The 53,663-nt window shown below is 61.4% G+C and carries 64 protein-coding genes, 2 tRNA genes and 1 pseudogene (1 of these 67 cut by a window edge); 32 read left to right on the plus strand and 35 right to left on the minus strand.

Features of this window, described 5'->3' with window-relative positions:
* Positions 1-268: 268 nt before the first annotated feature.
* The 5 genes from ASD64_RS18100 to ASD64_RS18120 form a co-directional block, all read right to left on the minus strand.
* Positions 269-574 carry a GNAT family N-acetyltransferase gene (locus tag ASD64_RS18100; RefSeq protein ID WP_056107890.1) on the minus strand — a complete coding sequence of 102 codons (306 nt, stop codon included), beginning with the start codon at positions 572-574 and terminating at the stop codon, positions 269-271.
* A 72-nt stretch (positions 575-646) separates the two neighbouring features.
* Entirely contained in the window at positions 647-946 is a 300-nt protein-coding gene (locus ASD64_RS18105; RefSeq protein WP_056107893.1) for a GNAT family N-acetyltransferase, read from the minus strand.
* On the minus strand, positions 943-1,572 hold the full coding sequence (locus tag ASD64_RS18110; RefSeq protein WP_056107898.1) for an alpha/beta hydrolase: 630 nt from the start codon (positions 1,570-1,572) through the stop codon (positions 943-945). The genes ASD64_RS18105 and ASD64_RS18110 overlap by 4 nt, the downstream gene beginning before the upstream one ends.
* Positions 1,573-1,582: 10 nt before the next feature.
* Complete coding sequence (locus ASD64_RS18115; protein ID WP_056107902.1) at positions 1,583-2,515, minus strand: VOC family protein; 933 nt, start codon at positions 2,513-2,515, stop codon at positions 1,583-1,585.
* Between the two features lie 307 nt (positions 2,516-2,822).
* Positions 2,823-4,202, minus strand: coding sequence for a PRC-barrel domain-containing protein (locus ASD64_RS18120; protein ID WP_056107905.1), 1,380 nt, complete (start codon positions 4,200-4,202; stop codon positions 2,823-2,825).
* A gap of 232 nt (positions 4,203-4,434) precedes the next feature.
* On the opposite strand from ASD64_RS18120, the gene ASD64_RS18125 reads away from it, so the two are divergent.
* Positions 4,435-5,337, plus strand: coding sequence for a diacylglycerol/lipid kinase family protein (locus ASD64_RS18125; protein ID WP_056108127.1), 903 nt, complete (start codon positions 4,435-4,437; stop codon positions 5,335-5,337).
* Positions 5,338-5,396: 59 nt separating this feature from the next.
* Here the strand turns inward: ASD64_RS18125 and ASD64_RS21415 are convergent, their stop codons facing one another.
* From ASD64_RS21415 to ASD64_RS18140, 4 genes are all read right to left on the minus strand, one after another.
* Positions 5,397-5,570: a hypothetical protein gene (locus ASD64_RS21415; RefSeq protein WP_200957851.1), complete on the minus strand. Its 174-nt coding sequence runs from the start codon at positions 5,568-5,570 to the stop codon at positions 5,397-5,399.
* A gap of 108 nt (positions 5,571-5,678) precedes the next feature.
* Positions 5,679-6,143 (minus strand): hypothetical protein, encoded by a 465-nt coding sequence (locus ASD64_RS18130; RefSeq protein ID WP_056107908.1) that lies wholly within the window; start codon positions 6,141-6,143, stop codon positions 5,679-5,681.
* Positions 6,144-6,158: 15 nt separating this feature from the next.
* Positions 6,159-6,482 carry a DUF883 family protein gene (locus tag ASD64_RS18135; RefSeq protein WP_056107911.1) on the minus strand — a complete coding sequence of 108 codons (324 nt, stop codon included), beginning with the start codon at positions 6,480-6,482 and terminating at the stop codon, positions 6,159-6,161.
* Positions 6,483-6,600: 118 nt separating this feature from the next.
* Positions 6,601-7,359: a Crp/Fnr family transcriptional regulator gene (locus ASD64_RS18140; RefSeq protein ID WP_056107915.1), complete on the minus strand. Its 759-nt coding sequence runs from the start codon at positions 7,357-7,359 to the stop codon at positions 6,601-6,603.
* 142 nt (positions 7,360-7,501) lie between these two features.
* Between ASD64_RS18140 and ASD64_RS18145 the strand changes: the two genes are divergently transcribed.
* The gene (locus tag ASD64_RS18145) at positions 7,502-7,906 is read left to right on the plus strand and encodes a response regulator (RefSeq protein ID WP_320410203.1); all 405 of its coding nucleotides are present in this window, start codon (positions 7,502-7,504) and stop codon (positions 7,904-7,906) included.
* Here the strand turns inward: ASD64_RS18145 and ASD64_RS18150 are convergent.
* Both ASD64_RS18150 and ASD64_RS18155 read right to left on the minus strand, forming a co-directional pair.
* Positions 7,879-8,427 carry a sigma-70 family RNA polymerase sigma factor gene (locus ASD64_RS18150; RefSeq protein WP_056107919.1) on the minus strand — a complete coding sequence of 183 codons (549 nt, stop codon included), beginning with the start codon at positions 8,425-8,427 and terminating at the stop codon, positions 7,879-7,881. The two genes, ASD64_RS18145 and ASD64_RS18150, sit on opposite strands and share 28 nt — an antisense overlap.
* A 3-nt stretch (positions 8,428-8,430) precedes the next feature.
* The gene (locus ASD64_RS18155) at positions 8,431-8,631 is read right to left on the minus strand and encodes a NepR family anti-sigma factor (RefSeq protein ID WP_056107922.1); all 201 of its coding nucleotides are present in this window, start codon (positions 8,629-8,631) and stop codon (positions 8,431-8,433) included.
* A 223-nt stretch (positions 8,632-8,854) separates the two neighbouring features.
* Here ASD64_RS18155 and ASD64_RS18160 point away from each other — a divergent pair, with 223 nt between their 5' ends.
* The 5 genes from ASD64_RS18160 to ASD64_RS18175 all read left to right on the plus strand — a co-directional run bounded on the left by ASD64_RS18160 (position 8,855) and on the right by ASD64_RS18175 (position 11,843).
* Entirely contained in the window at positions 8,855-9,649 is a 795-nt protein-coding gene (locus ASD64_RS18160; protein WP_056108133.1) for a response regulator, read from the plus strand.
* A gap of 80 nt (positions 9,650-9,729) precedes the next feature.
* On the plus strand, positions 9,730-9,894 hold the full coding sequence (locus ASD64_RS20770) for a DUF1328 domain-containing protein (protein ID WP_082550044.1): 165 nt from the start codon (positions 9,730-9,732) through the stop codon (positions 9,892-9,894).
* 179 nt (positions 9,895-10,073) lie between these two features.
* Entirely contained in the window at positions 10,074-11,102 is a 1,029-nt protein-coding gene (locus tag ASD64_RS18165) for a sensor histidine kinase (protein WP_056107925.1), read from the plus strand.
* A gap of 75 nt (positions 11,103-11,177) precedes the next feature.
* Positions 11,178-11,501, plus strand: a complete 324-nt coding sequence (locus ASD64_RS18170) for a hypothetical protein (protein WP_056107927.1) — start codon at positions 11,178-11,180, stop codon at positions 11,499-11,501.
* An 87-nt stretch (positions 11,502-11,588) separates the two neighbouring features.
* Positions 11,589-11,843 carry a YMGG-like glycine zipper-containing protein gene (locus ASD64_RS18175; RefSeq protein WP_056107931.1) on the plus strand — a complete coding sequence of 85 codons (255 nt, stop codon included), beginning with the start codon at positions 11,589-11,591 and terminating at the stop codon, positions 11,841-11,843.
* An 86-nt stretch (positions 11,844-11,929) separates the two neighbouring features.
* On the opposite strand, the gene ASD64_RS18180 is transcribed toward ASD64_RS18175, so the two are convergent.
* The 4 genes from ASD64_RS18180 to xylF all read right to left on the minus strand — a co-directional run bounded on the left by ASD64_RS18180 (position 11,930) and on the right by xylF (position 17,165).
* On the minus strand, positions 11,930-13,540 hold the full coding sequence (locus ASD64_RS18180; protein ID WP_056107933.1) for a CHASE domain-containing protein: 1,611 nt from the start codon (positions 13,538-13,540) through the stop codon (positions 11,930-11,932).
* A gap of 134 nt (positions 13,541-13,674) precedes the next feature.
* Positions 13,675-14,475, minus strand: coding sequence for an ATP-binding cassette domain-containing protein (locus tag ASD64_RS18185; RefSeq protein WP_056107936.1), 801 nt, complete (start codon positions 14,473-14,475; stop codon positions 13,675-13,677).
* A gap of 13 nt (positions 14,476-14,488) precedes the next feature.
* The gene (locus ASD64_RS18190) at positions 14,489-15,805 is read right to left on the minus strand and encodes a sugar ABC transporter permease (protein ID WP_056107939.1); all 1,317 of its coding nucleotides are present in this window, start codon (positions 15,803-15,805) and stop codon (positions 14,489-14,491) included.
* A gap of 319 nt (positions 15,806-16,124) precedes the next feature.
* Positions 16,125-17,165 (minus strand): D-xylose ABC transporter substrate-binding protein, encoded by a 1,041-nt coding sequence (gene xylF, locus ASD64_RS18195; RefSeq protein ID WP_056107942.1) that lies wholly within the window; start codon positions 17,163-17,165, stop codon positions 16,125-16,127.
* A gap of 252 nt (positions 17,166-17,417) precedes the next feature.
* Here xylF and ASD64_RS18200 point away from each other — a divergent pair, with 252 nt between their 5' ends.
* Entirely contained in the window at positions 17,418-18,665 is a 1,248-nt protein-coding gene (locus ASD64_RS18200; protein ID WP_056107945.1) for an ROK family protein, read from the plus strand.
* 7 nt (positions 18,666-18,672) lie between these two features.
* On the opposite strand, the gene phoB is transcribed toward ASD64_RS18200, so the two are convergent.
* The 7 genes from phoB to ASD64_RS18235 form a co-directional block, all read right to left on the minus strand.
* Entirely contained in the window at positions 18,673-19,362 is a 690-nt protein-coding gene (gene phoB / locus ASD64_RS18205; RefSeq protein WP_056107947.1) for a phosphate regulon transcriptional regulator PhoB, read from the minus strand.
* A gap of 25 nt (positions 19,363-19,387) precedes the next feature.
* Positions 19,388-20,089: a phosphate signaling complex protein PhoU gene (gene phoU / locus ASD64_RS18210; RefSeq protein ID WP_056107950.1), complete on the minus strand. Its 702-nt coding sequence runs from the start codon at positions 20,087-20,089 to the stop codon at positions 19,388-19,390.
* Between the two features lie 41 nt (positions 20,090-20,130).
* Positions 20,131-20,955, minus strand: coding sequence for a phosphate ABC transporter ATP-binding protein PstB (pstB, locus tag ASD64_RS18215; RefSeq protein ID WP_056107954.1), 825 nt, complete (start codon positions 20,953-20,955; stop codon positions 20,131-20,133).
* A gap of 14 nt (positions 20,956-20,969) precedes the next feature.
* A complete protein-coding gene (gene pstA, locus ASD64_RS18220; protein ID WP_056107957.1) occupies positions 20,970-22,286 on the minus strand; it encodes a phosphate ABC transporter permease PstA in 1,317 nt (438 codons plus the stop codon).
* The gene (pstC, locus tag ASD64_RS18225; protein WP_056107960.1) at positions 22,283-23,749 is read right to left on the minus strand and encodes a phosphate ABC transporter permease subunit PstC; all 1,467 of its coding nucleotides are present in this window, start codon (positions 23,747-23,749) and stop codon (positions 22,283-22,285) included. Before pstC ends, pstA begins: the two co-directional genes overlap by 4 nt.
* A gap of 88 nt (positions 23,750-23,837) precedes the next feature.
* Positions 23,838-24,875, minus strand: a complete 1,038-nt coding sequence (locus tag ASD64_RS18230; protein WP_056107963.1) for a PstS family phosphate ABC transporter substrate-binding protein — start codon at positions 24,873-24,875, stop codon at positions 23,838-23,840.
* Positions 24,876-25,039: 164 nt separating this feature from the next.
* Positions 25,040-28,417 (minus strand): response regulator, encoded by a 3,378-nt coding sequence (locus ASD64_RS18235; RefSeq protein ID WP_244480845.1) that lies wholly within the window; start codon positions 28,415-28,417, stop codon positions 25,040-25,042.
* A 186-nt stretch (positions 28,418-28,603) separates the two neighbouring features.
* Here ASD64_RS18235 and ASD64_RS18240 point away from each other — a divergent pair, with 186 nt between their 5' ends.
* A complete protein-coding gene (locus tag ASD64_RS18240; RefSeq protein ID WP_156460212.1) occupies positions 28,604-28,915 on the plus strand; it encodes a hypothetical protein in 312 nt (103 codons plus the stop codon).
* Between the two features lie 18 nt (positions 28,916-28,933).
* Here ASD64_RS18240 and ASD64_RS18245 read toward each other — a convergent pair whose 3' ends face one another.
* The 4 genes and pseudogenes from ASD64_RS18245 to ASD64_RS21140 form a co-directional block, all read right to left on the minus strand.
* Positions 28,934-29,170 (minus strand): hypothetical protein, encoded by a 237-nt coding sequence (locus ASD64_RS18245; protein ID WP_056107974.1) that lies wholly within the window; start codon positions 29,168-29,170, stop codon positions 28,934-28,936.
* A gap of 150 nt (positions 29,171-29,320) precedes the next feature.
* A pseudogene (locus ASD64_RS20775) lies at positions 29,321-29,512 on the minus strand (diguanylate cyclase domain-containing protein); the annotation flags it as partial.
* Positions 29,513-29,522: 10 nt separating this feature from the next.
* On the minus strand, positions 29,523-30,506 hold the full coding sequence (locus tag ASD64_RS18250; protein ID WP_056107977.1) for a DUF2156 domain-containing protein: 984 nt from the start codon (positions 30,504-30,506) through the stop codon (positions 29,523-29,525).
* Positions 30,507-30,614: 108 nt separating this feature from the next.
* A tRNA-Glu gene (locus ASD64_RS21140) sits at positions 30,615-30,687 on the minus strand.
* 127 nt (positions 30,688-30,814) lie between these two features.
* Here ASD64_RS21140 and ASD64_RS18255 point away from each other — a divergent pair.
* The 7 genes from ASD64_RS18255 to ASD64_RS18280 all read left to right on the plus strand — a co-directional run bounded on the left by ASD64_RS18255 (position 30,815) and on the right by ASD64_RS18280 (position 36,034).
* Complete coding sequence (locus ASD64_RS18255) at positions 30,815-32,149, plus strand: tyrosine-type recombinase/integrase (protein ID WP_056107981.1); 1,335 nt, start codon at positions 30,815-30,817, stop codon at positions 32,147-32,149.
* Positions 32,150-32,320: 171 nt separating this feature from the next.
* A complete protein-coding gene (locus tag ASD64_RS18260; RefSeq protein ID WP_156460213.1) occupies positions 32,321-33,793 on the plus strand; it encodes a hypothetical protein in 1,473 nt (490 codons plus the stop codon).
* Positions 33,794-33,900: 107 nt separating this feature from the next.
* On the plus strand, positions 33,901-34,077 hold the full coding sequence (locus tag ASD64_RS20780; RefSeq protein ID WP_082550046.1) for a helix-turn-helix domain-containing protein: 177 nt from the start codon (positions 33,901-33,903) through the stop codon (positions 34,075-34,077).
* A 221-nt stretch (positions 34,078-34,298) separates the two neighbouring features.
* A complete protein-coding gene (locus tag ASD64_RS18265) occupies positions 34,299-34,592 on the plus strand; it encodes a hypothetical protein (protein ID WP_156460214.1) in 294 nt (97 codons plus the stop codon).
* Positions 34,592-34,858, plus strand: coding sequence for a hypothetical protein (locus tag ASD64_RS18270; RefSeq protein WP_056107988.1), 267 nt, complete (start codon positions 34,592-34,594; stop codon positions 34,856-34,858). The genes ASD64_RS18265 and ASD64_RS18270 overlap by 1 nt, the downstream gene beginning before the upstream one ends.
* On the plus strand, positions 34,855-35,343 hold the full coding sequence (locus ASD64_RS18275) for a hypothetical protein (protein WP_156460215.1): 489 nt from the start codon (positions 34,855-34,857) through the stop codon (positions 35,341-35,343). The genes ASD64_RS18270 and ASD64_RS18275 overlap by 4 nt, the downstream gene beginning before the upstream one ends.
* Before the next feature lie 328 nt (positions 35,344-35,671).
* Positions 35,672-36,034: a hypothetical protein gene (locus tag ASD64_RS18280; RefSeq protein ID WP_056107992.1), complete on the plus strand. Its 363-nt coding sequence runs from the start codon at positions 35,672-35,674 to the stop codon at positions 36,032-36,034.
* Between the two features lie 14 nt (positions 36,035-36,048).
* On the opposite strand, the gene ASD64_RS21145 is transcribed toward ASD64_RS18280, so the two are convergent.
* A complete protein-coding gene (locus ASD64_RS21145) occupies positions 36,049-36,387 on the minus strand; it encodes a hypothetical protein (RefSeq protein WP_156460216.1) in 339 nt (112 codons plus the stop codon).
* A gap of 231 nt (positions 36,388-36,618) precedes the next feature.
* The gene (locus tag ASD64_RS18290; RefSeq protein WP_056107997.1) at positions 36,619-36,849 is read right to left on the minus strand and encodes a hypothetical protein; all 231 of its coding nucleotides are present in this window, start codon (positions 36,847-36,849) and stop codon (positions 36,619-36,621) included.
* A 650-nt stretch (positions 36,850-37,499) separates the two neighbouring features.
* On the opposite strand from ASD64_RS18290, the gene ASD64_RS21150 reads away from it, so the two are divergent.
* The 8 genes from ASD64_RS21150 to ASD64_RS18330 all read left to right on the plus strand — a co-directional run bounded on the left by ASD64_RS21150 (position 37,500) and on the right by ASD64_RS18330 (position 42,904).
* Complete coding sequence (locus tag ASD64_RS21150; protein ID WP_156460217.1) at positions 37,500-37,940, plus strand: hypothetical protein; 441 nt, start codon at positions 37,500-37,502, stop codon at positions 37,938-37,940.
* A gap of 56 nt (positions 37,941-37,996) precedes the next feature.
* Positions 37,997-38,692: a hypothetical protein gene (locus ASD64_RS18300; RefSeq protein ID WP_156460218.1), complete on the plus strand. Its 696-nt coding sequence runs from the start codon at positions 37,997-37,999 to the stop codon at positions 38,690-38,692.
* On the plus strand, positions 38,689-40,776 hold the full coding sequence (locus ASD64_RS18305; protein ID WP_056108005.1) for a hypothetical protein: 2,088 nt from the start codon (positions 38,689-38,691) through the stop codon (positions 40,774-40,776). The genes ASD64_RS18300 and ASD64_RS18305 overlap by 4 nt, the downstream gene beginning before the upstream one ends.
* Positions 40,777-41,004: 228 nt before the next feature.
* Positions 41,005-41,367 carry a hypothetical protein gene (locus ASD64_RS18310; protein WP_156460219.1) on the plus strand — a complete coding sequence of 121 codons (363 nt, stop codon included), beginning with the start codon at positions 41,005-41,007 and terminating at the stop codon, positions 41,365-41,367.
* A gap of 28 nt (positions 41,368-41,395) precedes the next feature.
* Positions 41,396-41,836: a DUF5681 domain-containing protein gene (locus ASD64_RS18315; RefSeq protein WP_056108011.1), complete on the plus strand. Its 441-nt coding sequence runs from the start codon at positions 41,396-41,398 to the stop codon at positions 41,834-41,836.
* Positions 41,833-42,069 (plus strand): hypothetical protein, encoded by a 237-nt coding sequence (locus tag ASD64_RS21155; RefSeq protein ID WP_156460220.1) that lies wholly within the window; start codon positions 41,833-41,835, stop codon positions 42,067-42,069. Before ASD64_RS18315 ends, ASD64_RS21155 begins: the two co-directional genes overlap by 4 nt.
* Positions 42,066-42,317, plus strand: coding sequence for a hypothetical protein (locus ASD64_RS18325; RefSeq protein WP_056108016.1), 252 nt, complete (start codon positions 42,066-42,068; stop codon positions 42,315-42,317). The genes ASD64_RS21155 and ASD64_RS18325 overlap by 4 nt, the downstream gene beginning before the upstream one ends.
* A gap of 98 nt (positions 42,318-42,415) precedes the next feature.
* Positions 42,416-42,904, plus strand: coding sequence for a hypothetical protein (locus ASD64_RS18330; RefSeq protein WP_056108018.1), 489 nt, complete (start codon positions 42,416-42,418; stop codon positions 42,902-42,904).
* Positions 42,905-43,045: 141 nt separating this feature from the next.
* Here the strand turns inward: ASD64_RS18330 and ASD64_RS18335 are convergent, their stop codons facing one another.
* Positions 43,046-43,819, minus strand: a complete 774-nt coding sequence (locus ASD64_RS18335; RefSeq protein ID WP_244480846.1) for a thermonuclease family protein — start codon at positions 43,817-43,819, stop codon at positions 43,046-43,048.
* Positions 43,819-45,174, minus strand: a complete 1,356-nt coding sequence (locus ASD64_RS18340) for a trypsin-like peptidase domain-containing protein (RefSeq protein WP_156460221.1) — start codon at positions 45,172-45,174, stop codon at positions 43,819-43,821. The genes ASD64_RS18335 and ASD64_RS18340 overlap by 1 nt, the downstream gene beginning before the upstream one ends.
* An 82-nt stretch (positions 45,175-45,256) precedes the next feature.
* On the opposite strand from ASD64_RS18340, the gene ASD64_RS18345 reads away from it, so the two are divergent.
* The 8 genes from ASD64_RS18345 (at position 45,257) to ASD64_RS18375 (ending at position 49,539) form a co-directional block, all read left to right on the plus strand.
* Positions 45,257-45,823 (plus strand): hypothetical protein, encoded by a 567-nt coding sequence (locus tag ASD64_RS18345; protein ID WP_056108021.1) that lies wholly within the window; start codon positions 45,257-45,259, stop codon positions 45,821-45,823.
* Between the two features lie 349 nt (positions 45,824-46,172).
* Positions 46,173-46,481, plus strand: coding sequence for a hypothetical protein (locus ASD64_RS18355; protein ID WP_056108028.1), 309 nt, complete (start codon positions 46,173-46,175; stop codon positions 46,479-46,481).
* Between the two features lie 31 nt (positions 46,482-46,512).
* Positions 46,513-47,313, plus strand: coding sequence for a twin-arginine translocation signal domain-containing protein (locus ASD64_RS18360; RefSeq protein WP_156460222.1), 801 nt, complete (start codon positions 46,513-46,515; stop codon positions 47,311-47,313).
* Positions 47,310-47,474: a hypothetical protein gene (locus ASD64_RS21160; protein ID WP_156460223.1), complete on the plus strand. Its 165-nt coding sequence runs from the start codon at positions 47,310-47,312 to the stop codon at positions 47,472-47,474. The genes ASD64_RS18360 and ASD64_RS21160 overlap by 4 nt, the downstream gene beginning before the upstream one ends.
* Positions 47,471-47,593, plus strand: a complete 123-nt coding sequence (locus tag ASD64_RS21870) for a hypothetical protein (RefSeq protein ID WP_274533368.1) — start codon at positions 47,471-47,473, stop codon at positions 47,591-47,593. The genes ASD64_RS21160 and ASD64_RS21870 overlap by 4 nt, the downstream gene beginning before the upstream one ends.
* Positions 47,593-47,964, plus strand: a complete 372-nt coding sequence (locus ASD64_RS18365) for a hypothetical protein (RefSeq protein WP_056108033.1) — start codon at positions 47,593-47,595, stop codon at positions 47,962-47,964. The genes ASD64_RS21870 and ASD64_RS18365 overlap by 1 nt, the downstream gene beginning before the upstream one ends.
* A gap of 498 nt (positions 47,965-48,462) precedes the next feature.
* Complete coding sequence (locus tag ASD64_RS18370; RefSeq protein ID WP_056108036.1) at positions 48,463-48,903, plus strand: hypothetical protein; 441 nt, start codon at positions 48,463-48,465, stop codon at positions 48,901-48,903.
* Positions 48,904-48,912: 9 nt separating this feature from the next.
* On the plus strand, positions 48,913-49,539 hold the full coding sequence (locus ASD64_RS18375) for a hypothetical protein (protein WP_156460224.1): 627 nt from the start codon (positions 48,913-48,915) through the stop codon (positions 49,537-49,539).
* 332 nt (positions 49,540-49,871) lie between these two features.
* Here the strand turns inward: ASD64_RS18375 and ASD64_RS18380 are convergent.
* From ASD64_RS18380 to proB, 5 genes are all read right to left on the minus strand, one after another.
* Positions 49,872-49,946: transfer RNA gene (locus ASD64_RS18380), tRNA-Glu, on the minus strand.
* 72 nt (positions 49,947-50,018) lie between these two features.
* Positions 50,019-51,314, minus strand: a complete 1,296-nt coding sequence (locus ASD64_RS18385; protein ID WP_056108043.1) for an MFS transporter — start codon at positions 51,312-51,314, stop codon at positions 50,019-50,021.
* A 64-nt stretch (positions 51,315-51,378) separates the two neighbouring features.
* Entirely contained in the window at positions 51,379-51,966 is a 588-nt protein-coding gene (locus ASD64_RS18390) for a nicotinate-nucleotide adenylyltransferase (RefSeq protein ID WP_056108145.1), read from the minus strand.
* Between the two features lie 76 nt (positions 51,967-52,042).
* Positions 52,043-53,329, minus strand: coding sequence for a glutamate-5-semialdehyde dehydrogenase (locus tag ASD64_RS18395; RefSeq protein WP_056108045.1), 1,287 nt, complete (start codon positions 53,327-53,329; stop codon positions 52,043-52,045).
* A 15-nt stretch (positions 53,330-53,344) separates the two neighbouring features.
* Positions 53,345-53,663, minus strand: partial view of a glutamate 5-kinase gene (gene proB / locus ASD64_RS18400; protein ID WP_056108048.1) — the 3' portion only. 821 nt of this gene lie beyond the right edge of the window; the window shows 319 of its 1,140 coding nt (coding positions 822-1,140); its start codon lies beyond the right edge, outside the window; the stop codon is at positions 53,345-53,347.

The following is a 53,663-nucleotide window of genomic DNA, read 5'->3' on the forward strand; positions in this document are numbered from 1 at the left end:
TTGGTTTGATCCACGATCTTTCCTGCGCCGCACGGCTTCACAGCAGCTAAAACCCCCTCATCCGACCGTTGGCGTACTGCCGCAATGTCACGGCATGGATCCCGGATACTCCCTTCTCGCTCCGCTCGAATGAGAATTCCGGGATGACGATGCTGAGGCTACGGCCCAGAGCGAGTCGCGATCTTTCAGATTCGCTGGCGTGCTCTAAGTATCTGTTTCTATGCATGTCGTTATCCCGAAACCGGTTCCCGCTTTCGGGCGACATGCATTAGCCCCGGCCGATCGCCAGCACGTCGGCCCATTCGCCGTGGCGACGGAATTCGGCGGCGACGTAGCCGCACACCGGCGTGATCTTGCCATTCGTGTCACGCGCGTCTTCGACGGCGTACGCCACCAACCGGGCCGCGACGCCGCGGCCGCGCGCGGATGGCGGCACGAAGGAGTAGTCGATCAGGATGTGCGCGGCACTGGAGCGCACGAAGGTGAGATAGGCCTCTTCGCCGCCAGGCATGGCGAGCACGTAACGGCCCCTGCCCTCCCGTTCTTCCTTGCGGATATCGACATGCGCATCCATTCGCTTACCTCGACGACAAACGCCCGACAGAAGATATAGAGGGTAAAGCCGCCCGAACCAGGCAGCGCCATGCTACCGCTTGAGCACGTCCGCCCATTCAGGATGACGGCGGAACTGCGACGCCGCAAACGGGCACAGCGGAATGATCTTCTTGCCCGATGCCCGCGCATCCTCGACGGCGCGCGTGACCAGCTTCAGGCCGACGCCCTGACCGCGAAACACGTCCGGCACCTCGGTGTGGTCGATGATGAGTTGATGCTCGCCGACCTTGGTGAAGGTCATCTGGGCCTCCGCACCGTCAGGGCCGTGCACCACGTAGCGCCCCTTGCTTGCGTTGTCTTCAAGCTGAACTTCAGGCAATTGCTCGTTCACTTCGCTGCTCCTTCTCGTGGCTGGCCGGCAAGGAACCGGCGCGCCGCCTCGATCTCGTTGGGCCGAACCTCATGGCCGCCCTCGTGCCACTCCATGGTGACCTCGGCCCCAAGGTCACGCAAATACGCTTCCAGCCGCGAGGTCAAGTTCGGCGGGCAGATCGGGTCGCGGCGTCCGGCCGTGACCAGCACGCGCCGGCCGGCAAAGCCATCCGGCACCTCCGGCTCGAACGGAATGAGCGGGTGCATCAGTACCGCCGCATCGAACAGGCCGGGTGCGGCGAACAATGTCGAAGCCAGGATGTTGGCGCCGTTGGAATAGCCGAGACCGATGACCCGCGACGCCTTGGCCGCCGTGACGTGGGCCTGCACGAAGCGTGTCATCTTGGCGGTCGCGCGCGCCAGGTCGTCCATGTCGTAGACGCCCTCGCCGGTGCGGCGAAAGAAGCGCGCAGCCCCCATTTCCGACACGTCGCCGCGCGGCGACACGATCGTGGCGTCTGGCACGAGATCGTGACCCAGCGGCACAAGCTGCGTTTCGTCGGCACCTGTGCCGTGGAAGACGAAGAAAAGCGGCCCGCCCGGCGTTCCGGGCACGACCTTGTGGATATAGGCGTCTTTGGTCATGGCACGCTCCTCAATCGCCCAAAGGCTGCAAATGCTGCTCAAGATGGGGGCGAAGATGCTCATGCTGCTTTGGCAGCTTCAGCGCCTCGCCGAGATGGGCTGTATCCTCGTCGCGGTCGAAGCCCGGCTCGTTGGTCGAGACCTCGAACAGCACCCCGCCGGGCGTGCGGAAATAGATGGCCCAGAAATAGTCGCGGTCGATCACCGGAGTGACCTGATAGCCGGTGTCCAGCAACGCCTTGCGGACCTCCAACTGCCGGGCGCGATCTTCCACCGCGAAGGCGACGTGGTGGACCGAGCCGGCGCCTAGCCTTGCTGCGTCCGAACCGGGCAGCGTTTCGATATCGACGAGATCGGCGCCGTTGCCGCCCTCGATGGCCAGCCGCTTGATGTTGCCTGTCTGGTCGACCTGGCTGTAGCCCATGAACTTCAACAGTTCCTCGGTGGCGCCGCCGTCGCGCAGCCTGAGCGATACGGAATGGAAGCCGCGAAGCGCCTCGTCGGCGGCGATGTCGGCCCTGGACCATGGCGCGCGGGCATCGTCCCGCGCCTCGACCAGCGCGAAACCATCGCCGTCCGGACCGATGAAGACGAGGCGCTTTTCGCCGAACCGCTCCTCGCGGCCGACCACGCTGACGCCCTGTTCGGCAAAGCGCTGCTGCCAGAATTCGAGCGTGCCTTCCGGCACCGAAAACACCGTCGTGCCGACCTCGCCGACACCGGCGCGGCCCTTGGCGATGTCTGGAAACGGGAAATAGGTCATCACCGAACCGGGTGTGCCCACCTCGTCGGCATAGTAGAGGTGGTAGACGTCGGGCGCGTCGAAATTGACCGTCTGCTTGACCCGGCGCAGGCCGAGCTTTTGCGTGAAGAAAGCGTTGTTGGTGCGTGCGTCCTTCGCCATCGAGGTGACGTGATGCAGGCCCTTGATCTGCGTGAGCATGATGTGCCCCTTTCTGCGGCTCCCGCCGCTGATGAGGCCAATATGGGCCAGCAGCCTGTCGGAGCAAAGGCGGCAAACTCAGGATGATCCGTACTGAATAAGTGAACAATGTAGCGGATTCGTTTACCGCATCGGACACGGAAACGCGGCTGCGGCAAAAAAAGCCCGCGCCGTTGCCGGCGCGGGCTTTTCAGGATGGCCGGTGCTTGAAGCATCGGACCGAAAGTGGAACCCGGTTCCCGGGTTGTTCCGATGCTCCATCAAAGTGTTGGAGCATCGCCGCGCGTCCAATTGGACGCACGACGCTCTAACGGAGCATCAGGCGCTGTTCGTCGCGCTTTTCGGTATAGCTGCCCTTGTCGTAGGCGGCCTGCGCTTCGAGCTGTTCCTTGGTGAAGTCGGTGTAGAGGTACTTGTTGCCGTCCTTGTCGGTCATGATCTTCAGGTTGTCCATGCCGACCGCAACCTCCTTTTCACCGATGCCGAGGAAACCGCCGACATCGACGATGACGGCATCGACCTTGCCGTCGGCCGACAGCGCCACGTCACCGATCTCGCCGACCATGGCGTCGTCGGCACCGTAGACGGTGGTGCCGACCAGGTCCTCGGAGCGGATTTCGCCGGTCATCGGCATTTCGGTCAGCGTCGACTTGTCGATGGCCGCCGTCTGCGTGTCGTCAGGCACATCCGTCGTGTTGGCGGGCGCTTCGGCTGCCATTTCACCGGCAGGCGCAGCAGGGGCCATCGCATCCGGCTGGGCTTGCGTGTTGGCCGCTGTGTCGGTCGTCGGCGTCACAGCCGGGGCCGTTCCGGCATCTGCGGCGGTTGTCGCGGGGGTCGGATCATAGGCGCGACGGTCGAAATCAGGCAGCGCCTCAAGCGATTCTTTGCTCGCCTCGACCACCAGCCAGCGGTCGCCGTCCTTTTCGGTCCAGCTTGTCTTGCCGTAGTCGAAGGCGACGTTCTTCTGGCCAAGGCCAAGGAAGCCGCCGACGCCGATGACCAATTGCTCGGCCTTGCCGGCCTTGGACAGCACGATGTCATTGATGCTGCCGATGTTCTTGGCATCCTCGCCGGTGCCGTTATAGACGCTTTCGCCGATGATCTGCGTGGCGATGCTGCCATCGGCGCGCGCGATCGGGGGAACAGGTTCGGCCGGTGCCGTCTGCGCATCGGTGGCAGGCGCCATGGCCGTCGTGCCATCGGCGGGCGCGGTCGCGGTGGCCGGCACGTCGAGCGAAGCCTGCGGCGCCGGGGCCGGTTGGTATGGCAGCGGATCGAAAGCAGGCTGCGCCGTCAGTTCTTCCTTGGTGGCGGCGGCGATCAGCCAGCGGTCGCCGTTCTTTTCGGCCCATTGCAGCTTGTCGAAGTCGAAGGCGACGCCCTTGGCTCCTATGCCGAGGAAGCCGCCGACGCCGATGACGACCGACGTGGCGTTGCCGTCCTTGTCGAACACGACGTCGGTGACCTTGCCGATGTCTTCGGCATCCTCGCCGGGCCCGTTGAAGACCGATTCACCTACGATGTTGGTGACGAGGCTGCCATCGGCCTGCACGACCGGCACGGCAGGAGCGGCGCTATCCGTCATAGGCGCGGGCGTGGTGGCGGGCGCAGTGGTGTCCTGCGCCATGGCGCCGGAAGCAAGCAATGTTGCAATGGCTGTCGTAGCCAGGAGTGTGCGGATCATGATGTCTCTCCTTGAATACCGTTCATTTCCACCACGGCCAAAACTTGGGAGGACGGCCACGGTGCTGACAGACCGACAACGCCGTCGTAGCCCCGTGGTTCCGAAATTTTCCGGCATCGGCCGGCCCAGGCGAACCCGGCAAAACGAAGGGAACCATTTGCAAAAATTGCCGTTTTACGCCCAGAGGCCGGGCGATCCGGACTTGTAAATGATCATCCGGGAGGAGTGGCGCATGCGGTTTGCAGCAGTGCTGAACAGCGAGGGCGGCACTTTGCGGACCACGGACCTCGATGCTTTTTCCAAACGCATGACCGAAACGCTCGAAGCCGCCGGCCACACGGTCGATATCGATGTTGTGGCGGGAAAGGACGTGGCCGCGGCTCTGGACAAGGCGGTCGCCCGCCGCAGCATCGACGTGGTGCTGGCCGGTGGCGGCGATGGCACCATTTCGGCGGCAGCGGCAAGGCTGATGGGCAAGAAGAAGGCGCTCGCCATCCTGCCGGCAGGCACGATGAACCTGGTTGCGCGCGGCCTCGGCATTCCACAATCCCTCAACGAGGCCATAGCGGCCTTCGCCGATGGCAAAATCATGGAGGTCGATATCGCCAGCGCCAATGGCGAGCCGTTCGTGCACCAGTTCTCGGTCGGCATGCACGCCAAGATGATCCACCTGCGCGACAAGATGGACTTCGGCTCCAGGCTGGGCAAGATCCGCGCGTCGGCGCGCGCCGCCTATGCGACGCTGGCCAATCCGCCCAAGATGGATGTGACGCTGACCATCGGCGAGGCCGAGGTGATCGTGCGGGCCAGCGCCATCGGCGTTACCAACAATCTGTTCGGCGAAGGCCATCTGCCCTACGCCGACAACCCTGCCGGCGGCGTGCTCGGCATCTATGTGACGGTGGCGCGGCAGAAGGGCGAACTGATGAAGTTCATGCTCAATGTGGCGCGCGGCAAGTGGCGCGACAACGAGCATGTCGAAATCCACCAGACCGACAAGGTCAACCTGAAAATACGATCGAGACGGGGCAAGCTCTACGCCGCGATGGACGGCGAACTGGTCGACCTCGAGCCGCAAACGTCGATTGAAATCCACCCCAAGGCGCTGAAGGTGCTGGTGCCGGCCAGGCAATAGACGCTGCACCCAAGTTCGGTCAGTCACTCGGGCTTTGCCAGTTACTCGGGCTTTACCGGTTACTGGGGCGAATTCTGGGTGGGCGTGTTGGCTTGGTTGTCGATCGTTTCGCCATAGAACTCGACCCCGCCCCACACGACGACGGCCAAAAGCATGGCCACGATCAGCACGACGAGAACATGCCACCCGCTACGGCCCTGCTTGGCTTGCTGTTCGCGGAAAATCCTGACCATGATCGAGCCTCCATGCGCTGTCCGCTGGTCGGCCGACAGTCAGGACAATAACAGGCCCCGCACCCCAAGGTTCCGGACAAATGGCGGGGCGGCAGATTACAGTCCCGATCAGTCATCGTCCTTGTCGGCGGTTTCGCCGTCGTCGCGCTTCACGTTCTCGCGGTAGATGGCGTACGCGGCAAGCGCGGCGGCCGGACCGAGAACGGCGCCGAGCCCGCTTTTGCCGCGCAACAGCACCGGCAGGGCGGCAAGCGCCGCCGTCACGCCCACCGCCGTCATGTCGGCCTTGCGCCGTCGAACGCGGCGCACCGCGCGCGATTCCGCCTTGAAGCGAAAGATGAGAAGGATCAGACCGGCAAGCATGAGAAAGCCGATGCCGAAGCCGAGCGCGGCTTCCAGCGAACCGTAGCGCGCCGCCGCCCAGATATAACCGGCACCGACGAGAAAGCCGATGCCGCACAAGGCGGCGAGGCCGGCCAGCGCATAGGCCAAGGCCGCGCCACGGGCGCGGCGCAAGGCCGCGGCCGTTTCACCGGATGCGAAGCCCGCAATCAGCGATGCAATGAAGCCCATGATGCAGGCGGCCCGTCAGCGGCGTGACAAAAGCGCAAACAGGAAGCCGACGCCGGCCGCGATTGCCAGCGACGTGACGGGCTTTTCGCGCACATTGGCAAGCACCTGTTCTTCAAGGTCGCGTGCGTTGGAACGCAGGCTGTCCATCGCCGCCTCTCCCTGGGTCCGCAACTGCTCGACACCTTCGGACGCCGCACGTCGCGCCGTGCCGTAGCCATGCTCGCCGGTCTTGGCCATCTGCTTGGCCAGCTTTTCGATATCCGCCCTCAATTGCTTGATGTCGGCTTCGAGGTCGGGGGAGGTGTTTTCGTTGGCGGTTTTGCCGGCTGCAGTGGCCATTCTCAACTCCTTGCAATTGTATCGGATGTTGAACGCACGGACAGACCCAAGGTTCCGGACCGGTGCTCATATTGGTCGGCTTTTGCGGATCGGTGCCCAGCATCGGTACAGGCAACGATCAGACGAGTGGCCGGCGGCTTTCGCCCAGCCCTTCCCAGCCGGCTATCGCGCGCAAGCCATCCGGATCGATGACCGCGCAGCCGCCGTCTCGCCAGTGGATGAGCTTGCGCTCCATCAGCTTGCGCAGCGTCTTGTTGGTATGGACCAGCGAAAGGCCGAGCGTATCGGCGACGTGCTGCTGGGTGATGGGGATTTGCACCGGCTTCTTGCCGTTCAATCCAACCGCGCTGGCCCGCGCATGGATAAAGGCGATCAGGTAGGCGGCGCGCTCAAGCGCCGTACGCCGCCCCAGGCTGAGCAGATTCTCGTCGAGCATGCGCTCCTCGCTCGCCGCGAGCCAGGTGATGTCGTAGGCAAGACCGGGGTGACTGCGGTAGAGCCCATGCAGACTATCGCGCTCGAACACGCACAATAGCAGTTCGGACAGCGCCTCGACGGAATGCTGCATCTCGCCCATGACGCTGCCTTGCAGACCGATGAGATCGCCCGGCATGACGTAGTTGAGAATCTGGCGCCTGCCATCCTCCAGCAGTTTGTAGCGAAACCCCCATCCAGACAGAACGGTGTAGAGATGGGCACTGTTGTTGCCCTCGACCAGCACTGCAGCGCCACGTTCGACGGCCAGTTCGCCCTTCTTGAAGGTGCTGATGAAAGCAAGTTCCTGCGGCTCGAACTCCCGAAAGATGGGCAGCGGCCGCAACGGACACTTTTCGCAAGGGTATCGACGCGCCGTACGCGGACCTTGCCGTTCCGTCATCCTGGATTCCTCCCCGGAGCTGTTCGATCCGAACGCATTTCGGCCCTCGAAGTTCCGTCACGCGATTGCAGCGGCTATGTCATATTTAAATGACAGGGCGCGAAAATATGGCCATGACCTTGGCCCCATCCAAAGGAGAGCCGTGGCTTTGCCTGCTTTGCTCGACGGACTGCGCGTCCTCGTTCTCGAGGACGAATTTCTCATCGCCATGGACATCGAGCAGATTTGCCGCGACCATGGAGCCAGCGACGTCACGATCGTCGACAAATTGGATACATTCGACCAGGACGCGGTGTCCCGGTTCGGCGCAGCGATCATCGACCTGACGTTGAACGGCGCATCGACGCTGGCCGTTGCCGGGCAATTGCAGCGCGAGGGTATTCCCTTCGTGTTTGCCTCGGGCCATCCGATAACCGAAGAGACAAGATTGGCCTTTCCAGGTGTCCTGCTGGTCGAGAAACCCTATTCGGGCGATGATCTGATTGCCGCGCTGGCGCAAGCCCGCACGGCAATATCCCCTCAATCGGCAGGCGGCGACATCACCTGAGCAGAAATGGCGTCGGGGCCGAAATCGTCCTCGCCGGAAATCTGCAGGATTTCCTGAAGCCGGCTGCGGGCGCGGCTGACGCGGCTCTTGATGGTGCCGACCGCACAGCCGCAAATTTCCGCGGCTTCCTCGTAAGAAAAGCCCGACGCCCCGATGAGGATGATTGCCTCGCGCTGGTCCTCGGGTAGCTTTTCCAGCGCACTGCGGAAATCTTCGAGGTCGAGTTGGCCATGCTGGGCGGGATGGACGGCAAGCCGCGCGGTCATGATGCCGTCGCTGTCCTGCACTTCGCGGCCGCGCTTGCGCATCTGCGAATAGAACTCATTGCGCAAGATGGTGAACAGCCACGCCTTCAGATTGGTGCCCGGCTGAAAGCTTTCGTGCTTGTCCCAGGCCTTGACCAGGGTTTCCTGCACGAGATCGTCAGCCTTGTCGGCGTTCTGAGAAAGCGAAACGGCAAAGGCGCGCAGGCTCGGGATGGACCCGAGCAGATCGCTCTTGAAGCCCGGAGATACGGCCATGCGTCAGTCCTTCTTCAGTGCGGATTCGGTCTGTTCCAACTGACTGAGCAACTGGCTGAACCGGTCCGGCACTTCGTCGGCGACCAGGTCATTATAGTATTGCTTGAGTTTGCGGCCAATTTCAGAATTCGGCCCGAGCGGATCGCCCGCCCTGCCTTGGCGCCTTTCCGCCTCGGCAGTGTTGTTTTTATCCAGGTCTTTCATATTGCCTTATGCCCCATACCTACCGCTTTCGCCGCATGACAAGAGACAAAGCGGTGCCCCTCCAAGTTCGATTCCGTTGCAAACGCAGCGCGTTCGGATTGGTTCCGGGCAATCGGAAAATTTTTCGCGGAACTTTTCCATCGCCGGCGAGTTGTTACAATCGGGGCTTGCCAACATCCAGGCCTATCTGTTCATGCACACGTCAATCGAGGGAGACGTCACTGTGAGTCTATCTGCCAAAATCGCACCGCATCTACCTTACCTGCGCCGGTTTTCGCGCGCCGTTTCCGGCTCGCAGGAAAGCGGCGACGCGCTGGTCGCGGCAATGCTGGAAGCCATCATCGCCGACATCGGCATTTTCCCGCGCGCTACCAACGACCGTATCGCGCTCTACAAGATTTTCGCCAAGATGTTCACATCGATCGCGATCCGCATTCCGCAGGAACAGTCGGCGTCCGGCTGGGAGCAGCGCGCCGCCGCCAATCTCAACGCGCTGGCGCCGCGTCAGCGGCAGGCGTTCCTGCTGGTGGCGGTCGAAGGGTTTGATGAACGCGAGGCGGCCGAAATCCTCAATGTCGAGGAATCCGAGTTTTCCAGCCTCCTGTCACAGGCGAGCGGCGAAATCTCGCGCCAGGTGGCGACCGACATCCTCATTATCGAGGACGAGCCGCTGATTGCCATGGACATCGAAGAGATGGTGGAAAGCCTCGGCCATCGCGTCGTCGGCACGGCCCGCACGCACACCGAGGCAATGAGCCTGTTCGCCAAGACGCACCCCAAGATGGTGCTGGCCGATATTCAACTGGCCGACGGCTCCTCCGGCATCGATGCCGTCAACGAGATCCTGACCTCCACATCCTTGCCGGTGATCTTCATCACGGCATTTCCCGAGCGTCTCTTGACCGGCGAGCGCCCCGAGCCTGCCTTCCTCGTCACCAAGCCTTTCAGTCCCGAGATGGTCAAGGCGCTGATCAGCCAGGCGCTGTTCTTCGACCGGCAGGCCAAGGCCGCTGCCTGATACGGACGAATTTTAGCCAGCCGAGGAACCGTTGCGGTTGGCTCACGTTTTTCCTCCAGGGGAAAGAAGGAGTTTGAACAATGCTTTACTGGACGTTGGTGTTTCTTGTCGTGGCGATCATTGCAGGGGCACTCGGCTTCGGCGGCATCGCCGGCGCGTCCGCGGGCATCGCCAAGATCCTGTTCTTCATCTTCCTGGCCTTCCTGGTGATTTCACTGCTGGCCGGCATTTTCAGGCGAGCATGACAGCGTCTGAAACATCTTCTCGACGAGAAACTGGAAACCGCCCCCCTCAAACGGTTTCCAGCCGCCGCCGGACAGCCCTTGCAAAAGGACTGTCCGGCGGAACGTATTTGCAACCACAGGCAACTATCTAGCTCTTTCCAGGTCGGACAGATGGCCGAAAGGGAAAGAGGGGTTGGAAAATGGTTACGAGCCGCGGAAAGACACCCGCCGAAACGCTGGATAGCGAGGTCATCGATCCTTCGCTGAAGGACGATTCGCAGCTTGGCCAGGCGCTGCTCCATGCCTTGCGCAATGCCGGCGTTTCCGTTCTCTACCAGGACCATGACCTCAGGACCGTATGGGCGCGCAACATGCAAGCGCCCTGGGCGCTCGTCAGCGGCCCCATGGACACCATCCTGCCGCCTTCCCAGACCGAGCGCATCATCGCGGCAAGGCGCAAGGCGATCGAGACCGGCAAGCCCGACAGATTCGAAATCAGCGCTCCCGGCGATGACGGCGTGCGCTGGTTCGAGGTGTGGATCGACCCCGACCTCGCTCAAAACGGCAGCGTCCGTGGCGTCATGACCACCAAGGTCGAGACGACCGAACGCAAGCGGCGCGAACAGAGCCTGCGCGCGCTGTTGCGCGAGGTCAGCCACCGCTCGAAGAACCTTCTCGCCATCATCCAGAGCATCGCCAGCCAGACGGGGCGCTATTCCGGCTCCATCGCCGACTTCCTGACCCGCTTCCAGGGCAGGCTGCAATCGCTCGCTTCCTCGCAGGATCTGGTGACCTCGTCCAACTGGCGCGGAGCCCAATTGCGCGAGCTCATCTACGGGCAGTTGGGCCGCTACACCCGCGACGGTCAGCACGGGCTGCATTTCGAAGGCTCCAACCCCTATCTCAGCCCCAACGCCGCCTTGCATATCGGGCTGGCCATGCACGAACTGGTCGTCAATTCACTGAGCTACGGCGCACTGTCGCGGCCGGGCGGCACGGTCAGCATCTCCGCCGAACTGACCGACGCCGGCGATGCGCCGCTGCTTCGCCTGCTATGGGCCGAGCCGTTCGCAGACGGAGGGGAACTGCTCACTCAGCGTCATTTCGGACGCGTGACCCTGGAGAGGGTGGTGCCGGTGTCTCTGAACGGCAAGGCGTCGCTTAGCATCATCGACGACCGTCTCGAATACCTCCTCCTCATTCCGAACGGCAATTTCGAGACGGAATAGAAGCGCCCCTGCGTCTCGTCGATTGCAGGAACCATCGGTTACCCCGCGCGTTTTCTCTCACGAGAGGAAACCGCAATGGAACACATCGCTGCACTATTGCTGATCGTCGGCTGCTCGGCCGACCTTTCCCAATGCCGCGAGCTGTCGGCTCCGGTCACCATATTCGAAACCGCCGAAGAATGCGCAGCCACGCAAACCTATTCGCTGCGTGCACTGTCGGGGCAAGCCGAGCGCGTATTGGGCAAATGCATCGCCCTCGACCCGGCCCTGGAAGAAGACTATGCGGAGCTTTTCTGGTCGATCGGCCCGGACGGCAAGCTGGACGCATCGGTCGAAACCGCGACCGTTGTCGCATCGAACGGCGTCCGCCCTGAAAAAGACTATCTTAGCCAAGAATGAGAACGCTAACGCAGAATCGGCGGTCTCATGCTAGAGAGCAAGGATCGCTGTGAAGCGAGGAATATCAAAAGCGAGAGGAGTGACTGCATGCGTAAGATAATTGTCGTCGTGGCCGCACTCGCGGCAATCAGCGTAAGCGGCTGCACGACAACCGAGCAGGACGTAAGCGTGGGCACTGCCGCCGGTGCGGTCATCGGCGGCATAGCCGGTGGTGGCAGAGGCGCGCTGATCGGGGCGGCCGTGGGCGCAGGCTCCGGCCTTCTGGTGCGTAATCTGCGCAACGGCTACTGCCAGTATCGCGATCCGGATACCCGCCGCCTCTACACGGCGCGCTGCAACTGATCGGCATTGCCTGAAACCATTCGGAGGCCGGGGCAACCCGGCCTCTTTTTCAGAGGGACCCGGTTCCCGCTTTCGTGGAATTGTTTCTACCGCAGCGGAATTCTGATTTCGACCTGCAGCCCGTCGGGGCGAAAACGACGCTCGATGGTGCCGTTCAGTTCGCGCGTGATGTTCATGTCGATGAGCTTGGTGCCGAAGCCGGTCTTGGCCGGTTCTGCAAGGCCGCTTTGCCCGCCTTCGCGCCAATCGAGGACCAGCATCCTTGCGCGGTCCAGCCGCTCCGTGCGCCACTCCACCTTGAGCGCGCCGTCGGAATTGCCGGCCTCGCCGTATTTCAGCGCATTCGTCGCCAGTTCGTGGAAGGTCAGGCCCAAGGCCTGCGTGGCGGTTTCGTCAAGCAGCACCCGAGGTCCCGACAACAGGTCTTCCGGCAGATCCTTGCCGAACACCTGGCCGAGTTCGATCTTCAAAAGGTTGCCGAGATCGGCTTTCTGCCAGCGGGAGCGGGTCAGCATGTCCTGCGAGGCGGCCATCGCCTGCAGTCTCGCCGAGAACGAATCCGAAAACTCCTTGACGTTGGTTGCGCCCGATGCGGTCTGGCGCGCAATCGCCAGAACGCGCGCGATCAGGTTCTTGATGCGATGCTTCATCTCCTGAAGCATCAGCTCCTTTTCGAGCAGGCTTTTCTCGGTCGTCTCGTGAAGCTGGGCCGCGACGTCATAGGCGCGCATCTGGTAGCGGGCGACCAGCGCGATGGCGCCTGCAAGCAAAAGTCCGAACAGGCCGAGCATGATCGGAATGGCGCGCGAAGACGGTGGCGAAAACGCGCTCGTCGGCCTGAACTGCAACACCCATTGCCGTCCGGCAACCACTATCGTGCGGATATCGAGAAGCTTGGCGCCGACGGCTTCGACCGGCGGGCTCTCGGAGCGGAACAAAAGACTGTCGGAATTTGCCGTCTGGTCGTAAATCTCGACATTGACGGGCAAGAGCGGCGCCACGGCGAGTGCCGTCTCAAACAGGTCTTGAGACCGGAAGGCATTGTAGATGAGCCCTGTCCCCGGAGCCTCGGCACCGTCCTGCCCCATCTGCGAAGTCAGCCGCGTGAACACCAGAAAGCCGGTAAAGCTGCGGCTCGAACCGGTATTCCTGCCTAGCAACAGGCGGGCGGTCGCATGCTCCTGATCGTCGTCGATCGCCTGCTCGATGGCCTGCCGGCGCACCGGATCGACCATCATGTCGAAGCCGATGACAGGTTTGCTGAAGTCGTCGACTGGCGCCAGCATCATGGTTGGAGCCCGCCAGGGCAAATGCGATTGCGGATGGATTTTCGGCTCGCCCCCGAGATTACGGCTCATCTCCTGCTCGACGGCAGCCTCGTCCCCGGCCTTCACGACGCGCAGCAAACCGATGCCATGCAGACCGGCGAAATGGTCGGCGACATCCAGTGAATCGAAGAAGGTCTCGAATTCCTTCGATGAAACCACGCCGCCTTGGGAATCGAACAGGGCTTTGGTCGCACGCAGGAGCGACAGGTGCAGGTCGATGCGGCTTTCGATGCGGTTCAGAGCGTCGTCGGCGATCGCCTGGAACTTGATGCGAGCCGCCTCCTGGGTCGCGAAATAAGCAAACCCCGCCATCGTCAGGCTGGCAAGCGCGACAGCAATAAAAGCGGCAATCGGAAATAGCTTCTTCAACTGCGCCTTTCAACCTATGCGATGCGTCTGCCCTTTGTACCCCTTTAACACACCAGCACAAGACGACAGTCCCTTACGGAAGGTAAGGACCTCACGCTCTCGGTCGAACCAAAGCGCCTGACCGGGCAAGCCAATCAGGCCGCGATTTTCAGCGCCCCCGGCCCCGGAATGGCGCCCGGCGGGCATTTGCCGAGGATGATCATGCCCAGCACCTCGTCCTGGGTGACATCGCTCGTGCTCGCGGTGCCGACCACCTGCCCGTTCTTCATCACGCAGACCCGGTCGGCGAGGTCGAAGACATCATGGATGTCATGGCTGATGAGGAAGATGCCGATGCCGTCGGCCTTGAGCTGCTTGACCAGTTCGCCCACCTGAGCGGTCTCCTGCGGTCCAAGCGCCGCGGTCGGCTCGTCCATGATGAGGATGCGCGCATTGAACAGGATGGCGCGCGCGATCGCAACCGACTGGCGTTGCCCGCCCGAAAGCTTGATGACCGGTTCCTTGAAGCGCTGGAAGCGTGGGTTGAGGCGGCCCATCACCTTGCGTGCCTCGGCCTCCATGGCCACGTCGTCGAGCGTGTTCCAGCCCGTCATCAGTTCGCGTCCGAGGAACAGATTGGCGGCGGCATCGACATTGTCGGCCAGCGCCAGCGTCTGGTAGATCGTCTCGATGCCGTATTTTTTGGCATCGCGCGGATTGGAGATAGACGCCTCCTCGCCATTGACGAAGATCTGGCCGGCATCGCGCTTGTAGGCGCCTGACAGGATCTTGATCAGCGTCGATTTGCCGGCCCCGTTGTGGCCGAGCAGGGCCACGACTTCGCCCGGAAAAAGATCGACCGACGCATCGTCGACGGCGCGGATGCCGCCGAAGGCGATGGAGATGTTGCGCAGGTCGACCAGCGGGGTCGCGTCGGCGGTTTTTGCTGTAGCCATTGTCATTGCCCCTCTAAACGCGCTTGCGGTAGACGGTGTCGAGCCACACCGCGACGACCAGGACAGCGCCGACGACGATGCTTTGCAGCGGTGAATCGACGCCCAGCAGCACCATGCCGGATTGCAGCGACTGCATCAAAAGCGCGCCGAGCATGGCGCCGATGACAGTGCCCGCGCCGCCGGCCAGCGACGTGCCGCCGATAACGGCCGCAGCGATGACCAGCAACTCGTCCAGCGTGCCGAGAGCGTTGGTCGAGGCGTTGAGGCGTGCCGATGAAATCGCCGCGCTGATGGCGACGAGCGCGCCCATGATCATGAACACTTTCATCGTCACCCAGCGGGTGTTGATGCCGGCCAGGTTCGCCGCCTCCGGGTTGCCGCCGATGGCGAAGACGTAGCGCCCGAAGCGGGTGCGGTTGGTGACGAAGGTCATGACGAGGCCGACCGCCACCGCCATCAACACGGGAATGGCGACGCCATGGGCGATGAACAGGCCGCCTTCGGGAACGGCGATGCCGTTCGCTTCGGCATAGCGGCGCACGATGCCGACCGGCCACGGATAGGAATTGGCAACCCATATCGCGCCAAGGATGGCCCCGCAGGCAACCACGCCCAGCAAGGTCTCGGCCCACACCGGGCGCAGCGGAAAGCGGAAGCGCTTGCGCTGGGTGCGCCCGTTGAGCAGCATGAAGATGACGGCAAGGCAGGCGACGACACCGATGACCCAGCTCCATGTGGCGCCGATGGAGCCGCGCGGTCCGCCGCCCATGAGTTGGAACGTGGCGTCGAGCGGCGCCACCGTCTGGCCGCTGGTGACCCACCATGCCGAGCCGCGCCAGACCAGCAGGCCGCCGAGCGTGACGATGAACGACGGCACTTCCAGATAGGCGATGATGAAGCCCTGGAAAGCTCCGATCAGCAGGCCCACGGCAATGCCGCAGGCAAGCGCGATAACCCATATCCACGGGTCGCCGAGCGGAAGGCCCATGACGCGGACCAGGATCTGGGCCTGCAGCACGCCCATGATCATGCCGATGACGCCTTCGAGCGAGCCGACCGACAGGTCGATGTGGCGCATGACGATGACCAGCACCATGCCGGTCGCCATGATTGCGACGGAGGAGGTCTGAACCGAAAGGTTCCACAGATTGCGCGGCGTCAGAAACAGGCCACCCGAAAGGAAGTGCAACAGGACCCAGATCAGGATCAGCGCCGCGACCATGCCCAGCATGCGGGTGTCGAGTTCAGTCGCTTTCAGGAAACGGGCAACGGGGCCGAGTTCAGCCTCCCTTGCCCGGTCGACCGTCGTTGCCGAGGTCACATCACTCATGGTTTCCTCCCACCGGCTTGCCTCTGGTGTCAGATCGGCCCGCAACCAATCGGCGCCCTGCCCATCTGGCCGTCTTGCATCGGATCGATGTTCGCTGCGTCCTGTTGGGTCCGATGCTTCGGCACAGCATGCTCATGCTATTGTCTTTCCGGCGTTGCCGGAAGCGGAAAGCGCGTTGAACGGATACGCGGCTTTCAAGGCGTGCCTCCCGCCGTGCCAAAAGCGGCGTTCCGCAACCGGCCCGGCATTGCGCCCACGTCTGTTTTGAAAACGCCGCGGCTTTTGGGCCGCGGCGTTTCTTGTCCACTCGAGAGCGAACTCAGTTGCAGGCGGGAACGGCACCAGCCGCAACGCCGGCGCAAACCGCATCCTTGGAAATCCAGCCGGCGTCGATGACGACGTTGAGATTGTCCTTGGTGATCGCGATCGGGGTCAGGAACACCGACTTGACGGTGTTGCCGCCAGGCGTGGTGAAGTCCTGCACGTTGGCGATGTCGGTCATGGCCTTGCCATCGGCAAGCTGCGAAGCGATCTCGGCGGCGTTCTTGCCAAGTTCACGTGCGTCCTTCCACACCGAAACCGTCTGGGTGCCAAGTGCCACGCGGTTCAGCGCGGCATGGTCGCCGTCCTGGCCCGAGACCGGAACGGAGCCGGCCAGACCCTGGGCCGTCAGCGCCGCGACGACGCCGCCGGCGGTGCCGTCATTGGCCGCCACCACCGCATCGACCTTGTTGTCGTTGGCGGTCAGGAACTGCTCCATGTTCTTCTGGGCGTTGGCCGGCAGCCAGCCGTCCGTATAGGCTTCGCCGACATTCTTGATCTTGCCGCTGTCGATGGCGTCCTTGAGCACTTCCATCGAACCGGCGAACAGGAAGTCCGCATTCGGATCGGCACCCGAACCCTTGATGAAGACGTAGTTGCCTTCCGGCTTCACCTTGAACACTTCGCGGGCCTGCATGCGGCCCACTTCCTTGTTGTCGAAGGTAAGGTAGAAGACGTCCTTGTTCTCGATCAGGCGGTCATAGCCGACGACCGGGATGCCCTCGTCCAGCGATTTCTGAACTGCCGGGCCGATGGCCGAAGCGTCCTGGGCCAGGATGATCAGGGCGTTTGCGCCCTGCGAAATCAGGCTTTCGACGTCGGTGAGCTGCTTGGCCGCGGACGACTGCGCGTCGGCGGAGATGTACTTGTCGCCGGCAGCCTCGATCGCCGCCTTCATCGCGGCTTCGTCGGTCTTCCAGCGTTCTTCCTGGAAGTTCGACCAGGAGACGCCGATGACCTTGTCCTTGGCCTCGGCGGTCGCGACGAGCGTCAGCGACATGGCGGCACCCGCCAGGATGGCGGCGGTGATTTTCCTCATGATTTCCTCCCTGCGCCGCGCGGGCGCGACTAATCTGACCCGATGCTGGTACGGAAGCTCTTTTTTTCGAGCCTCGAAAAAAGTGTGACGCAACACCGAACGCCTGTCAACCGGGATTCGAAGGCCTCATTTGATTTTTTTCGGAACTCGAATTAAATAGTGACAGGGGATAACGCTTCTGCCACTATCATCCCGTTTGCCGGGGATAAGCGCGCATTGCAATGTCTGCGGCAACAGGGAGGACAAAGCGACATGACGGTGGGAATCCGCCACGACGATCTGCGCCGGCGCAACCGCGCCATGGTGATTTCGGCCGTGCGGCGGGGCGGCCAGACCTCTCGCACCGGGATCGCCGCGATCACCGGCCTCAGCCATTCCACCATCTCGTCGATCTCATCGGACCTGATCGCCGAGGGCATCCTGGCCGAAGCCCGCAACGAGCCGCTGGCCCTGAAGCGGGGCCGGCCCCAGGTGGGGCTGACGCTCGAGCCGAAGGCGGCGGTGGTCATGACCGTCGTTCTCTCCCTCAATTTCCTCGCCGCCACCCTGCTCGACTATGCCGGCGAAATCGTGGCCGAGGAGCAGCGACGGCTCGACACGCGCGCCATGCCTCGCAAGCAGTTGATCGACGAATGCGTTGCGATCGTCAGGCGCAGGCTGGACGACCGCAAGCGCGAGGGCCGCCGCGTGCTGCGCATCGTTCTGGCCATTCAGGGCATCACCGACGCGCCGGCGCGCGCCATGCTGTGGTCGCCGATCACGCCGCATACCGACATTGCCTTTGCCGACATTCTGGAGCGCGAGTTTTCCGTTCCCGTCACCGTGGAAAACGACTGCAACATGATGGCGGTGGCGCTGCGCTGGCGCGATCCGGAACGCTACAAGGACGACTTCATCGCCATCCTGCTTTCGCACGGCATTGGCATGGGCCTGGTGCTGAAAGGCGAATTGTTTACCGGCACGCATTCGTCGGGCGGCGAGTTCGGCCATATGATCCACCGCCCCGACGGCGCGCTGTGCCGCTGCGGCCGGCGCGGCTGCATCGAAGCCTATGCCGGCAACTACGCCATCTGGCGCAACGCCCGCATGATGGGCGAGGACGACGAACCGGTGGACGACATCGACGAAGCCGACATGCGCACGCTGGCGCAAGTGGCAAGAGAGCGGGACGGTCCCGAGCGGCAGGCCTATCGCAAGGCCGGCGAGGCGCTGGGCTTCGGCCTTGGCAGCCTGTTTGCGCTGATCGACCCGGCCCCGGTGGCGATGGTGGGGGCAAGTACGGCCGCCTTCGACCTCATCGAACCGGCGCTGCGCGAGGCGATCGCCAAGACGGCAGGCGGCCATCACTCGACCTCGATTTCGTTCGACACCGAACCGGACCAGATGGCGCTGCTGCGCGACGGCTGCGCCATGCGGGCGCTGACCTTCATCGACAACGACATCTTCGCGTCCGGCAATCCGGCCCAGATGGAACTGGCCGCTGGCCACGAGATGGCCTGAGCCCGCCTTACTCCTCTTGAATAGCGTAGCCGGCGCCGCGAATGGTGCGGATGACGTCGGGCATGCGGCCATTGTTGACGGCCTTGCGCAGCCGCCCGACATGCACGTCGACCGTGCGTTCGTCGATATAGATGGTCTCGCCCCAGACATTGTCGAGCAACTGGCCGCGCGAGAACACGCGGCCGGGATGGCGCATCATGAATTCGAGCAGGCGGAACTCGGTCGGTCCGAGCTTGATCTCGCTCTTCTTGCGATAGACCCGGTGCGATTCACGGTCGAGCACGATGTCGCCGACCTTGAGCACCGATGACAGCACCTCGGGCTTGGCGCGCCGCAGCAGCGCCTTGACCCGCGCCATGAATTCGGGCGTCGAGAACGGCTTGACCAGATAGTCGTCGGCGCCGGTGGAGAGGCCTCGCACGCGGTCGCTTTCCTCGCCGCGCGCGGTGAGCATGATGATGGGAAGCCGTTCGGTTTCGGGGCGCATGCGCAGGCGCCGGCACAGTTCGATGCCGGACACCGCCGGTACCATCCAGTCGAGCACCAGAAGGTCGGGCACGTTTTCCTGCAGCCGAAGCTCGGCCTCGTCGCCGCGCGTGATGACCTCGACCTGATAGCCTTCCGATTCCAGATTGTAGCGAAGCAGCACGCCAAGCGGCTCCTCGTCTTCGACGACCATGATGCGCGGTGCGATCATCTTGTTCGGCTTCCTGTCTTGTGCGTCAGGCGGCGGATACGGCTGTCTCGTCCTGCTTGGGACGATGGGCCGGCAATTGTTCGCCGGTCAGCACGTAATAGGCGTTTTCAGCGATGTTGGTGACATGGTCGCCGATGCGTTCGAGGTTCTTGGCGCAAAACAGCAAATGCGTGCAGGGCGTGATGTTGCGCGGATCTTCCATCATGTAGGTCAGCAACTCGCGAAACACCGAGGTATATTTGACGTCGATGCGCTCGTCCTCGTTGCGCAGGGTAACCAGCCCTGACGCGTCGCGGGCCGCAGAGCGCTCGATGACGCCCTGCACCTGGATAAGCACAAGCCCTGCCATGGCATCGATGGAGTGCGCCAGATCGCGCGGCGCGGCGGACTGGCCTACCGCGCTGACGCGCTTGGCGATGTTCTTGGCCAGATCGCCGATGCGTTCGAGATCGCCGGCCATGCGGATGGCCCCGACAACGGCGCGCAGATCCTGCGCCATCGGCTGGCGCTTGGCGATCAGCGTGATGGCGCGGTCGTCCAGGTCGCGCTGGCGCCTGTCCATCACCGCATCCTCGGAGACGACGCGCTGCGCCAGCGCGGTGTCGGAATTGAGCAGCGCGCGGGTCGCTTCGCTCACCATCGAACCGGCAAGCTCACCCATGTCCCTGATCAGCTTGCTGACTTCGTTGAGGTCCTCGTCGAAAGACCTGACTGTATGCTCACCCATGATCCTGTCCTTGCAATCCGTAGCCCACCGATGCCCGCATCTCAACCGAAGCGGCCGGTGATGTAGTCCTGCGTGCGCTTGTCGTCGGGGTTGGTGAACATCTTCTCGGTCGCGCCTTCCTCGACCAGATAGCCGAGATGGAACATCGCCGTGCGCTGCGACACGCGCGCCGCCTGCTGCATGGAGTGGGTGACAATGACGATGGTGTAGTTCTGGCGCAATTCGTCGATCAGTTCCTCCACCCTTGCCGTGGCGATCGGGTCGAGCGCCGAGCAGGGCTCGTCCATCAGGATGACTTCCGGCGACACGGCAATGGCGCGCGCGATGCACAGGCGCTGCTGCTGGCCGCCCGACAGCCCGGTGCCGGGTTCGTGCAGGCGGTCCTTGACCTCGTTGAACAGGCCGGCGCGCTTGAGGCTCGATTCCACGATGGCTTCGAGGTCGGTCTTGTTGCGGGCAAGGCCATGGATGCGCGGGCCGTAGGCGACGTTCTCGTAGATCGACTTCGGGAACGGATTGGGCTTCTGGAACACCATACCGACGCGGGCGCGCAGTTCCACGACATCGATGGCCTTGTCGTAGACGTCCTCGCCATCAAGCGTGATCTTGCCGATGACGCGGGCGCTGTCGATGGTGTCGTTCATGCGGTTCAAACAGCGCAGGAAGGTGGACTTGCCGCAGCCGGACGGCCCGATCAGCGCCGTGACCTGGTTTTGCCGCACCAGAAGATCGACATCGAACAAGGCCTGCTTGTCGCCGTAGAAGACGCCGACCTTGTCGCCGCGCATCTTGATGGCTTCATTGGATTGGCTGTTCATCTTGGCGTCCACTGCGCTTTCAAGGGATTTTTCCGTCATGATATTCATTGTCAGCCCCTTTTCTACCAGCGCCGTTCGAAACGCCGGCGCAGCACGATTGCCGTGATGTTCATGGCCATCAGGAAGACGAGCAGGATGATGATGGCGCCCGACATGCGCTCCACGAAGGCGCGTTCGGCCTCGTTCGCCCACATGTAGATCTGCACCGGCAGCGCCGTTGCCGGATCGAATGGCGTCGCCGGATAGTCGGCCACGAAGGCGACCATGCCGATCAGGAGCAGCGGCGCGGTTTCGCCGAGCGCACGCGCCAGCCCGATGATGGTGCCGGTGAGGATGCCGGGAGCGGCGAGCGGCAGAATATGGTGAAAGACCATCTGCATCCTGGACGCACCGAGGCCCAGTGCCGCCGCACGGATCGACGGCGGCACGGCGGCAAGGGCGGCGCGCGTCGCGATGATGATGGTGGGCAGCGTCATCAGCGTCAGCACCAGCCCGCCGACGATCGAGGCGGAACGCGGCATGCCGAGGAAATTGACGAACACCGCAAGGCCGAGCAGGCCGAACACGATCGACGGCACGGCGGCCAGATTGTTGATGTTGACTTCGATGAGGTCGGTGAAACGGTTCTTCCTGGCGAACTCTTCCAGATAGATCGACGCCGCGACGCCGATCGGCAGCGCCAGCAGGAGCACGATCGCCATCATGAAGAACGAGCCGATGATGGCAACGCCCATTCCGGACGTCTCCGGCCGGCTGGAAGCGCCGAAGGTGAACAGGCCGGTGTTGAAATGTTCGGCCATGACCCCGTCGGCCTTGAGCTGGTTCATCCAGGAAACCTGCTGGTCCGAAACCTTGCGGCGCGCTTCGTCGACGCCGAGGTCGATCTGGCCCTTGAAGGCGGAATCGATATTGGCCGAGGCAAGGATGTCCACGTCGCGCGTCGTGCCGATGACCGCGGGGTCGGCGATCACGATGTTGCGCAATTGCACGCGCGAGCTTTCCGACAAAAAGCCCTTCAGCTTGCGCACGGCCGCCTTGTCCTGCGGGTCGATACCGAGTTTGGCGATCAGGGCATTTTCGGCAAGCTTCGGATAGTTCGCCTTGATCAGCACATTCGCATCGGTGGCCCGCTCGCCCTGTGGATCGATGACTTTTTCGTCGAAGGTGATCGGCAATGTGACGCTCGTCTGCCAGAAGGCGGTATGGCCCTTGAGCACGATCGAGGCGAGCATGATGGCAAGGAAGACGAGTCCGACCGAGATCGCCATAAGACCGTAGATGCGGAATCGCCGCTCGGCGCGGTAGCGCGCCTTGAGGCCGATATCGCGCCGCACGGGTGCTGCCGCGGCAGGCATCGTATCGAAGGAAACGTCGGTCATTCGTACTGCTCCCGATACTTCCGCACAATGGCAAGGGCCACGATGTTCATGATCAGCGTCAGCCCGAACAGCGTCAGGCCGAGCGCGAAGGCGACCAGCGTCTGCGGCGAGTTGAACTCGAGGTCGCCAGTCAGCTGATTGACGATCTTGACGGTGATGGTGGTCATCGCCTCGAACGGATTGAGGGTGAGATTGGCGGCAACGCCGGCGGCCAGCACCACGATCATGGTTTCGCCGATGGCGCGCGAGGCGGTCAGGAGCACCGCGCCGACAATGCCCGGCAGGGCCGCCGGCAGCACCACCCGCTTGATGGTTTCGGAGCGCGTTGCGCCAAGGCCGAGCGAGCCGTCGCGCAAGGCGCGCGGCACGGCGGTGATGATGTCGTCGGACAGCGACGACACCACCGGGATCAGCATGATGCCCATGACGAAGCCGGCGACGAAGATGCTCTGGCCCTGGATGAACGGCGCACCGCCGGTCAATGCCGCGCTGAGGTCGCGCAGCCAGGGCCCAAGCGTCACCAGCGCGAAAATGCCGTAGACGATGGTCGGAATGCCGGCGAGCAACTCAAGTGCCGGCTTGACCACCGCGCGAACTTTGGAAGAGGCGTATTCCGCCATGTAGACGGCCGACATCAGGCCGACCGGGACGGCGACCAGAAGCGCCACGAAGGCGATGTAGAGCGTACCGGCAAGCAGCGGGATGAGGCCGAACTGGCCTTCGCTGCCGCCCGAACCGGCAGCGGCGAAGCGCGGGTCCCAAACGGTGCCGAAGAAGAAGTTCAGCGGCGAGACCGATTCGAAGAACTGGATGGTCTGGAACAGCATCGACAAGACGATGCCTATGGTGGTCAGGATGGCGATGGTCGAGGCGCCAAGCAGCCCCCACAGCATCAGCTTCTCGACATTGTTGCGGGCCCGCGCCCGCGGCTTGACGGCGCCGACCGAATAGAACGCACCGGTTGCCGCAAGCAGGATCGCGATCACCCCGCCGATCAGGCCGGCCCGATCCTGCGCGGCGTTCGCCTCCCGCGCGATCGGGATCATATAGTCCTTGGTGTCGGTGGCCAGCGCCACGCCTTTCTCAGCGAGCAGCGGCTGCAATTCGGAAAATGTGGACGGCAACGATGCCTGGGTGCCGTCATCGAGACGGCGCAAGCCCCTGGCCAGGCTGTTCACCAGACCGGCCGAGAGCTGTTCGTTGATCGGCGAACCGTCTTCGGCCTGCACCGGCAGCGCCGCATGGACCTGGCGATCGAGATAGACGGACGAGCCGATATCCCAGACCACAAGGACCAGCACGGCAGGCAATACGGCAAGCAGGAATGCCCACCATCCATGATAGTGGGCGCGGGAGTGCGGCTTCACCTTGCCGTCGTTCTGCGCCACTGCGCGCTGCCTGCCGACGATGAAAGCGGCAAGGCCGATGGCGAGAACTATGGCGAGCACGAGCATTGATGACATGGGTCCATTCCGAAATCGGATGACCGTCGCCTCTCAAGAGACGGCGAACGCCGGGGCACGGTTGCCCGCGCCCCGGCGTTGTTGATGACTACATCGACTTTCCGGCGTCGAAGGCTTCGCGCTGGGCGGCGCGTTCGGCATCCGGAGCGGCGACGAGACCGTATTCGGCCAGCGGGCTGTCGGGGCCGACCATCTGGTCGTCAAGGAAGAAGTCGACATACTCCTTGAGGCCCGGAACGACGCCGAGATGCGCCTTCTTCACGTAGAAGTACAGCGGACGCGACACCGGATACTCGCCCTTGGCGATGGTCTCGACCGAAGGCGATATGCCGCCGACGGTGGCGACCTTCAGCTTGTCGGCGTTGTTTTCATAGAAGGCGAGGCCGAATACGCCGACGCCGGTCTTGTTGGACGCGATGCGGGCCAACGTCTCGGTGTAGTCGCCGTCGATATCGACCGCCTTGCCATCCTTGCGCACCGCCTTGCAGGCAGCTTCCGCAGCCTTGTCGTCAAGTCCGGAAGCGGTGCCTGCCTCGACGCCGCCAAGCGCCTTGCAGCCGGCGATGAGGAGCTTTTCCTCGAACACTTCGCGGGTGCCGTGCTTTTCGCCCGGAATGTAGGCGGCGATGTCCCAATCGGGCAGGTTCGGGTTGACCTGGTTCCACTTGGTATTCGGATTGTCGACCAGCTTGCCGTCGACGGCGATCTTGGCGGCCAGCGCCTTGTAGACGTCTTCCGGCGTCAGCGCCCAATCCGGGCCGTTGATGTCGGTGGCGAAGACGATGCCGTCATAGCCGATCCGGACTTCCTGGATCTCCTTCACGCCGGCGTCGATGCAGGACTGCACTTCGTCCTTCTTGATGGCGCGCGAGGAATTGGCGATGTCGATGGTGTTTTCGCCGACGCCCTTGCAGAATTCCTTGATGCCGGCGCCGCTGCCGCCGGATTCCACAACCGGGGTCTTGAAGTTGGTGAAGGTCTCGCCGAACTGCTCGGCAACGATCTTGGCATAAGGCAGCACGGTGGACGAACCGGCGATCTGGATCTGGTCGCGCGCCGAGGCAAAGCCAGCCGTTCCGGCCAGCACGAGCGCCGCAGCGGACGCCGTCAAAAGGTATCTTTTCATATGGCCTGCTCCTGTTCGGATTTGGTCTCTTGGCGCTTTCTTCTGCGCCCGGTGAGGCCATAACGTCCGTTTATAACAGTCGCATGACAGTTTCATGTCGGTCCGGTAAAGCTTGCAGGGCATGGCAACTCGGCATCCCTGTGCCGGCAGTTGCGCCGCGTATGTCAGCCGGTCCTGTTCATATCTGCGGCAATCCCGATCCAGCGATCGAGCTTGGCCGTCAGCGCCTTCGGGCTAATCGGCTTGGGCAGATAATCGTCCATGCCGGCTTCGAGGCACCGCTCGCGGTCGCCTTTCAGCGCATGTGCAGTCACTCCCACGATCGGCACATGCGTTCCCCGCTGCGCCTCCAGTTCGCGGATCTTTCCGGTCGCTTCGTGGCCGTTCATTTCCGGCATCGACACGTCCATCAGAATCATGCGCGGATTGAGCCGTTCGTAGGCTTCGAGCGCCTTGCGGCCGTTGGCGACGATCTCGAAACTGTAGCCGCTTTCGCACAGGATCTGGGTGAACACCAACTGGTTCACCTCATTGTCTTCCGCCACCAATATATCCAGCCGGCCGTGGATGCCTTCGACCATGCGCACACGCGTCGTCGGCGCAAGCAGCGATGCGCGCTCGACCGCAGCCTGCGGTACGTTCTCGACGATCACCGTGCCCGCAGCGTCGGACACGGCCACATGCTCGCCGCTCTTGGCCGCCCTGTGCCGCTGGATTGTCGCGACCAGCGTTTCCAAGAGCGAGGAGGCGCGTGTCGGCTTGGTGAGATGGGCGTCGATAGATAGATCGCGGTGGCTGGCATCGGCAAGCGACTGATCGACCGAAGTGAGCAGCACGATCGGCGTATCCGACAGTTCTGGCATCGTGCGGATGATCCGCGCCACCTCGGCGCCGTTCATGCCGGGCATCTGGTAATCGAGAACGACGCAATCAACGGCAAGGCCGTAGGCGGCGGCGGCGGAGAGCACCTTGAGGCCTTCCTTTCCGCTGGCGGCGGCGCAGGAATCGAAGGCCCACGAGGCCATCTGCTCGGTCAGGATCGACCTGTTCACCGCATTGTCGTCAACAATGAGGATGCGCGCGCCCGTCACGTCGATGGGCAGGCCGCGGCGGACAACCGTGCGCTGCACCCTTGGCAGCGTCACCTCGAACCAGAAGGTGGACCCCTTGTTCTCTTCGCTTTCGACCCCGACCTCGCCTTCCATCAGGCCGACAAGCCGCGACGAGATGGCGAGGCCGAGGCCCGTACCTTCGTGGCGACGCGTCGATGAGGCATCGACCTGGCTGAATTTCTCGAAAATCAGCGCCAGCTTGTCCTGCGGAATGCCGATGCCGGTATCGGTGACCGAGACATGCAGCTTGGTTCCATTGGCGGCGTCCTCGCCGGAAACGTCGACCAGCACATGGCCCTTGTCGGTGAACTTCACCGCATTTCCGAGCAGGTTGAGGACGATCTGGCGGATGCGTCCGACATCGCCGACGAACAGGCCCTCGAGGCCCGGTTCGACGCGCACGATGAGTTCGATGTCCTTTTCCTTGGCGCGGGTTGCGATAAGGGCGGCGGCATCTTCGATCGCTTCAGACAAATTGAACGGCGCGGGGTCAAGCACCAGCTGGCCGGCGTCGATCTTGGAGAAGTCGAGAATGTCGTTGATGATGGTCAAAAGCGCGTTGCCCGACTTGACGATGATATCGGTGAAGGTGCGCTGCTTGGCATCGAGATCCGACTTCGCCAGCAACTCGGCCATGCCCAGGACGCCATTCATCGGCGTGCGGATTTCGTGGCTCATATTGGCCAAGAATTCAGATTTCGCCCGGTCGGCTAGCACGGCGCGATGCCGGGCATCCTGCAACTCGGCCTCGCGTTCCTTCAGGTCGGTGATGTCGGTGCTGGTTCCAAGCAGGTGCACCGTGCCGTCGAGGGCCGTCAGCCGGTTCTTGCGGGTCATCAACTGGCGAACGGTGCCGTCGCGGTGGCGGATCGGTTCCTCGGCCTCCTTGACCTGGCCGGTGCTCACGACCTCGGCATCGTCGATGGCATAGCTGCGTGCAAACTCGACGCCGAAAAGGTCGCTGTCGGTGCGGCCGGTCGCTTCCTCCTTGGAGATGCCGGTCATCGCGCACCAGGCCTTGTTGACGAATTCCAGCGTCAGGTCCTGGCTCTTGGTGAAAGCTGCGATGGGCAGTTCGTCCATCATGTGCCGGAACAGGTCGATCTGGCGCATGCTGGCGCCGAGCGCCTTTTCGCGCTCCTTGAGTTCGGTGACGTCATAATAGGAGACCAGCCGCTTGCCGCCGGACAAGGCGGTGACGGAATAGATCATCGTGCAGCCGTCGGCGCGCTTGAACTCGCGCGGCGCAACGTCGCCGGCGCTGATCTCGCCCAGCCGCGAGGCGACGTAATTCTCCCAATCCGCGTCGGCGACGTCGTAGATGCCATTGTGGCGGTTGATGTCGATCAGTGCTCTGAACGGATTGCCCAGGGCAACCTGCTGCGGCGTCACCTTCCAGATATCGTAGAAGGCCTTGTTGATCAGTTCTACGTTCAGGCTGGCGTCGACAATGACGATCGCCAGTTCGAGCGAATCGATGGTCCGCTCCAGGTCGTACAGCAACTCGCGGCTGCGCTCTCCGGCGTTCGTGACCTCGACCTTGTGGCTTTCAAGTTCGGTCACATCGGTGCAGATCGAGATGATGCCGCCGGCATCGGTGCGCATTTCGCGATGCATGACCACGCGCCCATCGGCGAAGCGGATCGTTACGGGCGACCCGCACCCGACAAGGTGCCGTTCGAGGATCGCCGCCCGCCACTGATCCGCATCCTGACCTTGCGTGTCCCAAAGACCGCGGGCAAGACCGGCCTCGATCATCTGCGGCATCGTAACGCCAGGCCGGATCACGTCGGCGATGCCGGCATAGATCGAGTGCATCGCTGCGTTGTGCAGCATCAGCGCGCCGTTCTCGTCATAGAGGCACAGCGCATCGCTCATCACGTTGAGCGCCGCCAGGATCTGCCTTATGTTCCTGCGCCCGACCTGCGGGGCGACAGCCAGATCGGCAACCGCCTCCACGGTGGCGGTGACGTTGCGGGCAGCGCCCCGGTAGCCGATGAACTGGCCGGATGCATCGAAGCAGGGGAACCCGCTGGTGGAAATCCAGCGGCACTCCGGCGAACCGCCTTTCAGTTCATAGACGAATTCGCGAAACGGCCGATGCGCCTGCAGGTCCTGCAAATGGGTTACGGCCTTGTGGCTGCCCTGTTGCACCTGCTCCATGAAATCGAAGCGAAAATGGCCGAGCACATCGCCGGGATCGATCCCGGAAACGGCGCGGTAATTTTCCGACAGCCAGCAAAAGCGCAGATCGGCGTCGGTTTCCCAAAACCAGTCGCCGGCGAGATCGGCCATTTCATGCATGGCCTGGGGGGAATGCGCCGCATGGCCGAGCGCCGCCTTGTCGCGTCGGACATCGCCTGCGAGATGCTCTCCGTCAGCGCCCTTGGCACCCGACTCCCCCGAAGTCTCCATCGCAATCCAGTCCAACAGTCAAGCTCGGACAAACCCCGCGTCCGCAACCGGAATGTGGCCGATAAGACTTAATGATCTGCTAACCTTAACGCAAACGAACGGAACACCTGCGATCGGCTGGCAATGTCATCGTTGACTTACCCAAAACGATCGATTGCCACGCCGACCCTCAGCGCGCTATCAGTGCCGCAAATGACCGTGATGGCGCGAATTCTGATCTGTCTCCTGTCCGGCCTCCTGCTTGCGGGCGGCGGTTGTGCGCGCACCGACGACGGCACCGTGGTGATCCCCAGGCAGATCGATGCCCGCCGCATATGGGACAAGGGGCCTTCGTCCACGCAAACGCCGCCGGTCCAAAGCGGGGCGAATGTCTTTCCCGTCGTTGCGCCGCCTCCCCATGTGACGCGCCGCCGTTCCGCACCAGGCACATCCCCGGCGCCGGCAAACGAAAAGACGGTATCTTGCGGAACCGTCCAACAGGCCGGGCAACGCGTGCGCGTCGTCTGCCAATAGGGCCGCGCTGACCCCCGGCTACAATGTTGCAGCGCCTTTCTTCGGCTCTTCGGCGCCCAGTTTGTCCAAGGCGAACCGCACCAGCCGCAAATCCGCCTGCCAGCCGTCATCGTCGTCCATGGCGCTCTCGGATGCAGCCCGCTGCAGCGCCTGCGCCTCGGATTCGATACTGCACAGCTTTTCGATCTTCTGCTTCGTGGTCAGGGATGAATCGTCGACGATCTCCTGAACCTTCATTTCCCGGAACGTAGCCATCGTCTGCTCCCTTTCTCGAGGTCAGGCAAAACGCGCATCCAGAACCGAAGTTCCGTGGGCTCACGCCTGCCTGCGGGTAAGCGGTGCAACGGCTGCCCCAAACTCAAGGCGTCCTGAGCCGGCATCGCCGTCGCCGGCCAAAGGGTGGTTTCAGCCAACTTCCACGCGGTTGCGTCCCGCAGTCTTCGCCACGTGCAAGGCTTTATCTGCATTGGACAGGAGTGTTTCGAAACTCACCGAGGCGTGGTCGGTCGAGGTTGAAACGCCAATGCTGACGGTGATCAGCAGTGACGGCAGGCTGCCCGCAATGTGGAAAATCCGGACCGCTTGGCATATGCGCTCGGCAAGCCGATCAGATGATCCGGCAGACCCACAACAGCTTCAGCAAACGCGGCAGGCTGGGCATTGTGTTGACGGCGAAGTAGGTCTGCTGCTTCGTTCCGCCATAGCTGTCCTTATGCTTGGCGAGGCTCTGGAACGGATAGATGAACCGGTTGGTCAAGGCGTTGGTATAAACAAACCGAAAGCTGCGACGCACCAGCCAGTTCTTGTTGAAGTCCTTGTCATGGATTTCATGGAAGGGCGAGACCCCGAGGTGCAGGGTTCGAACGCCTTCGGCCCTGAATTTTTCGATCGCCGAGTGCAGCAGGTAGTAGCCCGCCAGCGGCTCGATCTCTGGCAACCGCCGCCTGGTCGACGACAGGTAGCCGGTGAGCATGCCGTTCTCGTAGACCGGGTCGAAAAAGGCGAAGGCGACCGGTTTCCCCGACGGGTCGAAGATGAAGAATTTTCGCACGTCCGGCTCGTCTGCGAGCACGACGGGCCTGACCAGAAAAGAAAGCTCGTGGCGCTTCGTCGTCCGCGTGCGACGCCATTGCTCGGAGATTGCGCGGGCGCCGTCCGGATGGAGCGCCGCGACAAGGCTTTCTCGCGCTGTATAGCCGCCCGCCTCGAAGCGCTTGACCGCCGTCCGAAAATTTCGCCTTGACGGTCCGCGGAAATCGAATGTCTTGAGATCGAGCGATGTCTCGGTCCCCATCTCGTTGATGTAAAAGCCGAGCCCTGACAGCATTTCGGCAGTGGGCCTCGAAATCTGGGCGAAGCAGACATCCTTCTTGGCCGCGATGAACTGTTCCAGAAGCGTCTGGCACCGGGTTGCATCAGCCAGAGGGTTGGACAGGACAAAGGCGGTGCGACCCACCATTCTGTAGGCCAGGAACCCGTCGCGGTCGCCGAAATAGGACAGTCCGGGCTGGAAGGCCGCCGAGTAGGCAAGGGCAAAGCTGCCATGCTGGTGGAGAAGGGCGCGCCGTGTTGCCTCGGGCAGATCAATCATCCCGTGATCCACCAAACTGTTCGACCGGGTTAAAATGCAAAATTTTATTGTGCCGTCTGGGCCGGACGGATGCAACAGGTATCGGGCTGCCGGCAGGCCTCGGAGAACTGGTACGCCCAAGGGGAATCGAACCCCTGTTTGCGCCGTGAGAGGGCGTAGTCCTTAGAGGCGGTCTATTCGCAATTGTTCACGCTTGTTTTTTATCTGTTCCCTGTCGGTTCTTGAAATTAGGTGGATATATTCGCCATTGTTCGCTATCGTGCGCGGGTGCATATTTGACGGATATTTGACGCATTTGGATTTGGGGCATGTCTAAGACCCTCCGCGAAGCATCATTGACGACGCCGAACGCTCGCAAGGGGTTGGCAGAGGGCGTCCATTGGCGCGGCATGAGCGCTGAAGTCCATTTGGGTTACCGCAAGGGCAAGCGCGCGGGGCGCTGGCTGGTCCGCTGGCGGCTCCCTGATGGCAAATACAAGCAGGAAGGCATAGGCGCGGCAGACGATGGCATTGCAGCCGATGGCGTCGAGACGCTGAATTTCGAGCAGGCCAGGGCCAAAGCAGCGCGGCATGTCGAGCAGGAGCGCCAGAAGGCGCGAGACGCCGGCAAGACGCCTATTCCGTCCGTTCGCGAAGTCGTTGAAGCCTATGCCGACGCCCGCAAGGCCAGGGCACAGAAACAGGACGGCGCAAGGCTTGATGACGCACGCGGAAGGCTGACATTGCATGTGCTTTCCCATGTCATCGCAGACAAATGTCTTGATACCCTCTCGGATGAGGATTTGTCCGACTGGCGTTCCGGCCTCTCGGACTCTCTCACCAGTTCGACGGTTCGCCGGATCGTCAACGACCTTCGGGCCGCGCTCAATGGTGTGCCGGTCAAGGTCCTGAAGCGTCTACCAGCCTCTTACCTCAACACGGTCAAGCTTGGCCTTAGAGCCGGCGAGGCAGAGCCAGCCGCGGCTCGCGATGGTGCAGCGCTCCCCGACGCCGACATTCGGCGGATCATTGACGCGGCGAAGGCCGTTGATGACGCTGAGGATTGGGCGGGCGACCTGTTCAGAATGGTCGTGGTGCTGGCAGCAACCGGCGCCCGCTTCTCTCAGGTGCGCCGGCTACTGGTGGGCGACGTGCAGACAGAGCAAGGTCGCCTGATGGTTCCTACCTCGCGCAAGGGGCGCGGGCAGAAGCGCGCAACGCACACCGCCGTCAGGGTGGGCGATGACGTGATGGAAGCATTGCGACCCGTTGTAACCGGTCGCCGGCCCGCCGAACCGTTGCTTGAGCGCTGGCGTCATCGACAGGAAAGACCCGATCCCACCAAGAGGCCAGTATGGGTGCGCGACAAGCGCGGCGCATGGAAATCCCCAGCTGAACTGACCCGGCCTTGGGCTACCATCACCGAAAGCGCCGGCTTGCCCGCCGATACCGTGCCCTATGCCTTGAGACATTCTAGCATCGTGCGCGGCCTACGCGCCGCCCTCCCGGTCCGCCTCGTCGCGCAACTGCATGACACGTCAGACAGGATGATCGAACGGCACTACGCCTCGGCAATCGTCAACGCTCTTGACGATTTGGCCGCCGCCGCTGTGGTGCCGCTGGTGGATGCCGAACGCGGCAAGGTGGTGAAGCTGCGCGGATGAAAATTGACGATATGGCAAGAGCTGGCACCGACAAAACTGACAAAAACCCCTTCCCTCGCTTTTGAGGAAAAGGTCTTAACCCGAACTCGCAGGGATAGGCCGGCCAGCCGACAAGCCGGGGTGCACCTCCCGGTTTCCCTACGGTCCACAAGGGTGCTCGCGAGGTGCGCGATGAGTGATCCGATCCCAGAAGGTTATATCTCTCTCACGGAAGCATGGGAGTCTTACGTTCGGGAATGTCTGGGAAAAACGGACCCAGAGCATTTGGTGGAACCATTTGCCAATGCTGAATTGCACGCCTTTATCCGGTTTCCTCAGTCCGACCAGAACTACAGGTTACCTCCCTCATCATGGCGCGAGCAGTTTTTTTCTGACCGTGCCTTTCTGGCCGACACTATCGCTCGTACCGAAGATGACCCTTGGTCAAAGTTTTCCGGTCGCACACCGTTCGTGAGTGAAACAGAGTTTCAACGATGGCTAGTGGAACACTGCCGCAGAGAGCGAAAAGCACTGGAGAGGCAGTTTGATCCCTTTGCGGAAGCTTGGTGGACCTTGCCAATGGCTGTCAAATGGATCGCAAAACGTACGCCAGATGCTGTACGTGAAACATGGGACGCATTCCGCCAAAGAATAGGCGGTGATCTGAAAGCGTCGATTGTGCTGATGGACCCTGACGAAGGGCCACTCGGCGCGGCGCAGGAGCTATTGAGCAGGGCCGCCTCTGGCGCGATCCAGATAATCGCACGGCGCGCAATCGACGACGATATTGTCACAATCCCCGCGAATGAGATTCCATATTTGTCGCTCACTTTCGACGGCCCGCCTGCGTTTGCGGCGCGCTTTGAGAAAGGGGCAAATGGCGGGAGTGGTACGGTTGTCTATCGCGACATGCGTGTTCCGTCTTCCGATCTGAAACGGGTTTGGCCCCGCCTGGCTAACCCAAGTCTTACGAAGGAAAGCCCCAATGCACCGGCCCAGGAGGGTACCCCGCACTCTCACCAACAAAGCCCGGAGGTATCTTCAGGGGCCTACATGTTTCTAGGCCAGGCTGTAGAGTGGATCATTTGTCGGGGGCAACCCGCTGATTCCAGTCATGTCGCCGCGAGGCTGGAGGCCGCCGAACGCGAATTGTTCGGCTTCCTTGATACGGAGAACGTCACGGTCGAGGGGTATCCCATCAATGGTAGGGCAAGGGTCTATGAGAGCCTACCAGCAGGGATTTGGGCCAATATGAACCGAAGATACGATTCCGGCCTTATGTTTTCGTCCATCGACGACACCGAAGAGCGGGAGGACGGTGGCACGGTGCACGTTGGCGACCTTCAATGGAACGGCGTAAGGCTAGCCACCAGCGTGGTGCTGAAACGCTGGCCGCCCGCAGACGCTCCAACCGAACAGCCAAAATCCATAGGCAGGCGCCCTCGCTATGATTGGGAGGCCTTCGACAAGGTGGCGCTTGCAAAGCTAGATGAAGAAGGCGCCTTCGATCCGAGTGTCGACACCCAATGGAATAAGGCGACGTTCGAGCGGTATATGGCGACCTGGTGCCAAAACAATTGGGGGAATGAGCCCGGTGAATCGACCATCCGTTCCAGGCTTTCCGAAATAGAAGCAGCCTATTTGGAAGGCCGAAAAGGCCAATAATTCTAAACTGGCCTTTCTGGCCTTTCCGTCCGATTTTTCGAACAGACGGAAACAGTTTCTCCGCATGCACCGCGTTGCGTTCTGGTGCGTCCACCGGAGAAATAAACATGACCAAACTTTCCGTAACAGTCCCCGAAGCGGTCCAGTTGACGGGCATCGGGCGTAGTAGCCTCTACAAGCTCTTTTCTGAGGGGAAGATTATCCCTCGCAAGAGCGGCAAGCGCACTTTGGTCCTCGTTGAGGATCTGAAGCGCTACGTCGAAAATCTTCCGGCGGCATCGTGAGGTGCCGTCATGTCTCCATATAGTGAAACGCCGCTCCTGATAGGCTCAATTGTCAGGAACGGCGGATCGGTAGTCGAAAAGATTTGGACCCCTTCCGAATACCGCAATCCGCCTCTCTCCGCAACGGAATTTGCCGCCTCAGTCGTGTCGCGGCGATTCCATCTCCCCATTTCAACCGCCCGGCTGGTCTGTGAACTCGCCGGCATCGGAGGGTTGCGCGCATGAGCGACAAACTTCGTCTTATCGCCAAGATTGAGCCTGACGGCGGCGTCCATGAAGTCATCGGACGCGATGCATGGGCTTTGAAGAACCTGATTGCAGCCGGCAAGCGGGGCTGTACCCCGATTGACCACCCCGGCCCGCGCTGGAGCCACTATGTCTACAAGCTTCGTGGCATGGGCTTCATCATCGAAACCGTGCACGAAGAACATGGTGGCCCGTTCGCCGGAACACATGCCCGGTATGTCCTGCATTCGGTCGTCACCATCCGCCAGGAAATGGGGAGGGCTGCCTGATGGGCATTGTTCCCTTCCCAAACTTCGTCGGTGTCGAAATCAACAGCGGCAAGGTGCAGTCAGCAACGGTGACCGACGAAAACGGCACACGGCCTGTCCTGAGCGATATCGGGCGCTTCTTCTACTATGTCGATGTGATCGAACCTGACGGCGGTCGCATCAGCATGTGGGATGGCACCAACAAAGCCGAAGCTGTCCGGCAAGCCAATCTTCTCGCCTTGGATTTCGGCGGGAAGATCTGCGACCGGACAGGACGCGAGCAATGAGCAGCCGCAAATTCTCAATGGTATCCCCGGCCATTTGGCGGCCGGGGAGGTTCCTGTCTCTCGGCGATCCGAAAGCGCAGATGCTCTACCTGTATTTCCTCACCTGTGAGCATCAGAACAGTGCTGGATGCTTCCGCCTGCCAGATGGCTATGCCTGCGCGGATTTGGGGTGGCTGCTTCCGCAGTACGTCGATGTTCGCCAAAAGCTGATTGCGGGAGAGATGATCGCCTTCGATTCCGAAACCTCCACGATCTATATCGAGCGATGGTTTCAGCACTGCGCGGCAATGTCGGACAAGCACGCTATTGGCATCCGCAAGACCATCTCGGCCATTGAAAGTGACGTGATCCGGGAAAAGGTCGAGGCCGATTTCGAGGCGTCGGAAACTCTGAGAAAAGGAGTTCAGAACCCGATCGACACGCCGTTCTCGAATGGATCGTCGCGCCTCATCAACTCCAACTTTCTGAGCGGGAGGGGCCGATGACGGGCATACCCTATCGATGCGGTATCAATACCCTACCGATAAACAGAAACGGAAACGTAAAACATAAACGGAAACGGAGACGGAAAGGACACCGAGAAAAAAACAAAAAAAAAATTTGAAACTTCCGCTTTCGCTTCGCTTCAGCGGGCGCTGGCGCGCCTCTGTTTTTCTCACTCTTTCGACAGAGTGAAATCTTCAACGGCCTACAGGTTGAAATGTCGCAAGGGGCTTATGAGAAAGAGGGGTCGCAACGGCAGTGCCCATCATGCCAGGGCGTTCGCGTCGGAGGGGTTGGCACGATAGACAATTCTAAGCCTCTCACACTCCGATGGCTGCCAACGAAGGCCCTAACGACCTAGCAAACTCGCAAGACGGCACCAGATGCGATATTCTGCAGCCTGCAAGAACGGGGCGCGCGACCATGCTCGATCTAGGTGAAGTTCTCGACCCATTTCGCAAGCAGGTAATCGATATCAAGGACGCGCTTGCCCGCGCCCGCTATCTCTATGACGGCCTCGACCTGATCTTGGAGAACGTCGAAGATCCAAAGATCCGCGGAGCCTCGCAAGAGGTTTTCGCGTGCGCCAGCGAAAGGATAGACGCAATCGACGCGATGTTGGACGAGTTTTATCGGCAGTTGTCTTCCGCGGATCGGACGCTGGAGAGTCACAAGGCCAATCCGAGAACATAGTGCTATTGTGTGTTTTATCGGCTCGGAGACATAGGTAGGGCGATAGGCTGCACTTGCGCTGGTAAAATTGGCTGGCGAGCGCCGCCCTCATTTTCCCATCGATCGAGTGATTTCCGCATTTGTGCCTTCTTAAGGGCGTGCGCCGATATATCGGGCATTCCCATGAACACCGCGACAAGGTCGTCCTCGCGAACAGTACCTCGTTGGAATTCGCCAACCATTATCGAGGCAACCTGCTCTTCTTCCGGTGAGTGCCGCTCCAAATCGTAGAGCAGGCGAACTTCACCTAGCGCTCGTTCAATCATCGCCATGTTGGCGGGTGTTAGATATTGTTGGAATTGTGTGGAAGACATGAATATCCTCCTTTCGTTGGGGCTAAGGATTGCAAGGCCCTCATCTGGCAGCGCCCTTGTCAGAAGCCGCCAGTGATTAAGGATAGACCTTAAGTCAGTGGTAAGCAAACGGCACGGCCGTTCCCACTGGTCAGGCCGATCTGCATCCAACCTTTGGCTTGCCGGTATCTGCAGGTTCTCTGAGAAGACCAGCGTCAGTGGCCGCATGCGCCCTGCCTTCCACCCCACTTATCAATCGCTAGACGCGGGCCGCTTAGCCATCAACCCGACCGGCTTCACCTGTTCCGCCGCTTCCATGAACCGAGCGATTGTCTCGATCCATGCACCTGTCTTCGTCGGGATTTCTTCCAGATCGTCCAGCCACGCATTGACGAGCAACACATCGCAGCCCAGCGCTTGGGCCAGCGTGTCCGGCGTCCAGCGGATTATGGCGAGGCAATCTTCAAGACGATTGGGCGTCATCCCTCGATCTAACCGCTTTTCCCCACTGATCACAAGCGGCTGTCACTCCATATCCGGCACATCACCGCTGACAAACAACGTTGTCGGCGGGCCATACTCCCCAACGTCGGGATTAGCCTCTCCGCCTCGATCTTTCCACCGATTGCGTTGGTGCACAACCACTGAGTTGTACAATGCTGGACGCTACGGGACAATCGTGGACGCCAGCGGGCAATACACTAAGATGCTGATTTAATTATCTTTTTGTGGTTACAAGGTGGGCCCGCCCGTGCTAGACTGTTTCGCAATAAATGGAGGCAGTCATGCGCTTTTCAGAACCGATGAATGAGGTAATCCGGGTGCGTGTCGCGACAGACGAAAAGCGCCACCTAGAAGAACTGGCCCGTCTCCGCGGCGTGACCCTGTCTGACCTCTTGCGGGGAAACGCAACGCAGGTTGCGAGGGTTGCCGCGTGAATGTCGTTTACGCCCCTCCCATGACGCTTATGCAGCTTTGGCGGCTCCATAGGGCCGAATGTCGGGCCGTTGGCTCCATCGTTGCGGATGCACGCGCCGGCCGGCTTCCGGGCGTCGAGCCTATGCCTAGCGGCTTCGGTTTCGCCATCACCAATCAACGCGCGGCCCTTGCCGCCATGCGGAAGGGCTTTGACCATGCCTCTTAACCTCCTGCAGCAGCTTTTCGAGCCGCCGGCCCAGCAGATGACGCAGCCGCGCCAGGTGCAGACGACGACAGGGCAGCAGCCATCATTCTTCCAGCAATTGCTATCGCCCGATGTAGCGCTGCCCGTTGCAGGCGCATTGCTGGGCAATCGGGGAAACGCCGGGAACTTCGGCGCAGCCTTCGGTGAAATGGGGCCGGCGCTGAAAAACAACAAGACGTTTCGCTATCTACAGGAACACGACCCGAACTTGCGGGCGCGATGCAAAACGGCCTGCTGGACGCAAAGGACGCTTATGGCCTCATGCTTCAGAAGCGAAAGGCGCAGGAGCCAAAATATCGCTACGACACCATTGATGGCAATCTGGTTCGCACCGATGAAAACGGCGGCGGAAGCGGCGTTGTTTATCGCGGTGAGGGCGCACGCCCAATGACGGCGCAGGAACGCCAGCAATGGGGCATCAGCGCCGACGATAGCCGGCCCTACATCATGGACGGCGGCAAGCCTCGCGCCCTTGGTGGTCAGAACATCAACCTCACCATGGGTGCGGAGAAAGCCTATGACTCCACCGTGGGCGGCGGTTACGGCAAGAGGTTTCTTGGCATCCAGGAAGAAGCCCAAGGTGCACAGAGGGCGCTAAACGCCCTTCAGGTGATGGAAGGAGCCATGAGCGACCCGGGCTTTTATTCTGGTGTCGGCTCTGGCTCGGTCATGCAGTTGAAGCGGGCGGCGACGGCTCTCGGGATGGATGCTGGCGGCGTGGACAGCATCGAGACGTTCAATGCGATGACGAAGCAAAGCGCGCTCGATGCGATGGGCGGTTCGCTCGGCACCGGCTTTTCGAACGCCGACCGCGATTTCGTGATTGACCAGGTTCCAAACCTCGCCAACACGCCGCAGGGCAACCAGGCGCTGGTCACCATTCAGCGCAAGATAGCGCAACGCAAGATCGATATGGCCAATCTGGCCCGCCAGTATGCCGAGGGCAATGGTGGCCGGATTGATGTGGGCTTCGATGACTATCTGGCGAAGTGGGCCGAGCAGAACCCGCTCTTTCCCGAAAATACGGGAGGCAACGGGAGGGGTGCCGGCCTCCCCAATGGGCGCCAGCGTCAACGGGCGACAAACCCCAATACAGGCGAAACCGTCGAATGGGACGGCAATCAGTGGGTGCCGGTGCGATGACCAAGCAGCAATCGAATTTCCCGACGCCTCCTCCAGGCTTTGTCATGGACGCCGATGCGCCCGCCGATACAGGCGCGCCACCACCGCCGCCAGGCTTCGAACTGGTCCAGAATGCTTCAGATCCGCATAACACCCCCAGCAGCTTGCAGACATGGGCGCAGGGTTTGGCCGACATGGTGACATTCGGCCATTCCGACGAGGCAGCAGCAGCAGTCGGCACTCTCGGCGGCATGCTCCCCGGTGGTCACGGCAAGGGCTATGGCCAGCTTCTCGATGAAATCCGGGCCGAGAACGAACGCGGGGCCGAGCAGCATCCCTATGCCCATCTTTCCGGGCAGCTTATGGGCGGGGTTGGCGGCGGCGCTGCAATGGTGCGGGGTGGCCTGTCGCTTGGCGCACGTGCCGCACAGTCGGGTGGCGGCTGGCTGGCTCGCCTTCTCGGTGTGGGGGCTGATGGTGGCGCTGCGGCAGCGGCCTATGGCTTCGGGAGCGGCGAAGGGGTCAGGGACAGGGTGGTTTCTGCTGCCAGCAACATTCCGCTCGGCATAGCGTTCGGTGTAGGTGGAGAAGCAGCGGCAACCGGAGCCGGCACGCTATATCGTTCCCTGTTCCGTGGAGCCACGGACGTGGCTCCAGGCGTCAATGCGGCTCAGGCGGTCAAGGAGGCCGGGGAGTTCGGCATTCCGCTCTCTCGCGGGCAGGCAACCCGCTCTGTGGCGCAAGCAGGCGTCGAGGATCAGCTTCGCAGCCGTGGCGCCATGTCAACATTCGACAATGCACAGCGTGAGGCCGTAGGCCAGTCGATTGAGGGTATGCAGACGCGCATCGCCAATGGTGGCCCAACCATTCCGAGCCAGTCAGCGGCCTATGAGAACATTCCTGGCGCCCTGCGCCGCCAACGTGATGCCCTGAAAGAAGCTGGGCAGGTCCGCTACGAGCGTACCGTGGACGATCCAAACATACTGGTTTCCGGTGAGGCCGTGCGCGAGATACCGGACTTTATCCGTAATCGCCTATCGTCGGAAAACATTGTTGTTGACCCGATGTATCATCAGGGTGCAGCGCGGGCCATATCGCTGATTGATGACTATATCAGCCGCATGCCAAAGCCGGGCGGCGATATCCGCGACGTGAAGGCGCAGCTTCGCTGGATCGAAAACCTACGCTCCACCTTCCGCAAGAATTTTCCGCCGATCGGTCAGGATGCGCCGGCCTTGAAGGCCATCGGTGGCGCGCTCGATGAATGGACCAATCAGGTATTCGACCGGGGACTGGTCAATGCCAGCGATGACGTTCTGAGGGATCTGAAGGACGCCCGCGCCAACTGGTCGAAATACAAGCAGATGACCGACCCGCGCTCGAAAATCGGCGGGCATCTCAATGCGCGATTCGAGGCTCAATCCAAGGTCCGCGCCCTCATGGACAAGGAACTGAGCGCCGAGGAAGTCGGGCGGTATCTGTGGGGCTCGTCCGTCGCCACGCCGGCCAAAAACTCCTACATGACCGCAATCGAGATGCGTCGCCTTCTTGGAGCCGACAGCCCGGAATGGAGCGCCATCCGGCAATCGTTCTGGCTCAGGGCCACAAGGGCGAACGATGAAGCCCTGTCACCCAGTCAGATTGCCAGGAATCTTGATGGCTTCCTGAATGGCCAGGGCAAGTCGGTAGCGGCCATCCTCTACAATCCGACCGAACGCGATGCCATGCGCTCTTACCTTGGCGTCATGCGCATGTTGTCACTGCCCAAGGCAGGGCTGAACAACTCCAACACGGCCAATCGCCTTATGCCCGCCTTGCAGCGCTACGCAACGAACATCATGGGCCTGCTCGGCAGCGGCGCAGGTTATCTCGCCGGCATGGGGCCGATGGAGTCCCTTGGGGCGGGAACAGCAGCGGTGATTGCAGGCCGTGGCCTTGGCGCGGCGGCGCGGGCGGGGCGCGTTCATGCGGCAACGCGCGTTCCGGTTCCGTCTTCTCCTGGCGGCTATGGAAGCGCCACCTTGCGGTCAGCACCTATGCCGATGCTTTCCGATCAGCGCCAGCGCACCCCGCTCGAAATCACTGTGGGGGTGGGCCGAAAATGAGATTGCCAACCCATTCGCCGAACGGTCTGCCGACATATTCGTTGATGAGTGGTGCTACGAAGTATGCGGCAGCGCTCATGACGATAGCGACCGTCACCAGGCACAGCACCCGGAAGCCAATCTTGCCCGCTGGTGAAAAGTGTTCCGGTGGGCGGAAATGGTCATATGACATGGGTGCAGACGATAGCCGTTCGCCTGAATCTTCACAAGCCACATGGAGAAACCCTCATGGACAACCTTCCCTTTCCTGACATGCACGACTGGATGGAAAAGCATTCGGCAGAGGTTGCAGCCGGAATGTCCGCCATGCCGCCCGTCGAGGCGGTTTCCAATCGTATCGGTGACCTGATGGGGCAGGCTTGCAACGGCGATGTCCACACACAGGCTTCAATGCTTGAATACGTCGCCACGGCACACGGTCTGCATCAGGCGTCAGCTCTTGTTCGTGCAGAAGGGCGGGAAAGCTGGGCCAATGACCTGTTCGGGGTTGCCCAACTGTTCCTGCACTACGCCGTGGACGATATCGCGGCCATGGCGGTCATGACGAGGGCTTGCGCGCCCAATCCATCGGGATTGAACGCGGTCCATTGAGCCTGCCTGAACAGGGATTTCGCAGAAAATGACGGATGACGGCGAACAGCCGAAAGATACGCGCTTCAAACCGGGCCAGTCGGGCAATCCGAAAGGCCGGCGCGCCGGTACGCGCTCCAAGGCACTGCTTGCCCTCGACGCGCTTGCCGAGGGCGAAGCCAATAAAATCGCACAGGCCATGATCGACAAGGCCAAGGAGGGCGACACCACGGCGGGCCGCATGCTGCTTGAGCGCATATGGCCTGTCCGCAAGGGGCGTGGCATCAGCTTCGAACTGCCGGAAGTCGCGAAAGCCGACGAGTTGCCTGACGCCATTGCCAAGGTCACGCGCCAAGTTGCGGATGGCGATATCTCCCCAGACGAGGGAGCAGCCATTGTGTCCCTTCTGGAGGCGCACAGGAGGGCTATCGAGACGAGCGACCTTGCAGCCCGCGTCGAAGCCCTTGAGGAAAGGATGGCCAAGAAATGAGCCTTTCACGCCGACTTGAACGCATTGAGGCCGCTATGGCGCCGATGACGCCAGTCGAGATTCAAGCTGCTGACGAAGCCGACGCGCAGGACCGCTTTCTCGATGCCTTGCTGCAATGCTCTCCCGGCCCAGTCTGCATCGCCACGACAATTGCAGGCGCCCGCACCGAATGGCGCGGCAATCTGCATACGCATGAAGAAACCCTAGCGCTTATGGAAGGAATAGGCCGATGAAAGGACCGCTGAGCACCCGCTTGGAGAAGCTAGAGGCAGCCTTTCCAGATCCGAAGAATGCCAGGCAAAAGCGTGTCATCCGCATCGTTGCCAGCGACAAGGAAGAGGCCGAGGCAATGGAATTAGCCAAGGCAGAAGGATGGGAGCCTGACAGCGATGATATCTGTATCATCCGGCTGATTGCCCCAGGCACCAAAACCACCGGCGTTACGAGCCAACCGCCCCGCGTCATGTCCAAGAACTGGTGAGCCAGCCACCTATCAGATCGATGTCAGACTAAATGCAAGTTGCATTTCCCAGCTCTTTATCGATAGCCTGAGTTCGAAATTTCGAGCTGGGGGGCTCAATGTATTTGAATCGGGGGATCAGGGCCGTTGCGACGGCCTTTTTGGCGCTGTCTTTGGCATCTTGCACAACGTCACGAGAGGCGCTGAACAAAGACCCAAAAGCAATCACTACTTCAGCGTTGTGCCGCTCATTTTTCTCCACCAATGATCAGCAGTTCAAAGTCGATATTCTTGTTGAGCTATCGCGCAGGTCCGTATCTGCAGAGCAGTGCGCAACGATGGTTAAACAGCAGAACCAAGCTATAGCGGCGGGAGTTGCAATTGCAGCGGTCGGGGCCGCTGTCGCCATCTGTGCAAACAATAATTGTGGTGGCGGTGGCTATACCCCGAACTATTATCAAGGGGCCGACTGGGACGCATTTTACAATCAGTACGGGCAGATTGTTTGGGCCTGCAGAGCAATCGCAACTGGGCAGTTCACCTACGCCAGCAATTGCTATGGAAAGGCGCAGACGGATTGGCGGTGGCCTGGGAAATACCGCTTCTGACTGAGTGAACTATCCGAGCAGATGGACCGCCGCCCATATCGCCAACGGGATCACTACACCCAACACCATGCCGAACAGCACCCAGCCGCGAGGCCAAGGGGCTGGATCAGGCTTTTGGGGATTCGGAGCCAACATGGTCTATTACCGCCGAGCCTTGCGCCAGCCGGCTTGCCTGGCATCGGATTCAGAACAGAACCAGCGTTCCCCCTTGTTCTCCGAAATCCGGGTGTCGTCGTAGTTCTCCTGGCCGGGAACATGATAGATGCGCTCACCCTTTGAGCTGATGTTGCCCTTGATATTGCAGCCGGACGATCCGGTCTGCATCAGAGGGACAGGCGCGGCGGCCGGCTCGATGTTTCGTTGTGCGGCTCGCCAGTCCCACGGCTTTTGAAAGTCACCCTGCCACATACCTCGTCTGGACGCTCTTGCCGTCGCTTCCTGCGCGGCGAACGCTCCATTCGAGTATCGAGGCCAATCGAGCGCATGGCCATTCACTACAAGCCACTCCTGTACCGATTTTCCGTCAGCGCGGGCACAGTTGCCCACGAAGCGCCCGTACTGATCCCATTCGACAAACTGGCATGAAACAGGGCGAGAGGCGGCAAGGAACTTGTCTAGCGCATTGGCAGCCGCTCGCCCGCAGGCATATGGCTGGCCCTTGCCGTTCCTGCATGATTGTTTGCCTTCAGGAGCATCAATCCCGTTGAAGCGTACCCTTTGGCCGGAAATCTCAATGGTATCGCCGTCTATGACTGAGGCGCGGGCTGTGATCGACTTTCCTGGAGGCGAACCATCGGAAGAATGTTGGGCGACCGTCGATTCATTGGGTCGAACAGGATCAAGGCCGTCGCCCGCAAAATATCCGATAGCGGCTGCCACGGGTATCAGGATCATGCCTATCTTGGGGAAAGCCATCACTTCAGGCCCAGATCGATGCCGTTCTTTGCGCTGACGTAGCCGATCCGGTCTTTCAGCCAGCATTCGCTTTTCTTGCGAACGTACGCGAAGGCCCGGCATTGATAGTCAGTTTCGCAGGCCGCATAGCAGGCGATAAAATTGGTGTTTCGAATCCGGCTATAGTCGCCGCCGGCCATGTCACGGCCTGATCTGATAACGAATGTCGAAAAGATGAGACTACCCGCCAGGTTGCTCTGAACGCTCGCCACGGCATCGACATTACGGACAAGGATCTTCGCATCGCTCTTCAGGAAGCAGAAGTGGGCCTTCCTGTTATAGGTCGTGGCCTTGCACGATAGATCGTCCTGGCAAGCGCTTGTGCACTCGGCTTCGGAAACATTCTTCAGGGTCGCGTAATCGAAGCCCATAACATCGTAGCTGTCGGCAGGGCTGAACGAGCGGAAAGCGGTGCGAGGCATCGTGCTCGGCACTGTCGGCTTATCGGGCGTCTCGGCTTCGGCCACGGTTGCGGCCCCACCGTGACAGAGAACCTTCACGACAGCCGGAACCGCCTTGTCGGACAGATCGGCCGTGGACAGCGGTTTGTCATCTTGTCCCGGATCGGCACTGTCGTACTTGATATCCCGGCTTTGCAGGAACATTTCGACCACATTCGACCGAGCCGCGAAATTGACGTTCTGCGGCGCTATTCCTGTTGCGTCGGTGAATTTCGTTCCGAGCACGGCAGTCGAGACGCCGACGATTGATCCCCACTGATCGAGGATCGGGCCACCGGAATTGCCGGGCTGGAGGGGCGTCGACACCTGCAGATAGCGAGTGTCGTTTTCCATCCCCACCAGGGAATTGATATTCCCCGTAGTGACCTTGATGGAGTCGGACAGGATGCCATCGAGCGGAAATCCATACGCGGCGATATCCTCGCCAAGCCTCGGCTGAGAGCGCCGCAGCGGCAGGTGTGGCTTCCCGACCCCGGATGTGAGCTTGAAGGCGGCGAGGTCATTCTGCTTGTCGACCGCCAGAGCATCACCAGTTCCCATCTGCGGGACGCTGACGCTCGTGCAGCCTTCCACGACATGGGCATTGGTGAGCACCCAGCCTTGATCGTTGACGAAAAATCCCGTTCCGGAACTGGTGACATCACCCGCGAAAGCGATGCCTGCTCCGGCCCCGATAGCTACCGCCATGAAGACAGCAGAGAACGCCGTCCGCTTCATCGACACCATAACCCAAGCCACTTGCCAAACACCCGAGCGCAGTAAGGCGCGAATATCGTCCGGCGGCAACCCAAGATTTCCGTCGAGGTGAACGGCATCTTGATAGCGCTGCCTTGCTCCCTCTGCACACTTGGCCACTTCGTTCTCGCACGGAAGTCTAGGGGTGGACGATATCGTCCGAGGCGATTTATGGTCACCCCCCTGCTTGGGAGGCAAAGGAATGGCGGACGAAGAGGATCGAAAGTCTCATCTCCGATTGGCGGTTGAGAATAGCCAAACCGACATTGACAAGGAGTGGGCCAAACGGGAGATCGAATGGCCGCTTTGGGAACTGGCCGCCAATATTATCCGCGTCGTTCGAGGGGCCGGAAAATCTTATGAACTTGGCAAGCAGTGCGTTGCCGTCATTGAGGCTTTCGAGCGATATCATGACAAGGTTGGACACTGGCCCGCCAGCTGGGAAGTCGACCAGATTCTGTCGTTTAGGCGAGACGATTCGAACCCGACCTATGACGAAGCATGGGAACGTGAAGATGCCCGCGAGACTATTGTTAGCGGTGCTCTTCAGGTGGTTGCCTCTCGTTTGGTGGGCCAAAACATGCAAGAGCGGCGCGGCCGATCCGAGATGATGGACGGCGTCAATGCTCTCGAGAGAATTCGAGAGGAAGCACGGAAGCGCTTCGCCGAAGCCGAGCGCGCACGTCGTCAGGCGAATAAATCAAAGCCTCCTGCTCGAAAGAAGGCCCGGAAGGTGTCCGCTCGAGCTAAGACCGATCCAAAGCTATAGGGCCGCCTTCTTACGGAGACGGACTCCAGGGCCTTCGCCATTCTCCGCAACGAAAACAATACCGCCCGCCTCCAGTGCTGCCACGAGCGCATCGACCGTGCGGGCCTGAGCAGCCAACGCGCCGGGTTGGGATTCCAGTCGTTTTATCGAAGGTAACGAAACCTTCGAAGCCGCAGCCAGGTCCTTCTGCTCCCACCGGAGCAAGGCTCTCGCCGCTCGTATCTGTTCGCTCGAAATCGACATGAAAATTTAGACCCTCAGGAACTATATAATACCTCAGGTATTGACAGCAGTGCAATAGCCATGCTTAATACCTCAGGTATCGTAATTGAACTTCTGGGGAAAGACCATGCCGAACATCATCGTTCCGGCGAGCGGCGAAGCTTTGCCGAAAATCGCCTTCGACCGGGCCGCAATAATGAACGAGGCCCACCGCTACGCCCGTATGTATGCCGGCCGTGAGTGGTCCTATTCCAAGCTCATATCGTGGGGCCTCAAGGCCGCATGGAAGCAGGCGAAGGATGGCACGACGCCTGCCCAGCGTAGGGCTGAAGGCATCAGGGCCGAAATTGACGCCCTCCAATACAAGAGCCTCCGCTACGACACGGTTGCGATGCGCCGCCGCCTCGAAACCCAACTGGCCGCGCTGGCGGCCTGATCCCCCTCACCAATAATAGGAGAACGCCGCCATGACGAACGACGCCACGCGGGCGACTGCCACCCCTTTGCCTGAAATCAACCGCAGGCGCTTTCTCATCAACACGGCTACGGCTGGCGCTGCGGTCGCAGTTGCCGTCCCCGCGGCTGAGCCAGCCATGGCAATGCCAGGAGCGGTGAATATAGTTCCTAAGGCTTCACCAGATATCGAAACAGCCTTCAAAGCTGTCACGGATGCCAGGCGCGAACTCGTCGCAGCGAAAGACGCCCGCGACTGGCTAGCGGACGAATGGCGACACCTCTGGCCGCGTGCGCCCGAGAGCATGCGCTGGTACGGTTTCATGTCCGGCACCTTTGAAACGGATATCGTCGATCGCTCCATGCTCGACGACAGCGGCAAAGCCATAAAAATCAAGTCAAGCAAGGAAGTGAGCGACCACCGGGCTCTGATGGAGCATCCCCGTCCACTTCGCGCCAACGCTTCGGCGCGAGTGAAAGAGCGCGCCGAACAATGGAGACAGACAGGCCTCGCCGATGTCGAGGAAATGGAGGCATATCTCGCCGAAACTGAAAAGCTTCGAGAGGCTGCAGGCTCCGGCGCAGTTATCGCCCGGGTCAGGGAAGCTGAGAAGGACCTGGACCGTGCAATCTCCGCTCTCATGGAGGTTCCCGTCGCCAATGTCGCCGATTTGCATATCAAGGCGCGGGCGGCGCTGATCTCCAGCGACAGCAAGGACTTCACACCAGAAATGGCGCGATGTTTTCCCATTTTGGGAGCCTTCGTGAATGTCGTCTTCGACGTGATCGCTTTGGCGGAAGGCGGTGCAGCATGAGCGCTGCTAGCCGCAAGCCTAAGGTTTCCGACTTCATGAAAGCCGCCGATGAAATCCAGGAAAGTCTGGAATTGTTTCGCAAGGCACCGCCAGAAATCCGGGCCGAGATAATGGCTATGTTGCGCGAAAATTCGAACCATACGGAAAAGGGTGAAGCATGACCGCCGCTCTTCCCCTCATCATGGCATTGTTCCGCGACTGGGATGCGCAACACCGCCATGCGAACCGCAAAGCTGATATCAAGCGCCTCGCTGATATTAGCCTTCGGGAGACGGTGTGATGGGCAAGAAAGCACACTGCTCCGACAACCATCTCCTGCGGCTCGAAGCTAAGTTCTTCGTCCGAAGTGACGAGTGGGACGAGGCTACCGCCACGACGGCGAAAATCGAGGAGACCTTTGACCGGCTCTTGTCCCGGCTTGAGAAGCGCCGTCGATCCCGGGTTCATAAGACAGAGCGTGAGGAAGAAGGTAGGGCAGCGGCAGTGTCCCGGCTGTTCTTCAAGATCATGAAAACCCGCGCGAACGGCCTGGCCGGCATCCTCGCAAAGGTGAGAGTCTACGAACGCTGGAACGCGGACGACGAGGACAGCGAGGGAACGTTCTTCAAAAGCCTTATGAAGGATATAAAGGCGATGGAGGCGCGGCCATGACGGCATTCCACGCGTTGGGGCCTAGCCCTGCGTCGCATCGAGCGCCAGCAGGGCTTCCACTCCGGCCGGCGTCAGCCGTGCCCAGTAATCGCCCTACACGCCAAGGCCTCACATTCGAAGCCGCCGCGGTTGCGGTCGGCATGTCAAAGTCAAGCGTGTACCGGATTTGCACTGGCGGGTAATGCCTTGACAAAACCGACTGGTAAAGCTGGATTGCTTCATGTCGCTTGTCGCTGGGGAGGGATAGGGGTGGGCAAATCCACTAGGGCGGTTTGGATTGTAGTTTCCTTGTTTGTGATACTTCCTACGGCTTCCAACGCCGATGCCGTTTGCGGCCCCGGTAAGCATCTAGCCAGCAATGCCTTTGCATGCCTGCCGGGCGACAGGCCTCGATCCACGACAAATTCATCTAGCAATGCTGGTGGCCAGGTTGCGGCAGGTCTAGCAGTCGGGGCAGCTGTTCTATCCATCATCCAATCCCTCGCGAGCCAAAGCCAGATGACGGACAATCTCGGCAGCGTTCAATTGGATCAGCAGCGCCACGGAACAATGAGCCGTTCCCATAATCGGAAGGGCCTGGCTTTGCAGCAGGCCGGTAAATTCAACGAAGCGCGTATCGCCTTTCTGAAGGCGTCGGATGAAGCCGTTAAGGCGGGCAATCTGCGCGAAGCCAAAATCAACGATAAGAACGCCGATATAGCAGATGCGCTGCACTGGCTCAGAACCGGTTTCGAAGCAGAGAAGGCAGGCAAGACCACGAAAGCGAATATTGCCTATCGCATGGGCATCGACGCGGCGGAGCGGGCGGGAGACAAGAAAACGGCCAGACAATTGAGGAAGGCCAACGACGCACTAGTAAAACAAAAGGGAGGCAGCGGTTCATATAAGTCGACCGGCGAGAGCTGCGCTCTCATTAATGGCAAATATGCTTGTAACTAGAGGTGCGCCGTGAAATTGTTCATACCCAGTCTTGCAGTCGTTATTGGCTTGGTCACCCCAGTTCAAGCTGCTGAAAAATTTCCCTTCAAATATATACAAATCGAGTACTCGCTTCAGATAGACGACCATTCCTGGGACCCTCTGAAAAACGACTTCCAACTCTTTCGACACAAGTATGCCAGTAACGGCCTCGCCATTACCCAGATGCGGGTCGAGGGCAAAGAAATGCTGGTCGCTCAATACGGCGGCAACTTCATTTCCGGCTGTGATGTCGACGGAAGGTTCTCAGGGTTCGCACCGATGTTCCGGCTGGGCGGCAAACATTCGGATGTCATACGTTGTTCTAACCCTGCAAAACCCGGTGAGACGGGAACAATCAAATACTCGACCACCAGCAGCTTCAGCGGGGGTATTCTGACGTTAAAAAGCCAAGCCACGGAGATCAAACGTTTCCCGGCATCTGGTGACATTATCGGGTGGGATGCCGTTGATAAAATCGAGTTTCAGGTCAGGCTAGGCGGTGGGACTTGCAAGGTCGTCAAGGGAACTTATCGGGGCGAGCGGAAAAAATTTGGCCAGAAGGGGTACGCCAAGGCGTTCAGCAATGTGACAAAGCCAAACTGTAAAGTTTATTAGCGCCTCATTTATTTTTGGGCGACAGACTTGGGAGGGGACGTCTGGCCGATGCTGTCTCCTTCAGTGACGCGAGTCGCATCAGCCAACTGCCATCCAAGGCTTGGTTGGCCCTCGAATGAATGGCGTAAGTCAAAGAGATAACTCCGCACTTGTCGAAAGGCGCTTAACTTTTGAGGTCGCAGCATCTTCAGTGTGGTGCGCCAGACTTATGGAACTGGCGATTCTGCCGCTCAATCTCCTTGCGCTGCTCGGCTTCCTGCCGCTCACAAACGCGCTTATTCGACCGTTATTTGACGGTTTCGACGGATGACAACCTAAACTATTGAAATTGTTGGTACGCCCAAGGGGAATCGAACCCCTGTTTGCGCCGTGAGAGGGCGCCGTCCTGACCGCTAGACGATGGGCGCAGCCGTGAGGGCGATATAGGCTGGCGAATTCGAAAAAGCAACCGGTCGATTTGCATCCCTTTTTCGTCGTGCCTAGCGCTGTTGCTGCTCGTCGTCCGGCGAAAAGGCAAGCTCCACCGGCAATGGCGCCTGAGCCGTCATCGGCGCGAAGCTGCCCGTTTCATCGGCAGGCACAGCCTGGGTGGTGGCGACGCGCCAGATCACGAAAACCAGGAATGCGGCGGCTATGATCACGGCCACATACATGAAGGCCTGCGTGCCCACGACCACCGACAGGCCGGTGACGATGCCCGGAACGACGAAGCCGGACAGCGACCACGCAAACAGCAGCGAACTTGACAGCGCCACCAGATCGTCCTTGCCGGCCCTGTCGTTGGCGTGGGCGCTACCTAGCGAATAAATCGATTCCGAAGCGCCATCCCAGATCACATAGATGACGATGAGCAACCCCAGCGCCCCGCCGTCGAAGCCAAGCGCCAGCAGGCCGCCGGCGGCGGCCAGGCCGGAAGCGCCGATCAGCACGTAGCGGCGGTCGGTGCGATCGGAAATCCAGCCGAACGGAATTTGCAGCAACAGCGTGCCGAGCGGCATGCACGACAACAGCAGCGCCACATCGGCCTGGCTGTAGCCTTTGGCCGTCGCATGGATCGGGGCAAAGCCGGTGATGGTCATCGACAGGCCGCCGACCGCCAGCATCGCCGCAAGGCCGACGGGAGAAATGCGCCAGGCTTTCTTCAAGGCAACAGAGGCGGCCAGTGGCGGCGGCGGCTGGGCCAGCCTGGTCAGCCCCACGGGCAGGATAGACAGCGCCGTGAAGGCGATGCCGATCAGCGGCGCCTCTGCGGTTGCCAGATCGATGAAGGCTAGCGTGAAATAGCCGACGCCGAGACCGGCGGTATAGGCGACGTAGAACACCGCCATGACCCGGCCGCGTATGGTGTTGGCGACGACATCGTTCAACCAGCTCTGCGCCACGATGAACAGGCCGCAAATGGCAAAGCCGTAAAGCGCGCGCGCAGCGATCCACAGCACCGGATAAGTGCCTGCGCCCACGCTGGCGTTGGACAGGGCAATGAGCGCCGACAGCACCATGAAAGCGCGCGCATGGCCGACACGCCGCACCAGCGGCCCGGTGAAGATGCAGCCGGCAAGCCCGCCAGCCGACAGCCCGGTCACGATCAGGCCTGCCCAGGTCGGGTCGAAGCCTTCCGCGCCGAGGCGCACGGGAATGTAGGCGAACATCAGGCCGTTGCCGATGGCGACCAGGCCCATCGAGACGATGACGCTGGCAATCGCAATCAGCGGCGTGGGTTCGCCGGCAGCGCCCGCGCGGTCGTCTACGGCTTCAGTATCGAAGGTCTTGTTCATCGCCCGATCATGGCCTGTCCGCCTCGCTCGAGGCGGCAGCAAAAGCGACACGCTTTGGATACAACTACGTCTTGGCGCCGTTGCGAATGGCCGTGGACGACAGCACCGAGCGCGGGCCGTGGATGAAGGTCCAGGCAGGCGCCTTCATGCGCGCCAGGCGCGGCGCATCGTTTTCGTCGACGCGCGCATAGTCGAACGTCTTGGCCACCACCGAGGACAGGAACGACAGCGTAGCCCCCGGCCGGTCGATGACGGCAATGGGAAAGGTCAGCATGATCTGGCGCCAGCGCTGCCAGCGGTGGAATTCGCGCAGGCTGTCGGCGCCCATGATCCAGACGAAATCGATGCCGGGGTTCTTCGCATGCACCAGCGCCAGCGTGTCGGCGGTGTAGCGCACGTGATGCGCGGCCTCGAAGGCGGTCACCTTGACGCGCGGATCACGTGCCGTGCGCTCGGACAGGCGGATGCGCTCGGCAAGCGGCGCCAGCTCGCGCGTCGCCTTGAGCGGATTGCCGGGGGTGACGATCCACCAGAGCTGGTCCAGCGCAAGTCGTCTGAGCGCAATGTCGGCAACCAGTGCGTGGCCTGCATGCGGCGGATTGAACGAGCCGCCGAACAGGCCGACCTGCATGCCTTTTTCGACATGCGGCATGCGCAGATACTGGCGGGCGACGGCAGGCGGCACGGACGAGAGCACGCCCGCTCTCACTGCCTGACGGCGAAGCCGGTCAAGGCCGCACCTGTCCGGAACCGCGCACGCGATACTTGAACGAGGTGAGTTGTTCGACGCCGACCGGGCCGCGCGCATGCATCTTGCCGGTGGCGATGCCGATCTCGGCGCCCATGCCGAACTCGCCGCCATCGGCGAACTGGGTCGAGGCGTTGTGCAAGAGAATGGCCGAATCAATCTCGTTGAAGAAGCGCTCGACCGCTTTGGCATCCTCCGCCACGATTGCCTCGGTGTGGTGCGAGGAATAGGTCTCGATATGCTCGATGGCTCCGGCAACCCCGTCGACCAGCTTCGCCGAGATGATGGCGTCGAGATATTCCGTGTGCCAGTCGGCCTCGCCTGCCGGCGTGGCATCGCCGAACGCGGCCAGCACATCCACGTCCGCCCGTATCTCGCAGCCGGCTGCGCTGAGCGCTTCCAGAACCGGCTTCAGGTGCGTCGAGACAACCGCACGGTCGATCAGCAGCGTCTCGGCCGCGCCGCAGACGCCGGTGCGGCGCATCTTGGCGTTGACCGCCACCTTCACCGCCATGTCGAGATCGGCGGACTTGTCGATATAGAGGTGGCAGATGCCTTCCAGATGCGCGAACACCGGCACCCGCGCTTCGGTCTGCACCCGCTCGACCAGGCTGCGTCCGCCGCGCGGGATGATCACGTCGAGATTTCCGGCAAGCCCCTTCAGCATCTCGCCGACAGCGGCGCGGTCGGTGGTCGGCACGAGTTGGATCGCCTCTTGCGGCAGGCCCGCAGTCCTCAAGCCTTCGACGAGGCAGGCATGGATGGCCGCCGACGAGTTCAGCGAATCCGAACCGCCGCGCAAAATCACCGGATTGCCGGCCTTCAGGCACAGCGCCCCGCCATCGGCTGTGACGTTCGGCCGGCTTTCATAGATGACACCGACGACGCCAAGCGGCGTGCGCACCCGCTCGATATGCAGGCCGTTGGGCCGATCCCATTCGGCAATGACGTCGCCTACCGGATCGCGCAGTTCGGCAATGGCGCGGATGCCGTCGGCCATGGCGCGGATGCGCGCCGGCGAAAGCTTCAGGCGGTCCATCATCGCCGGCGACAGGCCGGCCTCCTCGCCGTTCGACATATCGATGGCGTTGGCGTCGAGGATATCCTGTTCAGAAGCGGCGATGGCCTCGGCCATGCCGACCAGCGCGGCATGCTTGCGCTCGGCCGTGGCGATCGCCAGTGGCCGTGCGGCAGCGCGCGCCTTGCGGCCGATCCCGGCCATCATGGCAATGGTGTCGTCAGTGGATCGGTCATGCGCCTTCAGCATGTCTCATCCTTCCGCTTATGCTTCGACGTCGCTCACCACCAGATCGTCGCGGTGGATCATGGCCGAACGCGCCTCATAGCCGAGCACAGCCTCGATCTCGGCAGTTTTCAATCCGGCGATCCTTACGGCATCGGCGGCATCGTACGCAACCAGCCCGCGCGCGATCTCGCGGCTGTCCGGCGAAAGGATCGCCACCGTATCGCCGCGCGAGAAATTGCCGCTCACCTGTTTTACGCCGGCCGGCAGCAGCGATTTGCCCGACAACAGCGCCTTGACCGCGCCCTCGTCCACCGTCAGCCGCCCCGCCGGCTCGAGCTGACCGGCGATCCAGGTC

This window comes from Mesorhizobium sp. Root157 (assembly GCF_001427385.1).
In the GTDB taxonomy this organism is placed as follows: domain Bacteria; phylum Pseudomonadota; class Alphaproteobacteria; order Rhizobiales; family Rhizobiaceae; genus Mesorhizobium.

Coding starts and splice junctions, on each gene's coding strand:
- ASD64_RS18100 (WP_056107890.1), bottom strand. CDS start 574: ATGGATGCGCATGTCGATATCCGCAAGGAAGAACGGGAGGGCAGGGGC.
- ASD64_RS18110 (WP_056107898.1), bottom strand. CDS start 1,572: ATGACCAAAGACGCCTATATCCACAAGGTCGTGCCCGGAACGCCGGGC.
- ASD64_RS18115 (WP_056107902.1), bottom strand. CDS start 2,515: ATGCTCACGCAGATCAAGGGCCTGCATCACGTCACCTCGATGGCGAAG.
- ASD64_RS18120 (WP_056107905.1), bottom strand. CDS start 4,202: ATGATCCGCACACTCCTGGCTACGACAGCCATTGCAACATTGCTTGCT.
- ASD64_RS18125 (WP_056108127.1), top strand. CDS start 4,435: ATGCGGTTTGCAGCAGTGCTGAACAGCGAGGGCGGCACTTTGCGGACC.
- ASD64_RS21415 (WP_200957851.1), bottom strand. CDS start 5,570: ATGGTCAGGATTTTCCGCGAACAGCAAGCCAAGCAGGGCCGTAGCGGG.
- ASD64_RS18130 (WP_056107908.1), bottom strand. CDS start 6,143: ATGGGCTTCATTGCATCGCTGATTGCGGGCTTCGCATCCGGTGAAACG.
- ASD64_RS18135 (WP_056107911.1), bottom strand. CDS start 6,482: ATGGCCACTGCAGCCGGCAAAACCGCCAACGAAAACACCTCCCCCGAC.
- ASD64_RS18140 (WP_056107915.1), bottom strand. CDS start 7,359: ATGACGGAACGGCAAGGTCCGCGTACGGCGCGTCGATACCCTTGCGAA.
- ASD64_RS18150 (WP_056107919.1), bottom strand. CDS start 8,427: ATGGCCGTATCTCCGGGCTTCAAGAGCGATCTGCTCGGGTCCATCCCG.
- ASD64_RS18155 (WP_056107922.1), bottom strand. CDS start 8,631: ATGAAAGACCTGGATAAAAACAACACTGCCGAGGCGGAAAGGCGCCAA.
- ASD64_RS20770 (WP_082550044.1), top strand. CDS start 9,730: ATGCTTTACTGGACGTTGGTGTTTCTTGTCGTGGCGATCATTGCAGGG.
- ASD64_RS18165 (WP_056107925.1), top strand. CDS start 10,074: ATGGTTACGAGCCGCGGAAAGACACCCGCCGAAACGCTGGATAGCGAG.
- ASD64_RS18170 (WP_056107927.1), top strand. CDS start 11,178: ATGGAACACATCGCTGCACTATTGCTGATCGTCGGCTGCTCGGCCGAC.
- ASD64_RS18175 (WP_056107931.1), top strand. CDS start 11,589: ATGCGTAAGATAATTGTCGTCGTGGCCGCACTCGCGGCAATCAGCGTA.
- ASD64_RS18185 (WP_056107936.1), bottom strand. CDS start 14,475: ATGGCTACAGCAAAAACCGCCGACGCGACCCCGCTGGTCGACCTGCGC.
- ASD64_RS18190 (WP_056107939.1), bottom strand. CDS start 15,805: ATGAGTGATGTGACCTCGGCAACGACGGTCGACCGGGCAAGGGAGGCT.
- xylF (WP_056107942.1), bottom strand. CDS start 17,165: ATGAGGAAAATCACCGCCGCCATCCTGGCGGGTGCCGCCATGTCGCTG.
- ASD64_RS18200 (WP_056107945.1), top strand. CDS start 17,418: ATGACGGTGGGAATCCGCCACGACGATCTGCGCCGGCGCAACCGCGCC.
- phoB (WP_056107947.1), bottom strand. CDS start 19,362: ATGATCGCACCGCGCATCATGGTCGTCGAAGACGAGGAGCCGCTTGGC.
- phoU (WP_056107950.1), bottom strand. CDS start 20,089: ATGGGTGAGCATACAGTCAGGTCTTTCGACGAGGACCTCAACGAAGTC.
- pstB (WP_056107954.1), bottom strand. CDS start 20,955: ATGAATATCATGACGGAAAAATCCCTTGAAAGCGCAGTGGACGCCAAG.
- pstA (WP_056107957.1), bottom strand. CDS start 22,286: ATGACCGACGTTTCCTTCGATACGATGCCTGCCGCGGCAGCACCCGTG.
- pstC (WP_056107960.1), bottom strand. CDS start 23,749: ATGTCATCAATGCTCGTGCTCGCCATAGTTCTCGCCATCGGCCTTGCC.
- ASD64_RS18230 (WP_056107963.1), bottom strand. CDS start 24,875: ATGAAAAGATACCTTTTGACGGCGTCCGCTGCGGCGCTCGTGCTGGCC.
- ASD64_RS18240 (WP_156460212.1), top strand. CDS start 28,604: ATGGCGCGAATTCTGATCTGTCTCCTGTCCGGCCTCCTGCTTGCGGGC.
- ASD64_RS18245 (WP_056107974.1), bottom strand. CDS start 29,170: ATGGCTACGTTCCGGGAAATGAAGGTTCAGGAGATCGTCGACGATTCA.
- ASD64_RS18250 (WP_056107977.1), bottom strand. CDS start 30,506: ATGATTGATCTGCCCGAGGCAACACGGCGCGCCCTTCTCCACCAGCAT.
- ASD64_RS18255 (WP_056107981.1), top strand. CDS start 30,815: ATGTCTAAGACCCTCCGCGAAGCATCATTGACGACGCCGAACGCTCGC.
- ASD64_RS18260 (WP_156460213.1), top strand. CDS start 32,321: ATGAGTGATCCGATCCCAGAAGGTTATATCTCTCTCACGGAAGCATGG.
- ASD64_RS20780 (WP_082550046.1), top strand. CDS start 33,901: ATGACCAAACTTTCCGTAACAGTCCCCGAAGCGGTCCAGTTGACGGGC.
- ASD64_RS18265 (WP_156460214.1), top strand. CDS start 34,299: ATGAGCGACAAACTTCGTCTTATCGCCAAGATTGAGCCTGACGGCGGC.
- ASD64_RS18270 (WP_056107988.1), top strand. CDS start 34,592: ATGGGCATTGTTCCCTTCCCAAACTTCGTCGGTGTCGAAATCAACAGC.
- ASD64_RS18275 (WP_156460215.1), top strand. CDS start 34,855: ATGAGCAGCCGCAAATTCTCAATGGTATCCCCGGCCATTTGGCGGCCG.
- ASD64_RS18280 (WP_056107992.1), top strand. CDS start 35,672: ATGGCTGCCAACGAAGGCCCTAACGACCTAGCAAACTCGCAAGACGGC.
- ASD64_RS21145 (WP_156460216.1), bottom strand. CDS start 36,387: ATGTCTTCCACACAATTCCAACAATATCTAACACCCGCCAACATGGCG.
- ASD64_RS18290 (WP_056107997.1), bottom strand. CDS start 36,849: ATGACGCCCAATCGTCTTGAAGATTGCCTCGCCATAATCCGCTGGACG.
- ASD64_RS21150 (WP_156460217.1), top strand. CDS start 37,500: ATGCCTCTTAACCTCCTGCAGCAGCTTTTCGAGCCGCCGGCCCAGCAG.
- ASD64_RS18300 (WP_156460218.1), top strand. CDS start 37,997: ATGGACGGCGGCAAGCCTCGCGCCCTTGGTGGTCAGAACATCAACCTC.
- ASD64_RS18305 (WP_056108005.1), top strand. CDS start 38,689: ATGACCAAGCAGCAATCGAATTTCCCGACGCCTCCTCCAGGCTTTGTC.
- ASD64_RS18310 (WP_156460219.1), top strand. CDS start 41,005: ATGGACAACCTTCCCTTTCCTGACATGCACGACTGGATGGAAAAGCAT.
- ASD64_RS18315 (WP_056108011.1), top strand. CDS start 41,396: ATGACGGATGACGGCGAACAGCCGAAAGATACGCGCTTCAAACCGGGC.
- ASD64_RS21155 (WP_156460220.1), top strand. CDS start 41,833: ATGAGCCTTTCACGCCGACTTGAACGCATTGAGGCCGCTATGGCGCCG.
- ASD64_RS18325 (WP_056108016.1), top strand. CDS start 42,066: ATGAAAGGACCGCTGAGCACCCGCTTGGAGAAGCTAGAGGCAGCCTTT.
- ASD64_RS18330 (WP_056108018.1), top strand. CDS start 42,416: ATGTATTTGAATCGGGGGATCAGGGCCGTTGCGACGGCCTTTTTGGCG.
- ASD64_RS18335 (WP_244480846.1), bottom strand. CDS start 43,819: ATGGCTTTCCCCAAGATAGGCATGATCCTGATACCCGTGGCAGCCGCT.
- ASD64_RS18345 (WP_056108021.1), top strand. CDS start 45,257: ATGGCGGACGAAGAGGATCGAAAGTCTCATCTCCGATTGGCGGTTGAG.
- ASD64_RS18355 (WP_056108028.1), top strand. CDS start 46,173: ATGCCGAACATCATCGTTCCGGCGAGCGGCGAAGCTTTGCCGAAAATC.
- ASD64_RS18360 (WP_156460222.1), top strand. CDS start 46,513: ATGACGAACGACGCCACGCGGGCGACTGCCACCCCTTTGCCTGAAATC.
- ASD64_RS21160 (WP_156460223.1), top strand. CDS start 47,310: ATGAGCGCTGCTAGCCGCAAGCCTAAGGTTTCCGACTTCATGAAAGCC.
- ASD64_RS21870 (WP_274533368.1), top strand. CDS start 47,471: ATGACCGCCGCTCTTCCCCTCATCATGGCATTGTTCCGCGACTGGGAT.
- ASD64_RS18365 (WP_056108033.1), top strand. CDS start 47,593: ATGGGCAAGAAAGCACACTGCTCCGACAACCATCTCCTGCGGCTCGAA.
- ASD64_RS18370 (WP_056108036.1), top strand. CDS start 48,463: ATGACGGACAATCTCGGCAGCGTTCAATTGGATCAGCAGCGCCACGGA.
- ASD64_RS18385 (WP_056108043.1), bottom strand. CDS start 51,314: ATGAACAAGACCTTCGATACTGAAGCCGTAGACGACCGCGCGGGCGCT.
- ASD64_RS18390 (WP_056108145.1), bottom strand. CDS start 51,966: ATGCCGCATGTCGAAAAAGGCATGCAGGTCGGCCTGTTCGGCGGCTCG.
- ASD64_RS18395 (WP_056108045.1), bottom strand. CDS start 53,329: ATGCTGAAGGCGCATGACCGATCCACTGACGACACCATTGCCATGATG.